The following is a 57,671-nucleotide window of genomic DNA, read 5'->3' as shown; positions in this document are numbered from 1 at the left end:
CTATGCCCGTAAAACAGGGACTTCTGAGCAGGTGGTGGGACGTACGGTTAAAGATAATGGGGTGTTCATCGCTTTTGCTCCACGTCAAAATCCGAAGCTGGCGGTAGCGGTCATCATTCCTGAAGGGGGCTTTGGTGCGACGAGTGCGGGACCGGTTGCGCGTAAAATATTCGATGCGTATGACGAAGTTTACGGGCTAGATGGTACTCCTAAAAAGCCTGTGGCAGCAAAGTGAGGACTTGAATACTTTTGTGGGCTTCTCTTTTTCATGGTAAAATGTCGTTGGACATAAGGGACATACAGGAGGAAGAGAGACTATGGGAGAAAACCAATATAAATACAAACTGCTTGCGCTCGACATGGATGGAACTTTACTGAATGATAATCATGAAATTTCCCTGGAAACGATTAACTGGATTAACAAGGCGATTCAGGAAGGGATTCATGTATGCTTATCCACCGGACGTGCTGCCATGCATGCTCTGCCTTACGGTCAGCAACTCGGCCTGGAGACACCCATGGTAACCGTAAACGGCAGTGAGGTGTGGAAATCACCCCACGAGTTGTGGCGCCGGTATTTACTTGATAAGGAGCTCGTTCGCAAGATGCACCAGATTGCCGTAGAAACAGGCTCTTGGTTCTGGGCTTACTCAACGGAGGAATTATATAATAGGGATCGTTGGCCGGATACATTGGACACACAGGAGTGGCTCAAATTCGGTTATAATACGGAAAATGACGAAATTCGCCACCAAATTTTGCTTAAGCTTCAGGACATGGGTGGACTTGAGATTTCCAATTCTTCGATGACAAATCTGGAAATTAACCCAGCTGGTATATCCAAGGCCAGTGGAATCGCTGAAGTGTGCGACCTGCTTGGCATTACTCTGGAGCAGGTGGTTGCCGTTGGCGACAGTCTGAATGACCTGGCTGTGATTCAAGCGGTTGGACTGGGCGTAGCAATGGGGAATGCTCAGGATACAGTAAAAGAAGCCGCTGATGTGGTCGTGGCTTCGAACAATGACGACGGCATTGTAGAAGTGATCCGCGATTATGTGCTTGTGTAATAAAACGAATGATGCAGCAAGCAGAATAAATGGACGAGAAGGAGGAGGCCCATGGACATTGTAGGCTGGATTGTTGTCATTGTGCTGTTCATTGTGGGCATGGCGGGGGCGGTATATCCCGTATTGCCGGGGGCGCTCGCCATCTATTTTGCGTTTTTTGTGTACGGCTGGTTTTTCTCGTTTGCTTCATATAATAAATTGTTCTGGATCATTCAGACGCTAATCGTCGTTGCCCTTTTTATCGCGGATTACGCTGTGAATGCCTGGGGAGTCAAACGATTTGGTGGCTCGCGCCTGTCAGCGATACTGAGTACTATCGGGATTATTATTGGCCCCTTTGTTATTCCGGCATTTGGCCTGATTTTGGGACCATTTATTGGCGCTGTGCTAGGTGAGCTGATAAGCAAAGCCCCGCTGGACCGAGCTATTAAAGTGGGCTTTGGCTCTGTGTTAGGCCTTTTTACCAGCACCGTGATGAAAGTGATTTTGCAGCTTGCCATGATTATTGTATTCTTAATTTGGGTGTTATAACCCGAGATTCGTTATCATTTATTATGATTTGCAGAGACAGAATCGACATGCGGCTCCGCACCGGTGATGGCTCAGGCCATGACAGTTTGTGCGGGGCTTTTGCATGCGTGTGAACAGCAAGAAAGAAGGGAACGCATTTTGTCCAATAAAGAAACATTCCTTAAAGGTACGCTTATTTTAGCCGCTGCCGCCTTGGTGGCCAGAGTGCTTGGTCTGGTACAGCGTGTTCCACTGGAGCATCTGCTCGGTTCCGTCGGGAACGCCTCGTTTACCATTGCGAACAACGCTTACTTGATGCTGCTCACGGTGGCTACGGCCGGCATTCCAAGCACGTTGAGCAAAATGGTTTCAGAACGTTATGCACTGGATCGGCCTTCGGAAGCGCGACGTGTGTATCGTGCAGCTTTAATATTCGCGGCTGCGGCAGGCATTATCATTACAGCGCTGCTGTATTTTGGAGCGCCTTATTTTGCCGAGCATGTAGCAGGGGTTCCGCAATCCGCTTTGGCCATTCAGGCTTTGGCACCAGCATTACTGCTGTTCCCTGCCATTGCTATGATGCGTGGATACTTCCAAGGGCGCGGTAATATGACCGCAGGCGGTATTTCACAAATCGTGGAGCAGGTTGCACGGGTAGCGACCGCTATTATACTCGCTTTTATTATTTTGAAGCTGGGTTATGGAGATCGCGAGGTTGCAGCTGGGGCCTCCTTTGGGGGTGTCATGGGAAGTCTTGGCGCTCTGGCGGTCATGTTGTACTACACGGTAAAATTGCGTCGTCAGGATCGACAGGATCGTCAAGATCAATTCCAAGAGGAAAGCTCCGCGCTACCGATGATGCGCATTTACAAAGATATTTTTAAGCTTTCCATTCCGATTGTATTGTCGTCTCTGACCGTTCCGGCGGTCAACTTTATTGATACCTCGATTGTGGTGAGACTGCTGTCTGGTCAAGTGGGGTTGGATCAGGCGACTACTCAGTTGGGTTATCTAGGCTCTCGGGCACAGAGTGTGGCGGGGATTCCGCCGATTTTGGCCATTGCGCTCAGCCAATCGCTCATTCCGATCATTTCAGCGGCATTTGCTCGTAAGGATGAGCAGCATTTACAAAATCAGATGACGCTGGCTTTGCGTATCTCTATTTTGACTGGAATGCCGATTGTGCTGGCTTTATGTGTGACCGCCTATTCTATTAATGGTTTACTGTTCAGCTCGCTTGGAGGCAGTGGTATCATCGCTGTTCTGACACTCGGAACGATATTCCAGATTACGATGATGACTTCTAATTCGATATTGATCGGTATGGGCAAGCCGCGTATTTCAATGGTTAATGTCATGGTCGGGATCGTCGTCAAGTTTGCAGCGAGCTGGCTGCTGGCTGGTTGGCTTGGGATTTACGGGATCATTGCCGCAACCGGATTATGTTTCCTCGTGATCACGTTGCTGAATTTGCGTGTGCTTAAAGGGATCGTCTCCTTTTCCATCATGGGCCGTCGCTGGGCAGGTTTCTTAACCGCAGTCGTCGTCTCAGGAGCTATCGGGTACGGTGTAAATGAAGCCTGTATTCTGCTGGTGCATCTGATGCCTTCGCGTGTAGCCTTCTTCATCGCATGCTGCATTGCCGGAGCGACTGTACTGGTATGCTACTTGGTGTTGCTGGTTGTATTGCGCGTATTGCGCAGGGACGAGCTGGGCAACTACCCACGTATGTTGCAAAAGGTACTACGTCCGTTAATGCGCCTACAGCGTGAGTCCACAGGACAGCGAGGCTAAAAGAGCTCTCCAGTCTTTCAGTGGAAAGGTTGCAAGCTGTTATGGGCAACGTGGGCCATTGCTGTTTTTTGTATGCCATGGCGATGCTCGTGGCGCATGGCAAATAACAGCGGTCGCCTTGGTTCGCTTAGATGCCCAAGTGTGGAGCCGTCCTGAAACCAGTCATACCGGGGGATTGGATCATAAGCTGTATCGGACCAGACGGCGTTCAGCTCCGGGCTGTACAGACGTTGTCCTGGCGGTAGCCATTCATGTGCTAAAAGCGTTGCACTTTCATCTGGAGAGTGCAACGCTTTTTGTTCATTCGGGGTGAATAGTCCAGGCCAATAGTCGCTGCGTGAACCCGTATGCGGCACACTGTTAGCGAATGCTGATGCCTGGTCCAGCACCTGCTGATGGCCGAAGAGCATAGCATAGAGACTTTTGCCAAAGCCGATCCGCTCGTCCAAATGGCCGAAACGCTCCATCACTAGTCCAGCAAGCCCACCGTTTAGCCCAAGTGGAAATATAACCTGATTAAGCTGGAGCCAGTCATGCAAATAAAAGCCCGGCTTGTGTGTCACAAATTTTTGAAAATACGGATCTTTTACCACACGTCCTTCAATATAGTTTTGTTCATTAATGATGAGCGCCACAGTCAACAGAGAGCTATCACGCCATGCCCAGAAACGTTCCCAAAAGGGCTTCATGAATGGCGAAACGTGAAAATAAGGCAACAAATGAAAGCAACTCCGACCTAAATGACGGCTGTGCATGTAAAGTTGCAACTGCGGATAAGCGTCTTGAAAAATAAGGGCGTTACAGCGCTCCAGTAGCCGATACAGCCATTCCTTTTCCTGCTCGCCGAATAGGTTGTCAATCAGTCCCCCTTTCAGATCGGTCATATGATAGCCGCCATTACGAGAAACCAGGTGAGCCAGTAATGCCCAGTGTAACTCCGGGTAGCCACGATAGCATTCAAGGTAAGCAGCAGTGCGGGTAACGTTGCTGCGATTCTCCTGTGCTGTATCGTTCTTGATCCGCTCCAGCAGCTCACAGTCTGTTTCGCATAAGGGCATATTCAGAGAAGAGGGACGCGTAGCGGGTCCGTTCACCAACATTAACGCTTCAGCTTCATTCATAGCGGCCTGTGCCGTATGATAATCCCACGCTAGTTCACGCAAGGGGTAGCGTAATTTGCGGGATTCGGTCCAGGCTGCCCGTTTGCCTTCCCAAGCTTCCTCAGCAACACGGGGAACGGAACCCAGTAACTTTAGCCCTCCCTGAAGCTGTCGAGATGCCGTATGGAGCCATTCGGTAAGAGACATGACTAAATAACCTCCTTTCCAACTGCAAGCATCCCCGTATCCTGCCAAGTAAGTTGGGTATGCTGTTAGGATGTCGTCGTTTATGTGGTGGATTCTTAAGTATATATTTAGTATGCCTCAATGAGAGGGCTTCCAATCGGCATGTGAGCAGAATGGGGGAGTGTGCAAAAGCTTCACTTGGCGTTACAATAGAAAGTGCAATCTTTTCAGTATAAAAAGAATTTAAGGAGGAATCATCCATGCAAAAAATCGTCTCTCATGAAGACTTTAATAAGGCAATATCCACTCCGGGCGTAACGGTGGCTGTATTTAAGGCGGACTGGTGTGGGGATTGTCATTTCATTGATCCGTTCATGCCTGATGTGGAACAACAATATGCAGATAAGCTTACATTAATTGAGATTGATGTAGAACAGGCCGAAAGCGTCAGTCAAGAGCAGAATGTATTGGGGATTCCTAGCTTTATCGCTTACAGTGAAGGGCGAGAACTGGTACGTCTGGTGAACAGACTGCGCAAATCCCGCGAGGAGATTGAGCAATTTTTGGATCGGGCTGTTGAAGTCCATACGAGCTTGGCAAAATAATGAATGCTGTACATGCATACATGAAGGTTCCAAATTGAATTTTAAACATCAAGACATTCAGAAAGCCGCTTCCTTTCAAGGGGGCGGCTTTCTCACGAACACGTTCACATTTTGTCAACAAAGCTCGTATGTCAAGGAACGATATATCAGTTATAATTACTATAAGTGATCATTTCACAACATATAAAGTGAATAAATATTATATTTGGAAGGATACGGGTGAATTTGAATAACAAAATTAGAATATTAAAATGGCTGGCACTCGTAACATGTATTGTCATGTTTTTGGCTACCTTCGGTGGAGGTGTTGTGACGCGGACGGATTCGGGTCTGGGCTGTGGCCGGGAATTCCCGCTATGCAATGGTAAGCTGGTTCCGGCACATACGATCGCATCCCTTATTGAGTTCTCTCACCGCTCCGTCAGTGCCATGGCCGGGATTCTTTCTATCGCCTCATTTGTTGGCTTTTTGCTGTTTATGAAGCATCGAAAGGATTTACAGCTATTCTCGCTGCTCACGCTCTTGTTTGTGATCATACAAGGTGCAATGGGGGCGTTGGCTGTCATATTCTCCCAATCAGCTGCGGTCATGGGACTGCATTTTGGCTTTGCGCTTATCGCTTTTGCCAGTGCGACTATGATGACGCTGGGGGCCTGGCAGGAGCATGCGGACTCACGCCACACTCCGCGTCTGATTCCTGGGCCTGTCAGTCGGGGCTTTCGTAATTTTATATGGCTATCGACGATCTATACCTATATTGCTGTCTATTCAGGGGCGTTGCTTAGTCACTCGGTCATCCAGAAGGTTGTAAATATTGGAGGCTTCATATCTCCACTGTTGCTTCATCAGATTTCAGCCGGTCTGCTGTTCGTCATTATCTTGGCTGTGGGTCACTACGCATACCGTTATCACCCGAATCACCGGGACATCCGTATATTGGGTGTTGTATCGGTCTTGTTAATCCTGCTTCAAGTGGTGATTGGAATTATCTTGCTGTACGTCAACAGACCTGAAATCTACATGTTTATCGTGCTGGGGCATATGCTGGTGATTGCATCGTTGTTCTCCATCTTGGCTTATCTGAGCTATCGTGTATGGCAATTGTCACCGGATCGCAAGCTTGTTCCGACCCAAGCACAACGTACCTAAGCATTTCATAGATCATAGTGAAGCGGATTTTTTGCCCAAGTGGCGTTTAAACACGTATAATAGCATATAAGAAACAAACCAGGCCCACGAGTTTCTCGAGGGCTTGATTTGCTTAGGAGGAATCGTCCAGTTGATCTACCAGAATTTGCGCCAATTTATTGAAGCACTGCGTAAAGAAAATCATCTTAAAATTATAGAGGCACCTGTCGATCCTTACTTGGAGCTGGCTGAGATTCATCGAAGAGTCATTGAGGAAGAAGGGCCGGCACTGCTGTTCACGAATGTAAAAGGAACTCCGTTTCCTGTAGCCAGTAATCTGTTTGGCACGAATCGCCGTGTGGACATGGCTTTTGGCCCGCGCCCAGAGCAACTGATGGATGCGATTGTAGGAGCAACCAAAACATTGTTTCCACCTACACCCAAAGCATTGTGGAATGAACGTGGCCTGATTAAGGACATGCTAAAAGTAGGCCTAAAAACAGTATCTCATAGCGAGGCTCCTGTATTGGGAGTTCGCCGTACAGAGGCTCCGCTGGCACCACTGCCTAAAGTGACCAGTTGGCATGAGGATGGAGGACCGTTTATTACCCTTCCACTCGTGTATACCGAGAAGCCAGGTCAGCCCAAGGATCATAATCTGGGGATGTACCGCATTCAGATTTATGATGATCAGACGACGGGCATTCACTGGCAAATTCATAAAGGCGGCGGTTTCCATTATCATGAAGCGGAGCTGCGTAATGAGCCGTTGCCTACGACGATTATCATCGGTGGCCCGCCTGCTCTGATTGCGTCTGCCATTGCTCCAGCACCGGAAAACTTGCCTGAGCTGTTGCTGGCTTCGCTTATTATGGGAGGCAAGCTGCCCATGACAGAGGACCCGCTTGGGGGTCATCGGATTCCAGCAGAAGCAGAATTTGCAATCAGCGGTTATGTGCCACCTCATGAACGCCGTCCGGAAGGCCCGTTTGGCGATCATTTTGGATATTATTCATTACAGCATGATTTCCCTGTATTTCATGTCAAACATATGCATCACCGCAAGGATGCCATTTATCCGGCAACCATTGTAGGTAAGCCTCGGCAAGAAGACTACTACCTCGGTGAGTTTTTGCAACGTCTGCTGTCGCCTGCCTATCCGCTTGTGATGCCTTCCGTCAAGTCCCTGTGGGCGTATGCGGAAACGGGCGTACATGCGCTGGCAGCGGCAGTCGTACGTGAAAGCTACTCCCGTGAAGCGCTTGTATCCGGTTTTACCATTTTGGGTCAAGGTCAATTGTCATTGACCAAGTTCCTGATGCTGACAGATCGAGTCATTGATTTATCTGACTTTAACCTGCTGTTAGAAACCATTCTGGAGCGATTTAATCCAGCAAGGGATTTATTTATTTTCAATCACACGTCACACGATACACTCGATTACACAGGCCGCAAGCTGAATCATGGCAGTAAGGCGATCCTGATGGGAATAGGTGAGCCTGTACGTGAATTGCCTCGTGCTTATGAGGGAGGCGATCTGCCGGGAATTCGTGAAATTGAGCCCTATTGCGGAGGGTGCCTCGTTGTGTCCGGCTCTTCCTTTGAGCAGGAGCCTGAACTCGCTGCGCGTGTATTGGAGCGATTAGCTGCGGGTGAGCAAGAGTGGCCGCTCGTTTTCATTGTGGACGATGCCAAGGAAGTCGTTCGCTCTCAAGCCTCGTTCCTGTGGACGGTATTCACTCGCTTTAACCCGGCTACGGATATGTACGCGGACAGCGAAGTGCGTTTGCATCATCTGAACTATAAGCTGCCGATTGTAGTGGATGCGCGTATGAAGCCGGGGTATCCGGATGAGGTGTTACCGCGTGAGGATATTGTTAAGCTTGTAGATCAACGATGGACAAGTTATTTCGCTTGACGCCCTAATTAAACCTACAGCCGGATTTTATATTTATAAGGAGGCGTAAGCATGATACGCAAGCTACTGGGTGAGCCGCCGCGTGTGAACAAGGGCATCCTGCTAGATGCCATGAATAGCATGTCAGATATGTTGAACCTGCTGGAACGGCAAATTCAGGCTGGTGGAGATCCGACCCACGATTTTCGGAAGGCGGATATTTTGACACGCGGTCTAATGTCATCTCTGGATGAACTGGAGCAGAGCCATCATGCTGCCGCCTTTTTCCGTATGAAAGTGAAAGCCGGATATGCTGAAGATATGAGTGAGGATGAAAAATCCGACTATGCATTGTATGTTTTCTTTTATAAAGATGGGTTTGTGAGGGTATTTTCCATTTTGGATAAGCTGGGCAACTGGCTGAATGATCTGTATGATTTAAAAACAGGGCAGTATAAGGCGCATTATTCGTATTTTACCGTGTTGCGGCAACTCAAGTATCTCAAAATGCATCCTGTATTGACCGATAATTTAAATGATATCAAGGATACATACAACGATGCCATCAATCGGCTGCGTAAGCGGCGGAATACGGAGATACACTATATGAATACGGAAATGCAGGATGATCTCTGGCAACGACACCGAGCTTTGTATGGAAAAATCCAATTGGAGGACCTCGATCACCATTTGGAAGATTTGCAGCAGGGCTTGGAAATGGTGTGTCGGTCGTTGTCAATCGCCTTTACTTATACTGCGAAACAATGGGAGAACCGGGCAGTACGCCCAAAAATATGATAGAAAATATCCTTTGACAAAGCAATGTAAACTATCTATACTGAAACCTAGTTTCAGAAAAATGCTTGAATTATGTTTTTTTATATAAACTTAACGGACAGCTAAAGCTGGAGTTTAACATATTTTTCTTATCCAGAGAGGTGGAGGGACTGGCCCGATGAAGCCCGGCAACCCGTTCTTTCCCGGTGTAATACACTGGGAGGGAACATGATGGTGCTAATTCCTACAAAACCGCTAGAGTTATAGCGATTTTGGCAGATGAGAAAAGGATCGCAAGGTGGGGCCCTTTTCATTCTGTGAAAGGGGCTCTTTTTTGTATAAATAAATAGCGATTTTATACAATCCTGAGAGATGACAACTGGTAAAAAGGGTAAGGAAGAAGTGAAGGGGGTCGCAGCACGTTGATAGAGCTTAAGCAGTTAACCAAGCATTATGGCAAAGGCAACCGACGCGTTAATGCGCTGTCTGGGTTGAATCTTTCTATACAGCGTGGAGAAATATTCGGAGTGATTGGTCACTCCGGGGCAGGGAAAAGTACATTGATCCGCTGTATTAATTTATTGGAACGCCCTACTTCAGGTGAAGTATGGGTAGACGGGGTAAACCTCACTACTGTGAGTCAATCCCAGTTACAAATGCAGCGCCGAAAAATCGGAATGATTTTTCAGCATTTTAATTTGTTGTCTTCGGCGACGGTATATGACAATATTGCATTTCCGTTGCGGCTGGTAAACACGCCCAAGCAGAAGTTGGACAAGAAGGTTCGTGAACTGCTGGAACTGGTGGGTCTCGAAGAACACAGTGGAAAATATCCGTCACAGCTCTCAGGTGGACAGAAGCAACGGGTAGGAATTGCACGGGCGCTGGCTAGTGATCCTCATGTATTGCTGTGTGACGAAGCGACTTCGGCGCTTGATCCGCAGACGACGGGGTCTATCCTGAAATTGCTGCTGGATATTAATCAGCGTTTTAATTTAACCATCGTGTTGATTACACATGAAATGCATGTCATTCAAAGCATTTGTGATAAAGTTGGCGTCATTCATCAGGGCGACATCGTGGAGCAAGGTCCGGTGGCGGAAGTATTTTTGAAGCCGCAGCACCAGGTAACCAAGGACTTTATCCAGCGGGAGTCAGAACATCCCGAGGAGTTGCAAGCAGCGATTGCGGCAGCAGGTGAGGGCGAGTCGGCGCAGGTGGTACGTATCTCCTTCTTGGGCAGCAAAACATATGATGCGATTCTGTCGCGTACGGCTCGAAGCACTGGGGTTGATTTTGCGATCTTGCAGGGAACCATATCTACGATTAAAAATGTACCCTATGGTCAGCTAATCGTTCGTTTTGAAGGGAATCATGAGGATATAGAGCATACGCTGCGCGAAGTGTCTGGGCAAGGACTTGATGTGGAGGTGATCGGACAATGAGCGAACTTGATTTTTCACAAGTGAGTTGGGAAGAGCTAGGGAATTCTACGCTGGAAACCCTTCAGATGCTCGGTGCATCCGCATTGTTCACCCTCATTATTGGTTTGCCGCTCGGCATATTATTGTTTCTGGCGAGCCGCTCCTCGTTGACTCTGATGAAGGTGATATACATTGTATTATCATTCATCGTTAACATTTTACGTTCCGTGCCATTTATCATTTTGATTGTTGCACTTATTCCTTTTACACGATCGCTGGTAGGTACCTCGACCGGGGTGTTGGGAACCATCCCACCATTGGTTATCGGGGCTGCCCCATTCTTCGCACGTCTTGTCGAAACGTCTCTGCGTGAAGTGGACAAGGGTGTCATTGAAGCCGCACAAGCAATGGGGGCCTCGACAGGACAAATTATCCGGCGTGTGCTGTTACGTGAGGCACTTCCGGGACTGCTAGCCGCATTAACCATTACCGTCGTTACACTCGTATCCTACACGGCAATGTCCGGGATGATCGGGGGCGGTGGACTGGGTACACTGGCTATCAACTACGGCTATTATCGTTATGAAACGGCTGTAATGATCGTTGCGGTCGTGCTGATGGTCGTATTGGTTCAATTGCTGCAAATGGCGGGAGACCGTCTCGTGCGGCATTATACTCGAAAATAGGGAAAACATATAGATATCCTTATTGATCAGGACGTCTGCTCCTGAATATTACAAATTATTGGAGGGGTAATAACATGAAGAAATGGGTATTGGCTGTATTAAGCTTGACATTAATTGCGGTGCTGGCTGCTTGCGGCACAAAGAGCACAACATCGGATACAAACAATGCGGCCGAAAATACAGGCGGATCACCACGTGAAGTGGAGCTGAAAGTTGGAGCTTCTCCTGTGCCGCATGCGGAAATTTTGGAAGCAATCAAACCTCAGTTGGAAAAAGAAGGGGTTCGTCTCCAAGTCGTTCAGTTTAACGACTATGTACAGCCGAACGTTCAATTGTTTGACAAGCAGTTGGATGCTAACTTCTATCAACATGTACCTTACTTGGATGTGATGAACAAAGAGCGCAAAATGAATTTGGTTTCTGTGGGCGCGGTTCACCTGGAGCCTTTCGGCATCTACTCCCAAAAATATAAAAAGCTTGATGAACTCCCAGATGGCGCAACGGTAGCCATTCCGAACGATGCAACAAACGGAGGCCGTGCATTGTTGTTGTTGGAAAAACAAGGTCTGATCAAGCTGAAAGACGCAAGCAACATTGAAGCTACGGTAAAAGATATTACTGAAAACAAGAAAAACCTGAAATTCAAGGAGCTGGAAGCGGCTATGCTGCCACGTCAGTTGCCTGAAGTGGACATTGCGTTGATCAACACGAACTACGCTCTGGAAGCTAAGCTGAACCCGACGAAGGATGCACTGGCACTGGAAGATAAAGATTCTCCATATGCTAACGTTCTGGTAGCTCGTCCTGATAATAAAGATTCTGAAGCGATTCAGAAGCTGCTTAAAGCTTTGCAATCCCCAGAAACTAAAAAATTCATTGAAGATAAATACCAAGGCGCAATTATCCCGGCATTTTAAGTAGGGAACGAGAACACATTGCACGCAAACCCCAGATTCTCTTGAACAAGAGGACTGGGGTTTCTTTTGGATAGAGTTGTAGGGGAAGCTTAAATATTTTATACTTGGGGGTGACCGTTCTCTGTGAACAGGAGGAAAATTGTTGAGAGATAAAGTCGCATTCATAACGGGTAGTGCCAAAGGTTTAGGTAAAACGACCGCTCTGCGTCTGGCGAATGAAGGCTGTAATATTGCGCTGAATTATGTGCATAGCCAAGCAGAAGCCGAAGCGCTTAAGCGGGTGATTGAGTCTAAGGGAGTACGCTGCCTGTCTTTACAAGGGGATATCACTGTTCAGAAAGATATCACGAGGCTGATTGGTGAAGTCCAGGATCGGCTAGGCGGAGTCGATATTATGGTGAACAATGCTGGACCGTTCATCCGGGAACGCCGCCTGTTTGCGGATTACAGTGTAGCTGAGATTCATACCATGATACAAGGGAATCTGGTCGGTACCATGTTGCTGGACCATTTGGTATTGCCTCACATGCGTAGCCAGCAATGGGGACGTATTATTCATTTTGGCTTTGGTCATGCTGGAGAAGCGAGGGCTTGGCCGCATCGCGCCGTCTACGCAGCCGCCAAGGTGGGGCTGGTGTCTTTTACGAAGTCACTGGCTGTGGAGGAGGCTCCTTATGGCATCACGGTCAATATGATCTGTCCAGGGGATATTCGAGGAGCAAATAAGGAAATGTCAATCGCCGATGTCATCGGCATGCAGGATAAAGAGACACCGCGTGGGCGTCCGGGGAGCGGAGAGGACATTGCGCGAGTGATCGCCTATTTGTGTGAGGAGCATTCGGATTTTATAACAGGCAATATTATGGATGTATCGGGAGGATTGGACCCCATTCGGCCAACCATATAAGCTTGAGTGATCCCTCAGACGCTGTAACACAAAAAAGAGTCTTGAGCTTCGTTACCGAAGTCAAGACTCTCATGATCTTATGCATCAAGCATTAGAATACTTGTACCACTTCTTGGACGCCGTCGACTTCTTCGAGAAGAGCGCGTTCAATCCCTGCTTTCAGCGTGATTGTGGAACTTGGGCAACTGCCGCAAGCGCCTACCAGCTTCAGCTTAACGATGCCGTCTTCTACGTCAACCAGCTCAACGTCGCCGCCATCGCGTTGCAGGAACGGACGGAGCTTATCCAGTACATCTGCTACTTCATCATACATTTGAACGCTTTGTGTTTCGCTCATTAGAATTCAACTCCTTTCCTATACCTTTATTATTATATTACAAAGCGGGCCAAATTAAAATGCCCGTCATCCAAAGCAGGTGAAAAAATGTTAAGACCTATTATTGAGTTTTGCACCAGTAATATGCATTGGGGCACTGATGAAATCATGTCCAAGCTGGAACAGAATCCAGATTATGATGTGATTGAATACGGCTGCCTAAGCAATTGCGGTCAGTGTAACGCGGAACCCTATGCGATGGTCAATGGTGAGATTGTATCCGCAGATTCAGCAGAGCTTCTGTACGAAGTGATTATGAACAAAATTAAGGAAGCTGAAGCATGGGATAACCTAGACTTGGATTGAAATATAATGCTCTGTTAGCCCATACACGCAATATACAAAGAAGACCTGCTTTGGGAGCGGGTCTTCTTTGTTTGTTTAGCATGATCAGCCAAAATGGCGTTTGGACTTCCAGAGCACACCGCTTTTAAGCAGGCGTGGTACACGGCCGCGCAATGAAGTGCTGCCCATAAAGCCATAGCCGAACCCGGCCTTCTTGCCAAGTGCGCCTAATGTACCGCGCAGCTTTAAAGGATGCGGGTGAGGCGTTTGACCTTTCCATAGATCACGTACAATATGTGCGATTTGTTCCCCTTGCACCTCTGCTGCCTGAGCGCTTGGAGAGTAGGGAAGGCTCGCACAGTCTCCGACCACATATACCTCTGGATGATCTGGTATTTGGTAGTAATCGTTGAGCACGATACGACCCTGAGGGTCTTTAGGGACAGCTAAATCCTGCACGATTTTTACTGGCTGAATCCCGGCCGTCCATACCACTGCATCCGTTACAATTTGCTCGTCACGGTTATAAATAGCCCCCGGCTCAATACGAGAAACCGCAACATGGTTCAGGGCATTAACCTGATGCTCCTTGAACCAAGCATGTACATAGGCAGACAAACGTTGCGGGAATGCTGACAGCACCCGCTCGCCCCGATCCATAATGGTAATATTCAAATCCGTGCGGCTTTCACGTAACTCCGCTGCAATCTCAACACCGCTAAGACCGCCGCCTACAATATGGACATGTCCATATGGCTTGATTTCGTTCAAGCGCAGATAGGTTTGGCGGGTATGGTTAAACGACTGGATCGTACAGCTGTGTTCTTCAGCCCCCGGTGTATTGTGAAAGCGGTCGGTACAACCCAACGCAATGACAAGCTGATCATAGGGCAAGGGTTCACCGTCTTGAAAATGGACCATTTTATTCTCCAGATCCATCGAGGTGACCTCTCCGTATTTGCGAATAAGACGTTGCTCATCTGGAAAATGCACCCGCAAATCAAAATCAGAAACCGTACCTGCTGCGAGGGCATAGTACTCTGTTTTCAAGCCCTGAAAGGGCATTCGATCCACTAAAATAACTTGAACATCGTCGGGAATGTGTTTATCCAGCAATTCTTTGGCAATGGTAAGGCCGCCATAGCCGCCCCCCAGAATAACGAAATTTTTCATCAAAATCCGCCTTCCTTTCGCTACCGTGTCCCCGGCAAATGGTCTGGTGTCTCGTCGATCTAACACAAGTTTTTGTTGTTATAAAACCCGAGAATCGGGCCTGCCTGTGGCAGACAGACCAGCGTATTCCGGGGCAGCATGATGCTGCATGATGTGAGTAATGGGGATGATATGCTCGCGGGAAATCTGAATCCGATATTACATTTATTCGAAAACTTCGATTTCGTTATAGAAGGTGTCTCGTTCTACAGGTATGCGTCCTGCACCTTTGACCAGCCAGATCAGCTCTTTACGGGTCAATCCGGCAGGGGTCAACGCACCTGCGGCATGGCTGATCTGCTCGCGCACAATCGTGCCATGGACGTCTGATGCGCCAAAGGTGAGAGCGACCTGCGTCAATTGCGGGCCAATATTAATGAAGTAAGCTTTGACATGGTCGATATTGTCCAGCATCAGGCGGCTGATCGCAATGGTTTTGAGATCTTCGTAAGCGGAGTTACGACGCATAATGTTGGCGTTTTTGCTTTTCGGCTGCATGGACAGTGGAATAAATACCATAAATCCGTTCGTTTCGTCCTGCAATTCGCGAATTTGCAGCATATGTTCAATACGATCCTGATACGATTCGACCGAACCGTACAGCATAGTCGTATGAGTTTTCATGCCGAGATTGTGGGCCGTGCGATGTACTTCGAGATAGCGGTCCACGTTGGCTTTGGTAACACGCATCTTCTTGCGATATTCGTCGGACAAGATTTCTGCGCCACCACCAGTCAGGGATTGAAGTCCAGCCTTTTGCAGCTCCTCAAGCACTTCTTTAATACTCAAGCCGCTTATGCGTGTGAAAAAGTCAATTTCCGCTGCTGTGTAGGCTTTCAGTGTAACGTGGGGATATTTTTCATTCAGCGCCTTCAATGAGTCTACATAGTATTGGAAAGGCACATGATTATTATGACCACCGACGATATGAAATTCTCTTACCCCCGGATGGATGTGTTGCTCTACATAATCAATCATTTCCTGCCCGGACAACGTATAAGAGCCGTCCTCCCCCTGATCCTTGCGGAAATTGCAGAACGCGCAGCGCGCTTCGCATACATTGGTGAAGTACAGGCTCATGTTTTCGATAAAATAAACCTTTTTTCCGTTCTTGCGTAAATTAGCTTCGTTAGCCAACTGACCCAGTGTGAGGATATCGTCAGTTTCATACAAATATATACCATCTTCGAGGTTCAAACGAATCCCGTTCTGTACCTTTTCTACAATTTCCGCCATTCTGCGGTCTGTAAAAGGTGTAACTAATGTGGACATGCCTATTCCTCCTTCAAGTTGCTCTGTGCGAGGCTGTCCGCCAAATCAGCGGCACAAGCGCTTGATGCGCACAGGATGTCCCGTTCCGTCGGTAAAATCCGGCAGCGCGGATATACGATATGTGAAAAATGTTACAATGCCAGGCTACAATGATGAATATCTCAAAATATCGCCTTTGAAATGACAAATTTCCGACAGTTTCTTTTACACACTCTTCACCTATTATAAACCTCACACCACCGGTGTTCAATACAAACGAATAGAAAAACAGGTCTTGAAGCCTGTAAGGGAAGGACATTCCATGACTTGAGCACCTGCAAATAGTGGAGTATACTGAAGGAGAACATGAAGTAAAAGAGGAGGATGGAGCTATGATTAACATCACCGATTCCGCTGCTGAGCGTTTGAAGGATATGCTGGAGCAGCAGGAAACGCCGAATATGTTTTTACGTCTGGGTGTTACGCCAGGTGGATGTACCGGATTTTCGTATGCCATGGGCTTTGACGACAACGAGACGGATCAGGATATATATATGAACGTACAGGATATGAAGATTGTAGTGGAAAAGGAAAGCATCCGCTACCTGGACGGTCTGGAAATCGACTTTGAAGAGTCCGGTATGTCAGGCGGCTTCACGATTCATAACCCGAATGCCGTAGCTACATGCGGCTGCGGTTCAAGCTTCCGTACAGCTACAGATGCCGGGAAACCGAACGAAGAGCCTTGTTAAGGTAGTTTAAAAGGGTACAATGAAATGAATTGTCTGCAAACCTGCATGATGGGGTGTTAACAATTCGAAAATGTAAATCAAGACCTCCAGAACGGTATAGTCACGTACTATATTCGTCCTGGAGGTCTTTTTTAATATGTAGAGATTACTTACTTAGGATCATTATCACTACGTGTGGATTGGACAAATTTACTCAGGGCATTAAAAAAGGCAAATGCAACTGTAAAAAGCAAAAGAGCTACGGGTTTAATTTCAATCTTAGAAAAAACACTATATAAAACTAAAAATGCAAAAAAGAGTACTGAGCTATTTACGTTTTGTTTTGTATAAATAGATTTTATAAAATTCATTGTATCACTCTCCAATTTGATTATAAGAATTCAAAACATATAGTATAAGTACCTCATTAACAAAATAGAAGTTAACTTGGTATATATACCATATTGCGAATGTATTTAATGAACGACTTCTTATACATAAATTACAGTATTGCATACAAACATTCAGGACTTATCAAATAAAAAATTCACATTATTTTAATTAGAGTTTTACTTCACTAGAATTTCAGTATAGGAACTTACAATTTAAATTCTGAGGGAGTGAAAGAATATATGAGCAATCCAGTTAGTTTAAAAATGGCTACCATGACATATGGACTTGATGATGATCCTCATATGTATGAATTATTTGAGGGAGTTCTGTATGATCGTAGTTATTTCTTTTATCTTGAACATGGGATACTGTGTCTGCGACATGTAAGAAAGGTAGAACAACCGGACCATCCACATCTTTATGTGGATGGGGAAAGTGGGGGCCTCCAACTAGCGAAGAATGTACAGCGTGGGATTATGGAAGTCGTTACAGAACTGATCGAGCGTTTGCGTAGTAAGGATGGATTGACGTTTTTACTGGACGAACTGCTATGGCTACATGGTCGAAGTCATATTGAACTTAACCTCGTAAAAAATAAAGGATGATATATTTCTGTTGAGAAACTAGCTGATTTGTAACCTTCCTCCACGGAGTTGGCACTTAAGACTAAGAACACGAGAGAAAAGAGGCTAGGGATGTATGAAGGAGTGGGTTGAAAAGGCACGGCAGGGGGATGAAGAAGCGTTCGGGCAGCTAATGCTGCATTTTCGCGGGATGGCCTATGCGGTGTCCTATGACATGCTGAAGGATGTTCATCTCGCGGAAGATGCCGTGCAGGATGCGCTCATAGAAGCTTATCAGAATCTGGAGAAGCTGCAGAACGCGTCCGCTTTTCCAGGCTGGTTCAAGACCATTGTCGTAAGACAGTGCCAGCGAATGCTGCGGCGCAAGCATCATTCGATGCTTCCTCTGGATGAGGCTATGCAGATATCGGGAGGAGTACCGGGTGTAGCAGAAATTGCGGAGCGTAGGGAGGAGAGCCAAGTTCTGCAACAATCGGTGAAGGCACTGTCTGCCAAGCTGCGCGTGCCTCTGCGGCTGTTTTATTTTTACGGCTATTCTCTTCAGGAAATTTCCGATTATCTGGGCACTCCGGTCCCGACGCTTAAGAAGCGGTTGCACGATGCTCGCCGAAAGCTGAAAGGTACACTCCCGGTAGCTGATCTCGTTTCTGTGTTCAATCATTTGTATGAGGGAGGGCAAAACATGCTACATATTGTTAACGGTGATGTTGTAGGCGAGATGTTGAAGCAGGGTGTTGTACAGGGTGATGTGCTTGTATGGAGAGAGGTATATCCGGCAGGACCGATATTTTTAAATCCAGCGGGGGCGGAAGAACGGGCATTGCGGGCCAGGGTCCTAGAAGAATCGATGGGTATTCCGACCAGCGAATATATTACGGGTTGTGAGGAACAGGAGCAGAAACTTCGTGAGTTTATTAAGTATGATGAAGTCGTATTGTGGTTTGAGCATGACCTGTTTGATCAGAGCATGCTCGCCTATCTGCTCCACTGGTTCAAAAGACAGAAACTGGGCCGCACGAAGCTGAGCCTGCTCTGCATTGGGGAGTTTCCGGGAATCGAACGCTTTCATGGCTTGGGACAGCTCACTCCGGCACAGCTTCAGACATTATCCGGTACCTGGCGGACTATTGGGCGGCAAGAAATGGAACTCGGAAGCGAGCTTTGGCAGGCGTATGCTTCTCCTGATCCTGTACAAATGGCTAATCTGCTGGAAAACAAGAAGACAGAATTGGCAGCATCCGGCCTGACTTTTGCCTATGAAGCTTTCACAGCGCATCTCAAGCGGCTGCCCTCGGAGCAGAATGGTCTTGGCATTGTGGAACAGACCACGCTTCAGGCCGTTCATAATGAAGTGAATACGGCATTGGAATTGTTTCGTCAGGTAACTGACGTTCTGCATGTGCTTGGCATGGGTGATCTCGAATACTGGAAATTTATTCGTGCTTTGGCGCAAGGCGAACATCCTTTGCTGATCATTGACGGGATTGAGGCGGGCTTGGATTTCAGACAAATTCCGGATTTTCTGAACCGAAAGGTAATTCTGACAGAGTTGGGTAAAGAGGTACTGAATGGATCAGAGGACCGCATTGCAGTTCAAGGGATCGATGAGTGGTTTGGGGGGCTGCATCTCCATGGACATGAGGTTTCTTGGCGCTGGGATGATATAGCTGGAGGTTTGATCCGACATTGAAGGATAGCTATCATCAGTATATTCTCCTAATGTTAGGAACCGACATGGGCAGATGCGCATATACTTTCTAAAAACTAACATTAGGAGGAATAAACTTGTATCAAGTACCTTCTTACTGGGGAAATTCATACTATATGCGGGCCGATTTTGTACCGATCTGGAACACAGGATTTCCGAAAGCAGTACAAATGATAAAGGAAGCGGTACAAGGGGAGCGTAACGATGAGTTGTTCTACGATGAATTGATCAATTTGGCACCCTCACAAGAGCAGGTGGCTATTATTGAAGGCATTCGTAATGATGAGCGCGGTCACAATAAAATGTTCAGAGAGATGTATCGGGCTTTGACAGGACAGGAAATTGCAGGCATCAGTAGTGAGCAATATGAGAGGGTGCAATCTTATACAGAAGGTCTACAGCGCGCCTTGATGGGAGAGTTGGGTGCGGTGGAACGATATCGCAACATCTGGTTTGGTTTGCCTGCTGGTATCTATAAGGACACGGTGTATGGTATCATTTTGGATGAGCTTAAGCACGCTGCCAAATACAATTATCTGATTACGTTGAATCTCAGGTAACTATTGACCGAAAGTCAATACTACTCCACATCAATTGGATGCTGGATTTTATCCTTATATTCATCCACATAGAGTTGGCCGTTGCTGCCTTTAACGGCATAGAATACGTCCTCTAACTTTTTGTCGCGGGCCTTCAGTTGAGACAGCAGCCATGATTCGGGAATATGATTGGAGTTTAAATTGCCATGCAAAAGCTGTCCGTCGATTACAAGCTCAATTGGGAACTGTGTGGCATTACCTGCATTCAACTGCAGGTCTTTTAATGTCACGGCTTGCAGTTCCTTTTTCTTTTGAACAGATAGTTTTCCGTTAATCTCAAGGAGGGCGTACTGCACTTCTTCTATATTAAAAATTTCTTTCTGGCGAAGTTGTTGGTTTAAAGAATCCAATGTCATATTATTTTTTTTTAGGTTATCTTCGAGAATGAACCCTCCTTCTATGAGAACGGTGGGTGCTCCCTCTGTCCACATCTTAAAGTTTCTGAATTTCAAAAAAAACTTGGATAAAACATAAGAAGTAATTGTAAAAACAGACAGGGCTATTAATAGGTGGACAACTTCTATTTTTTGGTTAAATGCAAAATTAGCAGCCATAGCTCCTAATATAACTGCCGTTACGAATTCGTGAAAGTTCATATTGGAAAGGGTTTGCTTCCCCAATATTCTCCCAATTAGCATGAGGATAACGAATGCAGAAGAACTTCTGATCAAAATAACGAGATGATCCATGCAAAACCCTCCTAGTTTGAAAATTGCAGGTATTCAGCATATAGGTTACCCGCTGGGATGGGATAATATACCAGTGTAATTAATGCATTATATGTGATGTATAAGCTTATAGGTTAGAAATTTAGCTATTTGGTCGAATGATTTGATTTCTCTGCATATGAATAGACCTCCTTATGTTCATAATCCAATGCTTCTACTGCTTCATATCCGTAAACAGCTCCTGCGCAGTACGCACAAATAACTGTACAGCCAGAGAAGCATTGTGCAGGGATGGTACAGCGATACCGATTTGACGTGTGATCAGAGGTGAAGTCTCCTTGACGGTCAGATCATGGGGGAACGTGGACAAGGCGAGTGAAGAAACAATGCCCATACCCAGTCCTTGTCGAACCATGCTGACCAAGGTGCTGACATTGTGAGTAATGAATTGTGCCTGCAACTGACTTTGTTCGCGTTCAAAACCTTCCATAATGGCGACCTCATGTCCACCTTTACAAAAGATCATATCCTGCTCATTCAAGTCACGGATGGCAATTTTATTGTGCGATTGTAGAGGGTGACCGTCTGGCAGGAGAATAACCATGTCATCCTGACATAATGGGATGATATCTACCTGAGGGTCTGGTAACAGGATGATACCGACTTCGATTTCTCTGGTATGCACCCACTCCTTGACTTCATTCGTGGAGCCTTCATGTAGATCGAAAACAAGGTTCGGATAATGCTGACGAATATGATGAATAATCGGGGGCAGAAAATAGGCTGAGGCAGAAGGAAAGGCACCGATCGTGATCGTGCCCACGTCTAGACCTTTTTCAGCAGCCACCTGCTGCTGTACCTTTTCCATGCTTTGCAGCATCATACGGAATTGCAGCAGTACCTTGTGCCCGATATTTGTCAGCAGCACTCCTTTTTTTCGGTCGCGCAGCAATAGCTGGACACCCAGCTCGTTTTCGATGCTGGCGATGGCATGGCTGACCGCGGGCTGCGTCATATGCAGCTCATGGGCAGTTTGGGTGAAGTTTAGCGTTTCAGCTACACGAACGAAGATCATAATCTGAGTAATGGTCATAAGTGAAAAGTTATCTCCCTTATTGAAAACATTCATTTTATTTATTAGTGACCACAGTATACGCTAGTAAAGCAAAACTTTGCAAACGGCTATTCAGATTTTAGTCGGTAGCAATGAGCGATGAAAAATCTAAGGGAGAGAAGACATCTATGAAAAAATTAACACCTAAAGCTACGCTGTGGCTTGTCTTGATATTAGTGATGGTATGGGGGATCAACTGGCCGTTGACCAAGCTGGCTTTGCCAGATACGCCGCCGATATTTTTTTCAGGAATCCGTACCCTGCTGGGTGGTGTGATTCTGCTATTGTTCGCTATGCGTCACCGGGAAACCTTGCGTTTTAGACAGAATGCGTGGACTTATCTTGTGCTGTCCATATTTAATATTGCAGGCTATTATGGCTTGCAGACGGTAGGGCTGCGTTATTTGCCTGCTGGGTTATTTTCCACTTTAGTATTCCTTCAGCCAATCCTGTTGGGATTATTCTCTTGGATGTGGTTGGGGGAGCGCATGTTTCCCCTGAAGGTGATTGGACTGGTACTAGGTTTTGGCGGGGTGATCGTGATTAGCTCTGGTGGGATGGCAGGGCATTTGTCGGTACTGGGCATTGTGTTGGGGCTAGCTTCAGGATTGTGCTGGGCGCTCGGAACAATTTATATGAAGAAAAAAAGCCAGCAACTGGACTCCATTTGGGCGGTGACGGTGCAGCTCGTATTGGGAGGGATTATACTCAATGGGATTGGATTTACGACCGAGAAATGGAGCGATATTCACTGGACAACCTCCTTTATCGCAATTCTGTTGTTTATTTCGATATTCGTGATTGCGATGGGCTGGATGATTTATTTTAAACTGATCGACAATGGAGATGCAGGAACCGTCGGCTCATATACGTTTATGATTCCGGTGTTGTCCACAGTCTTTAGTATGGTAATGCTCAAGGAATCGCTTACTTTGACGTTTGTTATGGGGCTGGTGCTGATTGCAGGCAGTGTGTATCTGGTAAATACAGCATCTCCTGGAAAACGAAAAAACCGAAACTCCAGGGCTGATGAAACGAATTCCTGTACAAATGCATAGAAATAAGGAATTAGGAAAAATATACTAGATTATCAGAGGAGGGAATAGTAAAATATGACTATATAAGTAGAGAGGAAGTTTGGTATGGGAGAATTAAGCAGTCATGCTCAGTCTGTGGAGCCGCAAGCACATTCTGTTCGTAAGCTCGCAGTTGTAGCAACAGTCATTTCAGGAGTAGCTGTACTAGGATGTATAGCCTTGGCGGTGTGGAATTATAATCTGAATACGAAGGTCAATACTTTAACTAGTGCGAACGCTTCACTAAATAAAACAACACAAGCGTTAACGAAGCAACACAACGATACAGAGGCGCTACTGGGACGAGTTAGATTAACAGCTAACCTGTCAGCCATAACGCATATGTTAGAGCAGACATCTGTCGTTACCGATGATTTTGTATTGGAAAAAGTGACTTTTGATGTAACAGAGGATGGCACGTTGAAGGGTGTGCTACTGAATGTGAACAATCAACCTAATCTTGGTTTTGGCGGTGCTTATCAAGGTTATGGTAAATATAATATGTCCTCAGCTGTATTGACGAAGAAGGCGGAGGAAGTCATAAACATAGCTATGAAAGAGTACGGTACATCTGACAAGCTTCCGGTATGGGATAAGAATACGAGGGTGGAAATGACGGTTCAAAATTATCCGCTTGGGAAGCGGGAAGGCGGCACTTTTAAACTCACCGGTCAGCAGTAGGAGGAACCTAATGTATTGATTTTTATGATTTTTTTTACGCAAGGTTTTGTAGAGGGTCTGAGAGAAGGGTATAATGAGCATTATTAGGTCAGGGAGGTAACAGCATTGAGCGTCATTATTTCACAGCAGATCTCGGCAACGGGCGTGAAGGAATATACGAAGGTGATGAAAACATTTGATTCTCCGTTTACACCTTTAGTTGGACAGAAGATCAGGGACACGGCATTTGGCGATATGCAATATTACGATGTCGAGGACGTATTTATTGATCTAGCGGAGAATGAATATTGGGTTATTCTACCTGCCGTTTTGCTGCACTCTGATGATATTGAGGATATACGAGACGCTGTGCGTGAGTATCGTTCACATGGTTGGGAATGTACGAAACCTCTGTAAATGCATACCACTTAGGCATCTATACGGAAACGTCTTTCTTTTGCGAGATAGGCGTTTTTTTGTGTATTTGTGTAGGGGATATTCCTAATGATTGGCATGAAAAGAAAGAATTTATGCTGAAAATGCGCAAATTTTATCATTTTTTATCATAAAACGACAAGTTGGGAAATGAAAACGGCCTTAATGTGTTATACTTAGTATATCAAAGGACAAGAGTCTAAAACGACCGGTAAGGCCCTTTCTTTGAAGAGCCTCTGAAAGGTTCAACGTTTATCCAAAATAAATGGTCAAAAGGAAAAGGGGAAATGCTAACGTGAGAGTGAATTTGAAATTTACCAACAAAGGGCAAGTTGCAGTTGAGAAGTTCAACAATGAGGAGCTTATCGAAATCTTTACCCGCTACATTAAAACGTTAAGCAAGAAGTATGATATCTCGGTTACCGTACCGGAGGATCTGAATGAGCAGATCTTGGAAGAGGGTACCGTGAAGGTCGTGTTGGATAAGATTAATTGTGACATGGACGCTTTTTTCAAGGAGCTGAGCCGGGATATCAAGGTGCCGCTGGTCAAAAGATTGGGTACCAAACTGGATAACGTATTTAAGACCGAGGTTGTGGAGCAGGAACAGAACTAAGAATAAGGATCAAGCGAGTCCGAATGTGGATTCGCCATATGAAATGATAAAACCTCCCGAATGGGGCGCATGGCTAGGCCATGTGCTCGTTCGGGAGGTTTTATATGTTTAAGCTACTCTATTCAGCAGGAAAACATGCAAGGCATGTCTGTCCCTTTTAACGTATTGTTGTGGATGTAGGGCGCAGTTGGGCTAAATCAAACGAAGGTACCAGCCCTTCCTGCGCGGCACGACCGAGCAAAGCTTCGATGGCGGCATATCCGCTGTCGCCCAGATTGGCGGTAAAATCGTTAACGTATAGGTCGATATGCGATTGGGCGACATCAGGTGAAAGCTCCTGCGCATGAGACAATACATATCCACGCGAAGCTTCGGGATGCTGCCAAGCGTATTCGACAGAGGCGCGTATCCAGTTTGTGATCGCATCCAGATCCAGCGTACGGCGGGCAATAATAGCTCCGAGCGGGATCGGCAGCCCTGTATCTTCTTCCCACCAGTTCCCCAGATCGACTTGCTTACTAAGCCCGTAGGACGGATACGTGAACCGTGCTTCATGAATAACTAGTCCGGCATCTATCTTTCCGTCACGGACAGCAGGCATAATTTGGTCGAACGGCATCACGACGATCTCGCCGACACCCCCAGGCACATGCTTGGCCGCCCACAGGCGGAACAGCAGATAGGCAGTGGAACGTTCACTCGGAACGGCTACACGCTTGCCGGACAGGGCTTCCGGGCCTTTGACGGTGGAACCTTCCTTGGTCAGCACGAGTGGCCCACAACCCCGGCCCAGTGCGCCCCCACAAGGCAGCAGGGCATATTCATCCAGTACCCAAGGGAGTGCAGCATACGAAATTTTCATGATATCCAGTCCGTCTGGTGTGATCGCCAGATTGTTGGTGATGTCGATATCGGCGAATGTAATGTCCAGCGCGGGTGCGCCCGGAATCAAACCATGCGCCAGGGCATGGAAGACAAAAGTGTCGTTGGGACAAGGTGAAAAAGCAATTTGCATCTATATAACCTCCGTTAATGTAGAAAATGCGGCTTCCAACGCTTGCAAAGCCTCTTTGATTCGCCAGGCTGCACGGTCACGTGGACCGACAGCATTGGAAATCGTGCGGATTTCCATCGTCGGCAGTTCTAGCCTATTTGCCGCCACGGCCACGCCGTAGCCTTCCATCGCTTCGGCAGCAGCTCCAGGAACGCGTTTGGCCAGCCGTTCCGCTGTTGCCGCCGTACCGGTGGCCGTAGAGACGGTCAGGATCGGCCCCGCGACAGCCGTCTGTCCGGCGGCACGCAACGCCTGAACCAATCGCTGCGCGATGGCAACGTTCACGGCAATTCGGCTTGAGCCGAAACCTAGCTCGTCCACGCTGCTGAAGCCCTCTGCCGTCTCGGCCCCCAGGTCGGCGGCAATGATCGCGTCAGCAACAACGACGCTCCCCAATGCAGCGACCTCTGCGAAGCCGCCACCAATTCCGGCGCTGATGACCAGACGGTAGTCACCAGCCGCCGCCAGTGCTAGCGCGGTTGAAGCCGCCGCGGACGGTGCGCCCACGCCAGCTAGCTCGACCACAAAACGGGTGTCGCCTTTCAGGCCCCGCAGTACAGCTTCCCGTTCGCCTTCAACCGCGGTCATAACCAGGATGCGCTCATCTGATGTTGTATGCTCCATCGGTTGATTCCCCTTTAAATTTAGGTAATATGCTCCCTTATCATACTGCTTTTCGAAACGATGTTCAAAAAAGGTCGACAAAAAAAGCGCTCTGAGGCGCTTTTTGAAAAAACTGCAAGATTCAGCAGATATGAAAATCGGTAGTTGTAAACATAAAGCAATTCTAATCTGGAAGAACAGCGCAGGCATAGCATATAATAATTATATCGGCTGATCCTTTGTGATTAGCTGAAACATGGTAATATTGCGGTCATAATGGCTTGGGGTTCCATCTTGATTGCGCACCCGAATCATCTCGCTACTGAATAACTCGATATATCCACAGCCAATCTCACAGTATACACCTGTAGGGTCCTCTTGCCAGACCGTAACGAGGTGTTGAGACAGCGCTGCGGTGAAAAATTCGATGTTTTTTTGCAGTACGCGTGGCGTTTTCTTGGGTTCCATAACGTAAATCCTCCCTATATCATGCCATTTGAAAATCAGCAATTGAATGTGGCTTCTAAGTGGTTACTACACATCATAACGAACATAAACAACTGAAAAAGAAACGGTTCTTCAATCTACTCTATGAAACAGACGTAAACACTGTACCGCTTAATGCTATTTTTGTAAAGCATCCGAATGACCTTTTCAAATATCCAGTTTGTGTTTACACACATTTTACATTGCGTTTACACTACTGTGATGCTAGTGCGTTTCATCTAATAGTACAATAAAGGGTAACTATACTGCATGAATTGATGGAGGCCATATGTTGATAGAGAGTCAGAATAAGGATAAAGCCGGGTCAGAACGTTACTTTAACCGAGATTTAAGCTGGATTGAATTTAATCGCCGTGTGCTTCAGGAAGCTCAGGATGCAGATACACCGTTGCTGGAGAGAGCCAAATTTTTGGCGATTGTATCTAGCAATTTGGATGAGTTTATGGCTGTTCGTGTTGCAGAGACGCGCGAGAAAATCAAGGCGGGTTTTATGCAAAAGGATTTTACGGGATATACCCCCTCCGGTTTGTACAAACGCCTGATCAAGCGTACTGTCTCGATGGTATCGGAACAATACCGGACCTATCGTGATATTTCCCGCCTCTTGACGAAAAAAGGTCTTTTACTGCTCGAATATGAAGACTTAAATACGACACAGCGCAAGTCGCTGGATGCATATTTTCATGAAATTATATTTCCGGTGCTCACGCCGATGGCGGTCGATCAGAGCCGTCCTTTTCCACTCGTTCACAATAAATACGTATATTTAGCGGTCGTTTTGAGACGTCCGGGGGATACGGAGGAGGATAAACCGCTTTTTGCCATTGTGCAGGTGCCTTCGAATATTCCACGTGTGGTTACAGTGCCGTTACGTTCCAATAGCAAGAAGAAATCATTTATTTTAATTGAGGAACTGATCAAGCATCATATCCAAACGCTGTTCACTGGGTATATCCCAGAGGCCGTTCATGCTTTTCGTGTGACACGTAACTCCGATTTATCCATTAATGAAGAAGAAATCGAAGATTTGCTCGAAGAGATTGAAAAAGAGCTGCGTCGAAGACGACGGGGCGCGCCAGTAAGATTGGAAGTAGAAAAAGGGATTCATCCCTATGCCCTGATGGAGCTTCAACGCGAATTCAAGCTGTTCGACCATGTTTTTGAGGTGGACGGGCCGTTGGATCTGACATTTTTATCGTCTTTTGCCGATCATTTGGAAGGGTATTCGCATTTGAAATTCCCGGCAATCAAACCACTGTATCCGGAAGAACTGCCCCCGCAGGAGGATATTTTCAACGTACTTCGCAAACGGGACGTGCTCGTGTATCATCCGTATGAATCATTCGATGCGGTAACTGATTTTATCATTGAGGCATCAGAGGACCCGGATGTGATGGCAATCAAAATGACCCTGTACCGTGTCAACGGGGAATCGAAGCTGATTCCGGCATTGGCACGTGCGGCCGAATCGGGCAAGCAGGTAACAGTGGTGGTGGAGCTGAAAGCCCGTTTTGACGAGGAACGTAATATTGCCTGGGCGCGTACGCTTGAAAAAGCAGGCTGTCACGTAGTGTATGGGTTGGTTGGCTTGAAGACGCACGCCAAAATCATTCTTGTCATACGCCATGAGCGCAACGCACTCAAACGATATGTGCATGTAGGTACAGGCAATTATAATGAAAGCACGGCGCGTGTGTATACGGATATCGGATTGTTTACGTCGGATCCAGTACTTGGTGAGGATGCCTCCGAACTGTTTAATGAAATCACGGGATTCTCTGCGCTCAAGACTTTGCAAGCTTTTACGGTGGCTCCAACGGGAATGAAGAACAAGCTGTTTGAACTCATCCGTAGGGAAGCAGAGCAAGCATTGGCAGGTAAGCCCGCCCGGATTATTGCCAAGATCAACTCCTTATCCAATCAGGAGATGATCGATGAACTATATGCGGCTTCCCAAGCAGGTGTGAAGATTGATCTTATCATCAGAGGGGTCTGCTGTTTGCGTCCCGGTGTGGAAGGATTCAGCGAGAATATACGTGTCATCAGTATTGTAGACCGCTTTCTGGAGCATTCCAGATTGTTTTATTTTGAAAATGGAGGGAAATCCGAGTTATTTCTGTCCAGTGCGGATTGGATGACGCGCAATTTGACCCGCCGAATTGAACTGATGTGCCCGATTTATGATGACGGGATCAAAGAAATGCTGGCAGATATTCTGCATTTATCGTTAAGGGATAATGTGAAGGCGCGCCAGCTTTTGCCTAATGGCAGCTATCAATTTGTGTCCAGAAACGACAAAGAGGCTCCCATCAGGAGCCAATCTGAAGCGATGAAGGTTAGAAATTGGAAGAAGGTAGAATGGACCACGACAATGTGAGGTTCCACGCCTTTTGGAAATCTTTCGCAACGGATTCTAGTTCTCGTTGTTCTAATATGGGTTCACTCTTGCTTTCCAAACGAAGATGCATTGCGTCATCCCCTGTAGTAGGATTGATGCTGGTAATCATTCCGGACTCACTCCGATCCATGCCAATCGCGAGCTGGAGCAGCGAGCCGAGCCGATGTACACGTTCCTCGTCGGAAGGCTCCAAAATATCCGCATGTGTGCGTAGCAAACGGGGGGTCCGGTTCTTGGGATGGTAATCCGCGATCAACGCGGCTAGTACCGTTTCCCTATGGGATAGACCGCCAATGCCTGCATGTAAGATCCAGAACACGGAATTCTGGCGAAAATGATAGTAATTCAAGGCAGCTCCCGTTTTGTAAAGAGTTGCTGCGGTCAGTAACAAACGTTTGTCCATAGCAGCTGAGGTTCCGCTAGCTAATGTGTCATAGAGCCGGACGGCGTACTCGTTAACCCGCTTGACATGCGCTTCGCTAACCGGGACAGCAAACGAAAGGATATTGCGAATGGATGTGATAAGCGGATTAGCTACCACGGGCTGTTCAGCGTTGACCAGCTCATGAAATAGGCCGTCTCGCAGACCCGCTCCACTGACCAGATACGCGGAGCCTTGAGCAGCTTCAAATATCGTTTTCAATATAATAAGACCCGGTACAATGATGTCGGCTCTGTCCTTGGACAGGCCGGCTGTTTTTTTGCGTTTTTCATAGGGAAGATGGGGCAGACTGCCATAGAAGTAATCGACATCTTCTATCGTCATTTCGTAATGGTGCGTCACAGGAAGTGAGTAATCCTGCCGCTTCTGATTGATTTTAGCCAAAGTACGCAGGGTCCCACCTAGCCCGATGAATGGCAGATCCGGATTGGAGAAGATCCAATCATGATTTTGCAGTGAAGAACGGACAAAGCTCTCCATTTCCTCAATCTGCTGAGGAGACCATTCGCCATTCTTGACCTCACGTCCAAAGCGCCAGTTCATATTGACGGCGCCAAAGGGAAATGACACCGTATGCAGTCGCTTTCGATCGCGGAACAGCGTAATTTCGGTACTGCCACCCCCGATGTCAATGATGATTCCATCACTCACATTCATAGTGTTCACTACACCCAGAAAACCGGCATAGCCTTCTTGCTCTCCGCTCAGTATTTCCAGTGTTAAATTTGTCTCCTCCGCAATCCATTGGACGATTTCGTCCGAATTCGTGGCATTGCGGATGGCTGCTGTTGCTGCTGCACGCATACGGACAACCCCGTGCATATGGCATACCGCCATAAATTGGCGCAACAATGGAGCGATGCTTCGAATCGCCTCCCGTTCCATACGGCCGTTGGCCCCAACCTTTTCGCTCAGTCGGGCAGCTTCTTTGCATTCCTGCACAATGCGATAGGCTCCTGTCTCTGTCATTTCATAGATCACCAGACGTATGGAGTTTGAGCCAATGTCCATGATGCCAATTTTGCTATTCATGAGTTGACCTCCTTGTTGAAAAACGATTTGGCGGTAAATTCCGCTGTTCCGTGCAAATGGTAGTAGATTATTGTCATTGTACCAGTGATATTCGGTGCATGCTACCGTTCGCCATGATCTTGTCGAAATAGACACATGCCGCGGACAATCATCCAAGAATAGAACATTCCTGTTGAGTATGTATAAGTATACCTGACGGCGAAAGGAGAGGGTTAGATGAGACAACTTGCAAGCAAATGGCTAAAGACGAAGGCGCTGCTCCACCATCCACATACCGCCGTTTATATACCGGAAACCTGTCTATATAGTGAAGATCAATTGCGCATGATGCTGCGGCGGCATGCTTTTGTGTTTATAAAACCTGTAAAAGGAGGCGGAGGAATCGGAGTCATGCGTGTGGCAAAGGAGCGTAGGGGATACACCTGCACGCGTATGGAGCACACGCACCGGTTCAGTCATTTTAGAGCACTTGTAATCGGAATCCATAAGCTCCGAATCCAACGCCCATATCTCATTCAACAAGGGATCCAACTGGCAAGTATTCAAGGTAGACCTGTCGACTATCGAGTCAAAGTTGTGAAGGAAGGGCAGAGATGGGATTTTCGTGCGGTAGTTGCACGTCATGCTCGTCCCGGACTGGTCATTACGAATCTGTGCAGAGGGGGAACTTTGCTGAAGGGAACAGATGCGCTTCGAATGATATATCCCCGGCGGCTTGCTACGCGAAAGCGGCGAGAGATCATTGAACTTACACAGCGCTGTATTCCTGTGCTGGAAAAAAGGTTTCCTGGGATTGGACAACTAGGATTTGATTACGGGCTTGATCAGAATGGAAGGGTATGGATTTTAGAGGTTAATACAAGACCTCAATAAATTTCTGTTTTCTTCAATAAAATCCCAATTTAATCTATTAACAAGACGCTAAATATAATATATTTGTATAAATAATAAAAATATTTTTTTTGTGTTCAAGCTTCAAAATTCTGTGTATAAATATTGTCCACATTATCCCCTGTCACATATAAGGGTTAACGACACTTACCAACAATTTATACACAGGATTTCCACAATTGGCTGTGGATAACAGAACGCTTGTTCCGTTTTTGGTATTTTGATAGAATAGATTTTGAAATAAAAGGAAAGGTTGTGTCGAGGATGGCTATGCTGACGGATGAGATGCTTTTGGATTCCTATCAGATGGCAATCGAGCTTAAACTTGAATGTGACTTCATTGCACTGTTGCTGGCTGAAATTCACAAAAGAAATCTAGAGATGAATACAGCCGTAGTCCTTCATTAGACCGGACAAGCTCTCGTACTGCGACTGTAAAGTCATTCAGGGTTCGAATGGCTTTACAGACAATCACTGCAACGAATAGGCACACCGTAAAAAAGGGTATTTCACTCCAAACATTCAAATTTGGAGTAAAATACCCTTTTTTGTCATAGTCTAAACTAGACTACAATTTCATGTTACTGCTGTGACCAGGAGACAACTTGGCATCTGGATCTACATAGACCTTGGCGTTGTTGACTGCCGTAGGGGCTTCACCAAAGCCGACCGCAATCAGCTTGAGCTTGCCTGGATAGGTTGTAATATCTCCTGCGGCGAAAATGCCGGGAATATTGGTTTCCTGGCGAGAATCGACCACGATGGAATTACTTTCGATTTCAATTCCCCATTCAGCAATCGGGCCAAGTGTGGATACAAATCCAAAGTTAACGATCACATCGTCCACTTCGATTTCCTGTGTTTCTTTGGTTTTTACATGAGCAAGAGTGACTTTCGTAATCGTGTCTTCTCCATGCAATTCTGTAATTTCCGTTGGTGTAATAACATTTACTTTGGATGCCAGGAGGTTTTCGACACTGTGTTCATGCGCACGGAATTTGTCGCGGCGGTGAATCAATGTAACCTGTTCTGCAATTGGTTCCAGCATGAGTGCCCAGTCTACGGCAGAGTCACCGCCACCACTGATTAGCACTTTTCGGCCTGCAAATTTGCTCAGGTCGCTAACAAAGTAATGCAGGTTCGTTTTTTCAAAATGTTCGGCACCTGGAAGCTCCAGTCTGCGCGGCTCGAAAGCACCAACACCAGCGGTAATAATAACCGCCTTACCATGATACTCGCCACCTTTGTCTGTTTTTACAATGAAGTGGCGTTCTTCTTTTTTCTCTAACGATACGACTTTCTCTTCTAGCTGCACTTCTGGATTAAAGTGGTTCATTTGTTGAACCAAATTGTTGACCAGTTCCTGTGCAGTTACTTTAGGAAAGCCAGCAACGTCATAAATATATTTTTCAGGATAAAGGGCTGCAAGCTGGCCGCCCAGTTGGGGCATACTTTCAATTAAGGTGACGGATGCCTGACGCATTCCTCCGTAAAAAGCGGCGAAAATACCGGCTGGACCGCCTCCAATAATGATCAGATCGCGGATCTCCGCGCCTGTGGATTGAGTTGTCACTCTAAAAACACCTCCGAAAGGGATAGTATGGAATTTGTAATTATTGAATCAGCCGCATAGAGGTTCAGATAGCCGCCGAACGCATGATTCACTGTTTATCATTATAAACTGCCAGGTTCCGCTTGCAAAGTTAAAGCTATTAATATTTGATGAAGACTTTTTTGTGAGTGTAAATTAACCGTTTTGAGAGAACAGCTTCGAATAATTATGTATATCGGAAGGGGTAAAAGCATGAGCAGTATTCCCAAAATTGTCATTGTGGGCGCCGGATATGGCGGTATATTGACGGCTCAGCAATTGCAAAAGGAGCTCAAGCACAATGAGGCGGATGTCACGCTGATCAACCGTCATGATTACCACTATATTACGACACATCTTCATATGCCTGCGGCAGGTACGGATACGATTGAGCATTCAAGGATTCCGATTGCGCAGCTAATCGATGAGTTCAAGGTGGATTTAGTCAAAGGAACGGTTAAGGAAATCATACCAAAGGAGAAAAAAATCGTGCTGGAGGACGGCTCGCTGTCCTATGATTATTTGGTCATTGGACTAGGCGGGGAGCCAGAAACATTTGGCATTCCGGGGATGGATAAGTTTGCGCTGACGATTCGCAGTATTAACTCCGTTCGCCTGATTCGGGAGCATATTGAATACCAGCTGGCCCTGTATAAAAATGATGGTAAACCAGGTCGCCTCAATTTCGTCGTAGGGGGCGCCGGTTTTAGCGGCATTGAGTTTGTGGCGGAGTTGGCGGATCGTTTGCCACAGCTGGCTAGAGCTTATGACATCGACTTTAACCGGATTCAAATCATTAACGTCGAGGCAGCTCCTACGGCACTGCCGGGGTTTGATCCTGAACTGGTGGAGTATGCGATGGATGTCCTTAAGCGTAAAGGGGTCACCTTCCGCATTGGAATTCCGATTAAGGAATGCTTGCAGGATGGTGTAATCGTTGGTGAGGGTGAGAAAATCGAAGCCTGCACGGTGGTCTGGACGGGAGGGATTCGTGGAAACGGATTAATTGAGAAAGCTGGATTCGAAGTGATGCGTGGAAGGGTGAAAATCGACGATTTTCTGCGTGCACCGGGCCACGATGATATTTTTATTATCGGGGACAGCTCCTTGATGTTTAATCCCGAAGGACGCCCTTATCCACCGACTGCCCAAATTGCGATGCAGCAAGGGGTCCTTTGTGCCAAGAATCTGGCCGCTACTCTTCGCAAAAAGGAGCTGCACAAGTTCGTATTTTCCAATAAAGGGACGGTTGCTTCTCTTGGAAAAGGCGAAGCCGTCGCCGTGGTGGGCAAGCGCAAAATAAAAGGTTGGGTGGCCGCACAATTGAAAAAAATTGTCGATCTCCGCTATCTGTTCATCATAGGCGGAATTCCACTGGTACTGAAAAAAGGACGGTTTTTCTAAGGCCAGAAGGTTTCCATGACTCCTTGAAAGGAGCTTGGAGGCCTTTTTTATTTCAATGAACAAAAAAAGATATTGACTCATAACTATTTGACGTCGTATAGTATGATTACTAATTACAGAGGGGGAGCTTCACATTGAATTCTGATTTTAAAATCAATGCCGATCCCAAGAGAATACATTTATTGACTGAAAAGTTTCCAAATGTGGACTCCCAATCGTTGAATACGTGGGTACTTTTCGTGCAGGCAGCACATGAAGTGTACAATGGAGTGTCTTCCAGACTCTCGGAATATGGGCTATCTGTAGGCAACCTGAAAATTTTAATGCCATTGTTTTTACATGAACGTGCATTGACTCCATCAGAGCTGGCTGAATATTCAGGGGTTACTCGTTCAACAGTAACCAGCGTAATTGATAAGCTGGAACGGGACGGCATCATCCGAAGAAGTACGCTGACGGATCGACGTATGACCGCGATCTCCTTGACTGATGAAGGAAAACAGTTAATGACGGAAAAAATTCCGATGTTCATCCAGCTTTTTTCGGATTTAATGAATGAATTTACTAAGGAAGATCATATTCTATTTGCTACGTTATTAAATAAGTTTTCTTCAGGACTTGAACGGATAAAACGGGAATAATCAAATTTCCCGGCTTAAATAGTTAGACGTCGTACTATCAGATTCCTTATTTGTTTTTGACTATTATTTTTTAACTATCATTGGCTAAATCATCATGAAGGAGAGTTTATTGCAATGAATAAAAAGATCATTGTGTACGTGCTACTTGTTGTTGCATTAGGTACCGGAGGTACGCTGATGGCAATGAGCGGCAAGGATGCTGTGAGTATGGCAGCCCAACAAAAAAACACACTGCTTACGGCAGATACCGTAAATGTTGCTTTTCAGGGCGTAGGGGGAAGAGTAAACACGATTGAGGTGAAGGAAGAACAACAGGTGAAAAAAGGGGATGTGCTCATGACCCTCGATCCTGTAGACCTTGATTTGCAAATTGAGAAATTAAAAACGGATATCGCACAGGCTGATGTGAAAATAAAACAGGCTAAAGACGGGCTGCAAAATCAGTCGGAGAAAATTTCAACTTCAGAAAAACAGGGACAATTGGACATTCAAGCCGCGCAAGCAGGAGAGTCCTTATTAAATCAAGGAACACGTGCGGAGGATATTCTAAGACAAAAGCTGGCTATTGAAGCAGCACAGCAATCGTTGGACGCAGCTCTGACAGGAGTAGAGACAGCCAAAAGGAATGCGGAAATCGCGCAAAAAACAGTATCATCCAGACAACAGGCTCTGGACTTGGCTAATGTGAATTACAACCGTATCAAAGCGTTATATGATGCTGGAGCTGGAACCAAAGCAGAACTGGATAACGCCAAAAACCAACTGGATAATGCCCAAATCGCGTTAGATACAGCTACAGATCAGGTTGAAGTTGCCAAAAACCAGATTATAGCGGCTAGCAAACAATCGGACATTGCTAAAAATGGGATCGCTCAGCAGCAAACCGCTTTGGATAAAATGGAGGCTGGCGCAACGGCTGAGGAACGCCAGCAGGCTCGTATCAAAACAGAAAAAGCCAAGGAAGCCTTGACTCAAACCTCGCAAACACGAAAAGATGTTAAGAATAGCGAATACAATGTGGATCTTCTGGCTCAACAAAAGCAGGCATTAAGTGTTCAACTCAAAACTTTGGAATTGCAGCGCGGACGTATGGTGCTGAAGGCATCCGCAGATGGTAAGGTGTCGCGTATTGTACCTAAAATGGGAGAGATCGTTTCTACGGGGGCAACGGGCGTCGTTATTGAAACCAATCAGCTATACTACGATATTTATGTGGGCGAGGATTCCATGTCACAGTTTAAAGCTGGGGGAAATGTGAATACGCACGTCGTAGCTTTAGATAAAGATGTCCAAGGCAAGGTGAGGTACATTACTTCTGCCCCTCAGTATACCAACATGAGAATGAGTCGGGACAAAGGTCTGTCGGATATAAGCTCCTTCCAAGTGCGGGTGGATGTCCAGCGAACATCTGAATTATTACCTGGAATGACGGTAGAGGTTGTGACGAAATGAAGGCGTTTATAGAAGAATGGAAGCTGATGATCAGTGGTAAGATGGTTTTTATCATGCTGCTCGTTCCTATCGTAGTAGCTGTAGCCTTTGGATTTGTTTTTAAAAATAATCAGCTTAACGATGCCTCTGTAGCTGTAGTCGATTTAGATCATAGCAGTTATAGCCGACAGCTTATTAATAAATTGGATGCATCGCAGTATATTGATGTACGCCATGTGCAAGAGAATGAAGCCGATCCGAATTTACTTTTATATAATGAAAAGTTTTTTGCGGTGATTTATCTTCCAGCTGGGTTGGAGGAAAATAGGATTAAAGGAGTTCAGAGCAACATCGGTTTTTATGTAGATAATACGGTAGGTCAGGCTACTGGAAATCTACGCTCGGCAGTCACAGAGATCATGGCGACGGAAAATGCGATGCTGGCTGGTGGTGGATTAAAGGGGATGGGAATGAGTGACAGCCAGGTTACAGGGCTTACTTCCAATATGCTGCTTCAGCAGCGCCTGTTATATAATCCTACCAATGCTACTTTGATGACCTCAGTTATGGGGTTCATTAATACGGTCATGATTTCACTGATGGGTGCTACTGTACTGACAATTGTCCCGCGATTGCGGGAGCAAGGAAGATTAAAAGAGGAGCTTCAGTTTTCGTATGGTTTGATTCTTAGGGTGTTGCCGTATGCGTTAGTAGGATGTGTGTCCTTTTACCTGTCCATTGGTTTACTTAAGCAAATTGGCGGACTACGCTTTGAAGCGAATGTATGGCAGCTCAGTATTCCATTTCTCCTGTACACGATTACGTTGAGTTTGTTTGCGATGGCTTTAGGGTGGAATGCGGCGAATCCGGGAAAAGCTTCCCCACGCCTCATGCTAATTATACTGCCTTCGTTTTTACTGAGCGGCGCTCAATTGCCAGTAGCTATGCTGCCTACATCGCTGCAATATATTAGTAATATTCTTCCATTGACCTGGCATTTCAAGTTTTTGAGAGGGATGGGCTTCAAAGGTGGGAGCTTAAAATATTTTATTCCCGAGTTGGGAGGCTTTTTGGTCTTACTAAGTGGTTTGCTGCTTATTATCTTTATCCTGATCGCTTTGGAGAAAAGAAAGCTGGCGAAAAGTGAGGATATATCCGTAGGGGTCGAGCCTGTGCTGCAATAAAAAAAGGATTCCGTCGTCCCGAAAGTGGGAGTTCGCGGAATCCTTAATTGTATGCTGCGATATGGTACTGACGGTTGTGCTTTACAGCTTTAACATGTCTTCAAATGTCTCTTCATTCAACACGCTGCCGACATAGAAGGAGCCGAATTCACCGTAACGGGCACTGACTTCATCAAAACGCATTTCGTAGATTAGCTTCTTGAACTGAAGTGCGTCATCGGAGAACAGTGTTACGCCCCATTCCCAATCGTCAAAGCCGACGGAACCGGAAATGATTTGTTTTACTTTGCCAGCATAGCTGCGTCCAATTAAACCGTGGCTGCGCATCAAGGTGCGACGCTCGTCCATTGAAAGCATGTACCAGTTATCGTTCAGATCACGTTTTTTGTTCATTGGATAGAAGCAAATATAACGAGCCTTGTTTAATACAGGCTTCAAGCGTGCGACAATTTGTGGATTTTGCATAGGATCTTCATCTTTGCTCAAATAATTGCTCAGTTCCACCACACTCACATAAGAGTAGGTTTTAGTTGTATATTTGGCGAAGGTTGTTTTGTTAAAATCATTTTCCAGTTTATTGAGGTCTTCCAGCGTTTCGCGCAGGTGCATCATGACAAAATCAGCCTTTTGTCCGACTACAGTATAGACAGCTGAGCTGCCCAGACCCGCTTCCTCGGTAACGTTCCATTCCTTCATAAACTCTTGAAGCTCGTCCAGTGCTCCGGCGCGCTCTTCATCGTCTGCGGTCTTCCATGCTGTCCAGTTGATGGACCGAAAATCGTGAAGCGCATACCAGCCTTCCAGTGTGGAGGCTACTTCGTTAGGTGTTGCTGGGGTTTGTTGAGGTTGATGTTGACTCACGATCTACACTCCTTTACGATCTGTAAATGGTAATCGGCTTAGCCGAAATATGTGTACTTCCTAATATCATTCCTGTATCCAATACGTGATACTTAACCATTATATTGTAGCTCAAAGTAAAGCTTTTCACCAATGAAAGAAGTGTGAAGAATTTTATTTTTACCATGATGCAGGTCACAAAGTCATAAAATAGTTAGTATTCTCGAAAAAAGTAGAACTCAGACGAATACGGCTGCCAAAAAGGAGAACAATTGCCCTTATTTTGTTGGTCCCACCAGAAGGCAAGTATGATAGAATAGAAAAACATCTTGGAGACCGTTATGTCAGGAAAGGAAGAATGTTGGAATGCGGATGAAAAACCTGCTGCACTATACTGAGAACCACCGCTACTGCGTTTATCGGGAATTTGGCTTGAGCGCACTGGATGAATTGATGCTGGGAAGCGTCTATCAGCCGATGGTAGGCGCATTTGCGGTCAGTCTGTATCGACTGTTGTTCCAGCATGTGCCAGTCGGACAAATCGGTTATTCGCCGTTGGAACAGCAGCGTCGCCTTTTTCTGACACTGGGACTGGAACCGAGTGAGAAGGGACGCAAGTATTTGATTGAACAGACCTCCAAACTGGAGGCCGTCGGTCTGTTACAGACGTCCAGGCTGTATGCACCCGAAACGGACGACTATATGTATGAATATGAGATGCAGCCGCCGCTCGCACCTGCTGAATTTTTCAGAACACAGCATCTCACCCTTTTGTTGAGAGACAAAATCGGTAAGTTTGCAGTGCTTTCTCTGAGAGAATCATTGTGGAGCAGAGAATCTAGCGAATGGTCGCAATCTTCCTATAATAAAGAGAATATTTCGATTCCATTTTATGAGTTATTTGAACTGAATACCCATGTTATAGATTATGAATTGGAGCAGGCGTTGTCCGAGGTGTCTACTAGCCGTCAGACTGGACCACTTGCGTCAGAATCGGAGGAAGCATTGAATTATGCAGATATTATTCTCCGTTTTCCGCGTGAATCTGCCAATCGTAAGCACGTGGAGCGTCTTCGGTTTGAGCACGAGCAGTTAGGCATGGTCAATTACGTTGTTCGCAAATTTGATCTTTCTGTACAGGATATTAGCCGCTTGCTGGATGAGGATGGTATTTTCACCGAAGCAGGCGACTTGTTGCTCGACGAGCTTCAGCTTCGGGCTAGCCAGCACTCCAGACAGGATCGCAAGCGTCAGGAGGAGCAGCAGGTTCAAGCCGCCAAGGTAGTTGCTTTGCGCCAAAGGGAAGCTTCCACATCTGAAGAGCCGCCTGCAGAGCAAGCTGTGGAAATGGAATTTTATGTGGAGGTTCCCCCACAATTCACAGCCAAGTGTGACATTCACCAATATAATATGATGTTGCGCAACGAGCCTTATCGCCGTTTGCTGCAAACCTTTTTCCCCGGCACGGTTCCCGGTAACCTGCTGGATATATTCGAGAAAATTGATATCAGCTATAAGCTGCCAGGCGAAGTCATCAACGTGCTGATCCATTATTTGATGTCACTGCTCGTATCCGGGAGCGATCAGCGGATTAACCGCAACTTTGTCGAGGCCGTTGCTTCCAATATGCTGCTTAAGCAGGTAAACACTTACGAGAAAGCCGTTCAATATATAAGGGATCAAGCTAAGGTAAAAGGAAAACAGTCCTCTGCTTCTCCTTCCGGCGGTCGATCCCGCGCGTATGCCAAAAATAACGGGCCAGCCAAGCCATCCATTCCAATCGTTCAAGATCAACCTTCCGAGGAGTCTGTATCTGAGGAAGAATTGGATGAACTGCTGCGTCTGGCCGAACGAATGCAATCCGGTAAACAGAAAAAGGTGTAGGTAGATTTTAAGGTATCCATAACTCTGCACTTTTTAAGAAAGGAGGAGCGTTCTTGGAATCACTGGGCGATTTGCTGCAGCAGATGCAGAACCCTTCGTTTCGCCAGCGCACTCGCAATGTAGCCGATCAGGTTCTAAATGATCCGCTCGTGCAGGAGTTTTGTGCTGCGCATCCTGATGTGGACGAAACACAATTGCGACTCAACATGAGCATGCTCTTTCAGTATGCCCGAGATCGTCGAAATTGCGACAATTGTCCGGGACTGGAACGGTGTCCTAACGATTTTCAGGGCCACTTTTGCAAGCTGGGCGTGGAATATCCGAATGGAACTGCTGAAATTGTAGACATTCGGACCCCATGTGCGAAGCAGATTGCTTCCCAACATGAGCAACGGGTGCGTGAGCGAATTAAAAGCTTCTATGTGGATGAACGCGCACTTCTGGAGGGATATAACGCCCTTGAAATTGCGCGTAAAGATTCACAACGCATGCCTGCCGTCACACAGCTATTCCGTTACATTGAAGAAACGAAAAGTCAGGGTCTATCCAAAAAAGGACTGTATCTGGAAGGTACGTTTGGTACGGGTAAAACTTTTTTGATGGGCTATTTATTGCACGAGTTGGCCCTGTCGGGTCTGAACGGTGTGATCGTGTATATGCCTGATTTTGTGGAGGACTTAAAGTCCATGATCCAGGATGGGCAGAAGCTGAAGGAAACGACCGAAATGCTCAAAAATTGTGATCTGCTTGTATTTGACGATATTGGTGCCGAAAACTTAAGCCCGTGGGTACGGGACCACGTGATGGGCTCTATTTTGAATTACCGAATGAACCGCAAACCTACTTTTTATACTTCCAATTATTCTTTGCAGGGACTGGAGAAGCATCTCAGCTTTACGAGCAAGGATGGAGAGGAAATGTATAAAGGACAACGCTTGATGGACCGGATTCGTCCTTTTGTAGATGTCATTACCGTAAAGGGAAAAAATCAGCGGGGGTAAGCGTTTATCCGTCTGCTATTTCGATATCTTACAATTAAAAGACTATTGTGATATAATTAAAAGGTGTCGAAACAGACATTACAGGTTATAATAATCTTGACTTTTCTATAAAGGAGGAACATACAATGGCAATTGTTAACGTGTCCGATCAATCCTTCAACGCAGAAGTCGAAGGCACAGGAACCGTTTTGGTTGATTTTTGGGCGCCATGGTGCGGTCCTTGCAAAATGATCGCTCCTATTCTGGAGGATCTGTCCACAGAAGTTGGCGACAGCGTCAAAATCGCGAAGGTGAACGTGGATGAAAATCCAGAGTCTGCTTCCCGTTTCGGCGTGATGAGTATTCCGACCCTGATCGTTTTCAAAGACGGACAGCCTGTTGATAAAGTGGTAGGTCTGAACTCCAAAGAAGCGCTGAAAAGCATGCTTACTAAACACCAATAATCATTGCATGTGACCCATGCTCCCGCGGGGGCTTGGTGGAGCGGCCATGAAAGGTCAATGCCTCCGGTTGTAAATACCGGGGGCGTTTTTGTGTATTATTCCTATATATTATAAGTAGTTAGTTGAGTAGTCATTAAGAATGGAAGGAGGAACCGGGCAAATGAAACCTTATGCGGAGGACTTGCAGAATCAGGAGAAGGCGCTGGAGAACATACGGCACAAATTAGCGTTACTGCCGGATGCATCAGGCTGTTACCTGATGAAGAATAGCGAAGGCACCATTATTTATGTCGGCAAGGCCAAAGTGTTGAAAAACCGGGTCCGTTCCTATTTTACAGGTAGCCATAACGGCAAGACGCAGCGACTGGTTTCCGATATTCGTGATTTTGAATATATCGTTACAGGCAGTAATATGGAGGCACTCATTTTGGAGTGCAACCTCATTAAAAAGTACCAGCCACGCTATAACGTGCTATTGAAGGATGATAAAACCTTTCCGTATTTGAAAATTACGAACGAGGCACACCCCAAGCTGGAGGTGACCCGTCGCGTTCTGAAAGATAAAGCAAAATATTTTGGACCGTACCCCAATTCCTACGCGGCACATCAGACGAAGAAGTTGCTGGACCGTATGTATCCGTTACGCAAGTGTGGTGTGATGCCCAAGGAAGTGTGTCTGTATTATCACATGCATCAATGTTTGGGGCCTTGTGTGAAAGAGGTCGAGAAGGAAACGTATGACCAGATTGGTCAGGAAATTGGTTCCTTTTTGAGCGGGGGACATGAGGAAATTAAAAAGGATCTTCAGCGTAAAATGCAGGAGGCCGCAGAGGAATTGTACTTTGAGCGGGCCAAGGAGTTGCGAGATCAGATTATCAGCATCGGCGCGATGATGGAAAAGCAGAAAATCACCACATCGGATGCGAAAGATCGAGATGTATTCGGTTTTTCAGTAGATAAGGGCTGGATGTGTGTACAGATCCTATATGTCCGCAAAGGTAAAATGATCGAGCGCCATATGTCGACTTTTCCTTTCTACGGTGAGGCTTACAGTGATTTTATGTCCTATGTGGCGCAATATTATAGTGACAACCCAGCAGTGCCGCAGGAAATATTGTTGCCGGATTCTCCTAAGCTGATGCAGGCGGAACAGGTCAATGTCGATCAACCGGTTGCGGCAGAAACTGCACTCTACAGTGCACCTACAGCCGATGTTACCGGACAGACAGATGAGAAAGCGATACAAACGGAGACAGAGCGTTCTGCTGACTCACTACTGGTGGCTGAAGAACAGGCAACTTATGCAGCGGCAACGAATCAAGATCAAGCTGGTGACCAAGATGCCGAGATAAAGGAAACAGAAACTCAACTATCCGGTGGACTGGAGGACCCAAGTACGGCGGCTCTCGCTCTGGCTGAATGGTTGGATGTAAAGGTACTTGTACCGCAGCGTGGACTGAAAAAGCAAATGACAGGCATGGCGACGGAAAATGCACGTGTAGCTTTGGATGAGAAGTTTAAGCTGATCGAGCGGGATGAGGAACGAACATCCAAAGCTGCAAGCAATCTCGGACGTGCCATTGGGCTGGATAGCTTGCACCGGGTGGAGGCGTTTGATAACTCCAACATCCAGGGTTCCGATCCAGTCTCAGCCATGATCGTGTTTATTGATGGCAAACCTGCCAAGAAGGAGTATCGAAAATATAAAATCCGTTCTGTGCAGGGACCCGATGATTATGAAACAATGCGTGAGGTTATCCGGCGTCGATATGAACGTGTGCTTAAGGAAAATTTGGAACGTCCCGACTTGATCGTTGTCGATGGTGGACGTGGACAAATTAAGGCGGCGACCGATGTATTGCAAAATGAGCTGGGTTTGTTCATTCCTGTATGTGGTTTGGTGAAGGATGCCAAACATAGAACATCCCAACTATTGGTGGGAGAATCCTCTGAGGCCGTGACACTTGCACGTAATAGCGAAGAATTTTACCTGCTGCAACGGATTCAGGACGAGGTTCACCGTTTTGCCATCACGTTCCACCGCGAGCAACGCGGCAAATCTATGGTAACTTCCCGGCTGGACTCTATTCCAGGCATTGGCGAGAAACGGCGTAAGTTACTGCTTAAGCATTTTGGATCGCTCAAAAAAATAAGAGAGGCCAGTGTCGAAGACTTCCGGCCTCTCTCTATTGGGGATAAGCTTGCGCGTCAGATTATAGCTGCCCTTCGGGAGGAGGAGTCGTAGAATGCGACTCCTCTTTTTGTATAGGTTCAAACATCATTCGATTTGGTTTTTTAGGACTAAACCAATAAATGATGTAACCCACGATGGCTGGAAGTAAGATCCAGAATAGACCAGCGCTCACATTCACAGTGTCTCCCAGACTTATCACACTAAGTCCCATTAGAATGCTGTCAAAAATAACGTGGCTGAACATAGCGGCAATAAAGCCGTAACGCAGGAACACAAAACTGAACAGCAAACCAAGAAAAGTCAGCTCAATAGGTCTGGAAATCACTGGATAGATCGGATAAAGTGTATGTCCCAGTGCCCAAATCAGCGTGGTGATCAGACAAGCAACAAAAGTATTTTTCACTATTTTTTTGACCATCGGAATACCAAACAGACGGTAGACAGTCTCTTCTCCAATACCTGCCATCCAGGCCATAATTGGCAGCAGCCATGGATAAGCCATATTGTAAGGGGATTGCGTGGCATCTGTTGTGGAGAATGTATTAAATGTGCGCTCCAGTATAAAGAATAAAATGGATTGTACCCCGAGTAAAATAAAGGCCCACAAGTAGCCGACATACATACTGCGAAGCACATACAGCCCGTAGCCCGGCTCTTTCGCACGTGGCCATGCATTCAGTCCAACCTGACGCATAAGTCCGTCACCGCCGACCAAGGAGAAGTAGAGCGCTACAGCCATGACGAAGGTAACACCAATCTGGAAAACCATAAGAAATATAAGCATGCCCTTACCGCCTGCTTCTGCTTGCAATAAAGGCAGCATGTTCATGGTCCCAGCTATACTAGCAATAAAGTATATAACGGATAGAACAATGCCGCGTACAAATGAAGTATGTCGTCGGGTGAGTGATGCATACACAATGGCAAGTACACCCAGCGCAAAGCTAAACAGGGCATAACCCGCATAGGTCATCCAATTCGCCCAAAATGTTTGCTTTTCGATATAATCGGTATAGGACGACGGGGCCGAAAAGCTTTGAGTGAAGGAGCGAACATCACCGTTTTCAAAAGTAAAAGCCAGTGTAAGTACCGAGGCGCCGATTTTTTTATCGTCTATGGTATACTTTAATCCGCCTTCTTGTTCAGTGGTCGCGAGCTTTAAATCCGCCGGCTTAAAGCCAAAGCGCTTCACCCATACAGCGGCCGCCTGCTCCTTGGCTTCAAGCGTCATGCCGTCCTCAGCCACACGTACAAGCCTGTTACGTGCTTGTTCATCCGTAGAAATATCAGCCTGCGTGTAATTGGTGCTGGAGGTGATCCGTTTAAAACTAACGACCTTCCCAGTGGATAAATCTACGTGAATTTGCAGCTTGCTCTTCGCTGAGGATTCAGGCAGATCGACCCGAAAGGTTTCGTAAGGGTAATTTTTCTTCCATGTACGGTCGTACTGTTGAAGCAGTTTTTCTCTAGATAAATAACCGTACAAATCTGTTTCGGCCTGATAGGTCACCAGAGGCTTCTCTGGCTGTGATTCAGTATATCCCAGCTCGGAGCGGGCGAAGTCCAATGCGTGTATAACCGCTTCTTGTTTGCTGATGACCTTTGCATTCATTACTGATTCTGGACTTGGATTGCTAAGCGAGGGAATAAGCAATTGAAAGATAAAAAAGCAAATCAGGCCAATCCCGCCCAGCAAGCCTAATTTTTTGAAGTTGGCCGTGAGCACGACCGGTTTCCCGATAGGATTCATGAGTTTCCTCCTTAATCTGTAAATAAGAACATCCATTAAAGATATCATACTGCACAGGTTCCCGCCAACAGACCAGCGATATTCATGAAAATAGAGTGAAAGCACTTTAAAGTTCCAATAAAATAAGATAAGCTGCGATTAAACGATGCCCATTCGCAAAATAAAGCCAATTTCACGTTTTTTCGACGAAATCGGTTTTGTGATCTGGATATAGAAGGATTATAATCTTGAGGCAATGCCTATAAAATACATAGGTAATGATATACAGTTGAGCCGAATTTCTATGGGAAAACGGGGGAACCATGTTACTGGGGTGAATTTTACAGCCGATCACTGGTGGATCGGAAGTGTAAATAGGGCATACTGTGCTGCCCGAATCCGTCAGCTAACCTCGTAGGCTATGAGCAGGAACCAAGTCAGGCACTCGGTTTTCCGGTGTCTTTTTTTGTGCGTATAAAAGTGTTTGGATTGGTTAGATAGACCGCTGCGGGTGCAGATTATTCTTCCGATTGCTGTTATCCCCGGATTTTTTGATTGTATACCCCCTTTAATGGTTAAAATCCGGAGATAAAGGCAAACGCTTCGCTTCTTCAGAACAATTCTGCCCCCTTCGCTACTGCCCGCCAATAGCACAGGGGGCCGAGTAGTGCTTGACATGCATTCTTCCTGTATTCAGGGAATGCTAATTATAGTTAACTAAGGTTTGGAAAAATCAAAAAATTCAGGGGCAACGACGATCGGAAGATCAAATGGAACGCGTAGCGAGCTTACACCGTATTAAATCACTGTTTTTATAGTTTTAAGGATTAGGAGAGAAGTGATGAATAGATGAATCCCAATGCAAGCTGGCTCCGGCTTTCTCCACCGCAGATATTCGTTGCGGGCTTTGCCATTATCATTCTAATAGGTAGTTTATTGTTAATGCTGCCGATCTCCAATACAACAGGAAAGCCACTTGCGTTTATAGACGCTTTGTTTACTGCCGCTTCCGCGACCTGTGTTACAGGGCTTGTCGTAAAGGATACGGGGACCTTTTTTACAACCTTTGGTCAAGTTGTTATCGTGGCGCTCATTCAGATCGGCGGCCTAGGCTTTATGACCATGGCTACCTTGATTGCACTGGTGTTCAAGCGTCGGATTTCCCTGCGGGAGCGTCTCATTTTGCAGGAAGCGATGAATCAGACTTCTGTAGAGGGAATTGTCGGGTTAATCCGTAAGGTATTACTGTACTCACTGGTTATTGAAGGCGTATGCGCTACGATATTCTCGGTTCGCTGGTCCTTTGATATGCCCGTAGGCAGGGCGATTTATTTTGGAATCTGGCATGCCATCTCCATGTTTAACAATGCTGGTTTTGATTTATTCGGTGAATTTCGCAGCTTGACAGGTTATGTATATGATCCGATTGTTAATTTTACAGCCATGTTTTTGATTATTTCAGGCGGCATTGGTTTTGTAGTGATGTCAGACCTGGCAGAATATCGCAAGCGCAAGAGACTGTCCTTGCATACCAAGGTGGTACTCAGCATGACGGGCGCTATGATTGTAGTCGGCACGCTCGTGATTTTTGTATTTGAGTTTACGAATCCGAAGACTCTCGGCTCGCTTGATTGGGGTGGTAAGCTATTGGGATCTTTATTCCAGTCCGTTACTCCCCGTACCGCAGGTGCCAATACCTTGGACATTGCAGGCTTGCGGCAGGCTACGCAGTTTTTTATCATCATACTCATGTTTATCGGGGCTTCTCCTGGCTCTACTGGAGGCGGGATTAAGACCACAACATTCGCCCTGCTCATTGGAGCGGTGATTTCGATGCTGCGGGGGCGGGAAGATATTGTACTGTTCAAGTACCGACTTGCGCAGGGACGAATTTACAAGGCTTTGACCATTACACTGCTGGGGTTGCTGTTCGTGATCGGGGTGACGATGATTTTGTCGGCAACCGAAGATCATCATTTTCTGATGATCTTGTTCGAGACGGTATCTGCGTTTGGTACGGTGGGGCTGTCGATGGGGCTTACACCTGATTTGACAGTCATAGGCAAGCTGGTGATTACCCTGACGATGTTTGCAGGTAGACTGGGGCCACTCACGCTAGCTTATGCACTGGGGCCGAAAAAGGGTAAAGAATTATATCGTCATCCGGAAGGTAAAATGATTATAGGATAAGGGAGTTTTCGAGTAGATATGAAGACGCAGCAGTTTGTAGTTATTGGCTTGGGGCGGTTTGGCTCAAGCCTGGCTTTGCAATTGGTGGATATGGGGTGCGAGGTGCTAGGCATTGACCGGAATGAGGATGTTGTGGACAGTATGAGTGAGATGTTGACACATACTGTCGTGGCGGACGCTACCGATGAAGACTCGTTGCGATCACTGGGCATCCGTAATTTCGATTGTGGCATTGTTGCTATTGGTGATGACATTCAGGTAAGCATCCTCACCGCCATTTTGCTGAAGGAGCTGGGTGTGAAAAAAGTCGTAGCCAAAGCCATATCTGTGCTGCACGGGCGTGCGTTAGAAAAGCTCGGTGTGGACCGGATTATTTATCCAGAACGGGATATGGGTATCCGGGTGGCTCACCAGCTAGTCACGCCTAATTTGCTCGATTATTTGGAGTTGTCTAAGGAATATAGTATTGTGGAACTCAATGTACCTGCATGTCTGAATGGCAAAACGCTAGCAGAGCTAAATGCCCGTACCCGCTTTGGTTGTAGCGTCGTGGCGCTTCATACGGCGAATGGTATCCTGATCGCACCGACGGCTATGGATCGATTAAAAGCCGACGATATTATGGTCATCATCGGCTCGAATGATAATATCGGCCGCTTTGAGGATGAGGTTGTTAATGTTAATGAAGAGGGCTAAACCCTTTACACCATACGGTAGCCTGCAAACGACGCACGTGTCTCGCTAATCCAGCGTCGTGCTGTCGGACCGAGATCGGTCGTCTCCGAGTAAATGAGGGAGGTCGTTCGGCGTGTCTCCTTCAAATCGGGCAAGTACAGTGCAGTGAGTCCATTATCCCGTAATAGTTCGCTGCGCAAATAGGATTTGGGTAGCAAGGCAGAAGCCTTACAGGTTGGAAGCAGGCGTACAATTGCCTCGAAGGAGTCGATTTCCATGCGGATATCCGGCATGATGCCGCTGCGCTGGAACAAGTCATCCGTCAGACTGCGATACCAGGTTCCTTTGGAGAAAATAATCATCGGCAGTCCTTGCAGATCTTTCATCGAGGCCGTTCCTGTCTTGACGGTTAATTCATGTCCAATGGGAACAACGAGCTCCAAATGATCATCAAATAGCGGAATGCAACGCAGTCCGACTTCATGAATGGCAGATCCGACAATACCGGCGTCTGCTTTTTTGTCACGTACAAAGGCGACGATTTCATGGGTTTTACCGGTGAGCAGCTTCAGCTCGGTTTGAGGATGCTTGCTCATAAAAGCTTCGACAAGGGTAGGCAGCGTTGTCTGGAGTGTCGTGAGACTTGCGCCGAGTGTAAGCATACTCTGGGCTTCATTTTTGTGCTGGGAGAGCTTTTGTAAGAAGCGAAGCTGTCGTTGCCGTTGCTCTAGTGCGAATGTATAAACAAATCGGCCGGTGGACGTAATTTCGAGCCGTTTGCCCCGACGATCAAAGAGATTTACACCCAGCTCTTCCTCTAGCTTGGCAATTTTGCGGGACAGGGCGGGTTGGGACAGATTCAGCAGTTTGGAGGCTTTATTCAGGCTGGACTGCTCGACAATGACGGCAAAAGCGTTCAAATCCTCAAACAAATTATCCACTTCCTCTCTATATGCAAAAAAGACATAATAATTAATACGTATATTGCAATTCCATTATAAGCCGAAAAGGAGTAACATGAAAGCGACACAAGATGTTCACACTTTTGTTTTTCCTAATAAGGGACACCTTGTTGGACATTTCCTGTCGGGAACTGTCATTTTATATGTTATATTACTATTGAAAACGCTATTATTGGGAGAAGGGAGCATGACCTAGATGAGAGGATTTTATTCCAGAAAGCTGCATTCGCTTCTTGGCGTCATTCCGTTGGCTCTATTTTTTGTTGAGCATTTGGTGACGAACTTCACAGCGGTGGAGGGCGGCAAGGAAGGATTTAATCGCAGCGTGGCCTTCCTGAATGGTTTGCCGCTGGTTATTGTGCTAGAAACTTTATTCATCTACTTGCCATTACTGTTCCACGGAATTTATGGCTTGTATATCGCTTATCAGGCTGACCCGAATGTAAAAAGGTTCGGCTATTCACGTAACTGGCGCTTTCTGTTCCAGCGTATTTCCGGCGTCATTACGTTTGTATTTATTATCTGGCACGTATACGACACACGCTTTCAGGTCGCTCTGGGTAATGTAACCCATGAGGAGCTAGGCGGCGTCATGCATGGCATCGTGACAAACCCGGTTTATTTTATTTTGTATTTAATCAGTGTCGTTTCGGCATCCTTTCACTTTGCTAACGGACTGTGGGCATTTATGGTCAGTTGGGGGATTACTGTGGGACCACGTGCGCAAAAAGTATCTTCTTATATCTGTATGACCCTATTCGTGGTGGTGTCTATCGGCTTCATCGCTTCCCTGCTTGCATTCCGCAGCGCGGAATTTCAGGAAACAGCAACTGCCTTGGTGCAATGCAGTACTTTTAAACAACTACTGTAAATGAGTCATATCCATTATACATTGTGTTGAAATTCTATTTTCAAACGTAAAAGGGGATTTGGTTAAAAATCCTGAAAAAAAGGAGTGAGCAGAAATGGCAGCATCCAACATTATTGTCGTGGGCGGCGGTCTGGCAGGTCTAATGGCTACGATCAAGGCGGCAGAGGCGGGAGTTCACGTTCATTTATTTTCTTTGGTTCCGGTCAAAAGGTCCCACTCCGTTTGTGCTCAAGGTGGCATCAATGGTGCGGTAAATACCAAGGGTGAGGGAGACTCCCCCTGGATTCACTTTGATGATTCGGTCTATGGCGGGGATTTTCTGGCCAACCAGCCTCCGGTAAAAGCGATGTGCGAAGCGGCTCCGGGGATCATTCATCTCATGGACCGCATGGGCGTCATGTTTAACCGGACACCGGAAGGACTGCTGGACTTCCGCCGCTTCGGCGGTACCCAGCATCATCGGACCGCCTTTGCTGGTGCGACGACAGGACAGCAGCTTCTGTACGCTCTCGATGAGCAGGTACGGCGCTGGGAATCTGCGGGTTTGGTGACCAAGTATGAAAACTGGGAGTTTTTACAGGCTGTACTGGATGATGAAGGCATCTGTCGAGGGATTTGCGGGCAGGATTTGCGTACGATGGAAGTGAAGACTTTTGCGGCGGATGCAGTTATTTTGGCATCTGGTGGGCCCGGGATTATTTTCGGTAAAACCACGAATTCCGTCATTAATACGGGCACAGCTGCCGGTGCGGTGTATCAGCAAGGCGTACGCTATGCGAACGGTGAGTTTATCCAGATTCATCCGACGGCTATACCAGGTGATGACAAGCTGCGTCTCATGTCCGAGTCGGCACGGGGAGAGGGCGGTCGTATTTGGACGTATAAGGACGGTAAGCCATGGTATTTTCTCGAAGAAAAGTATCCAGCTTACGGAAATCTGGTCCCTCGCGATATTGCGACACGTGAAATATTCAGTGTATGCGTTGATGATGGACTGGGTATTAATGGCGAGAACATGGTCTACCTCGATCTGTCCCACAAGGACCCGAAAGAGCTGGATGTAAAACTGGGCGGCATTATTGAAATTTATGAGAAATTCGTCGGTGATGATCCGCGCAAAATTCCGATGAAAATATTCCCGGCTGTTCATTATTCAATGGGCGGCATGTGGGTCGATTACAATCAGATGACCAATATACCAGGCCTGTTCGCGGCTGGTGAGTGTGAATTCCAATACCACGGAGCGAACCGTTTGGGTGCGAACTCGTTGCTCTCAGCCATTTACGGCGGGATGGTGGCTGGACCTAAGGCTGTGGAATATATCAAAGGCTTGAAAAAATCTGCACAGGATACAGCGTCCTCCGTATTTGATGCCGCAGTCAATCAGCAGACGGAGAAGTATGAGCGTATTTTGCATATGGACGGAAAAGAAAATGCCTATGTTCTTCATAAAGAGCTGGGCGAGTGGATGACGAACAACATGACTGTGGTTCGTTATAATGACAAGCTGGAAGCTACGATCCACAAGATCAAGGAGCTGAAGGAGCGTTATTCTAACATTAACATCAATGACGCTTCGCGCTGGAACAATGCGGGTGCGGCGTTTACACGGCAACTGTGGAATATGATGGAGCTGGCTGAAGCGATGACCAAAGGTGCGCTGCTGCGCAACGAAAGCCGTGGGGCCCATTACAAACCAGACTTTCCAGATCGCAACGATGAGGATTTCCTGAAAACGACGATTGCGGACTGGACACCGGAAGGACCACAAATCTCGTATGAAGCGGTGGATGTTTCGCTGATCAAGCCACGCATTCGGGATTATTCCAAGAACAAATAACGGAAGGGAGTGTATTAGATGTCGGAGCAAGCAGTGAAGTCGAATAAAACAGTGAAGTTCGTTGTGACCCGTCAAGCTGATCCTAAAGCCAGTCCCTATACGGAAGAATTCGAATTGGCTTATCGTCCGGGGATGAATGTGATTAGCGCGCTGATGGAAATTCAGCGTAATCCGGTGGACAGCCACGGTAAAGAGACGGCTCCGGTGTGCTGGGAGTCGAATTGCCTGGAGGAAGTATGCGGAGCATGCTCCATGGTGATTAACGGCAAGCCGCGTCAGGCTTGTGCGGCGCTTGTCGATAAGCTGGAGCAGCCGATTACGATTGCACCGATGAGCACGTTCCCGGTAGTTCGGGATTTGGTCATTGACCGCAGCCGGATGTTTAATGCGCTCAAGAAGGTCAAAGCGTGGATTCCGATTGACGGTACTTACGATCTGGGACCTGGTCCTAGGATGGCAGAGAAGAAGCGTCAGTGGGCGTATGAGCTGTCCAAGTGCATGACCTGTGGTGTCTGTCTGGAAGCTTGCCCGAACGTCAACGAGAAGACGACGTTCATCGGACCTGCGGCGATATCTCAGGTTCGCCTGTTTAACAGCCATCCGACAGGGGAAATGAATCAGGAAGAGCGGCTAGAGGCGTTGATGACAGACGACGGGCTGGAAGGGTGCGGGAACTCGCAAAACTGCGTACGCTCTTGTCCGAAAGGTATTCCGTTGACCACTTCTATTGCCGAAATGAACAAGGAAACGACCAAGCATATGTTCAAGCGCTGGCTGACTGTATAGCACTAGACAGCGAATAGGTTATGCCCAAACAGGCTTTTTCTCAAACTGGAGAAAGCCTGTTTTTTGCGCTCAGGAATGATGGAGGGTAACATGGAGGAAGGAGCGCGGGATAGCAGTTATGGTATAATTATGGTATTGTGTATCGTTTTTGGAGAAAAGGAGGCTGGACAGGTGACTGTGCAACCGATAACGAATCGACCTGTCACTAGGTCGGATGTATTGAAGGGATTAGAGGATCTGGGGGTTCGGAGCGGCATGACATTGCTTGCTCACTCGTCGATGCGCAGCTTTGGACGCTTTGTTCCAGGCGGGGCCTCGGTCATTCTTGCCGCACTAACCGAAGCAGTTGGCCCGGAAGGGACGCTGGTGATGCCGACACAGTCACATGACTTGACTGATCCCTCGACTTGGATGAACCCGCCTCTGGATGAGTCATGGTGGGAACTGGTACGCGAGGAAATGCCCGCTTATGATCCGGCCTGGACGCTGACCGGAGGGATGGGCGTCATTGTAGAAACGTTCCGTGGCCTGCCGGGAACCAAGCGCAGCGGGCATCCGCATGTTTCTCTGGCGGCACGTGGACCCACAGCTTCGGAATTACTGGCAGCTCATGAGCTCGACTTTGGACTGGGTGAGCATTCGCCCTTGGCGAAGCTGTACGAGGCAGATGCTTATGTAGTGCTGTTGGGCTGCGGACATGACAGCAACACGTCCCTGCATTTGGCGGAATATCGAACAGCCTACAATGGACGTGAAGTGATCACCCATCAAGCTCCTATGATGGTGGATGGAGCAAAAGCGTGGGTATCTTTTCAGGATTTTAATATTACTTCAGATGACTTTGAGAAGCTGGGACTTGATTTTGAACGGGACTGTCCCTCAGCTTTTACGCGGGTGAACATTGGGGAGGCTTCATGTTTTTTCGCGAGGCAACGTGATTTGGTAGACTATGCGGAGCAGTGGTTGTCCACCCATCGCTAAAGCTTTTGGACGGTAAGAATTCGAATAAGTGAGATCAAGGAATAGATCGCAAGGGGGAACGCATATGGAGAAGACGCCGCACACCCGCCGCGAGAGTCAGGATGGCCCGCATCAGGGGGCCGCTATCCCTCCCGGTTCTTCGCGGCGTTCCGTTTCAAATGAACCAGCCAATCCTTCGCGCCGCCATTTTTTGAAAAAAGCGGCTTTAGCCACAGCCGGAACCGCGCTTCTGGCTGGAGGATATGCTTCCTTATGGGAGCCTAATCATTTGGAAATTACACGCTTCAACTTGTCTATCCCTCGTCTTCCGTCTGCTTTTGACGGAATCAGGGTCGTACATTTTAGTGATGTGCACTTGGGTTTTCACATGGATGAGCAGGATTTACGCGAGCTTGCGGACCGGATAGCAGGTCTGAAGCCAGATTTGCTCTGTTTTACAGGCGATATTGTGGATGACTATGCAGTATCCATGAAGGCTGCTGTTCCAGTTATGGCTTCTATGCACGCCACACTTGGCAAATTTGCTATTCTGGGCAATCATGATTATAGAGGCTTACCCGCCGGAGTACAGGAATTGTATCCGAAAACCGGGTTTACGTTGCTGAGAAACGAGCATGCGATTGTAGAGCGCGCGGGGCAGCGTGTAGCCATGGTCGGTTTAGAGGATAACATTATGGGCAAGCCCAATCCGCAGCGTGCCATCCACGGACTACCTGATGAGATGTGCAAGCTCCTGCTGATGCATGAGCCGGACTATGCAGATGTGGCGGCGCAAATGTCCTTTGATCTTCAATTGTCGGGGCATACGCATGGAGGACAGGTACGCTTGCCGGTCATTGGAGCGCCAATGCCGCCTCCGGGTGGACGCAAGTACATCCAGGGATTATTTCATGTGGGAACGGAGAGAATGCCGCTATATGTTAGCCGAGGCATTGGCATGACACATTTGCCGATTCGCGTGCTGTGCAGGCCGGAGCTTAGTGTCATTACGCTAAAATCTGGCCAATAGGCCATGATTTTTTTTCATCTTCATCATATAGTTTGGAACTACATAAAGATCGCTTGAATGTAGTGTAGAGATGTAGTCGTTTCGGACAAAGGAGTGAGGTTCAGATGGATCGTATTGCTGTCATTTCAGATATTCATGGCAATTGGCCTGCCTGTGAGGCGGTGCTGGAGGATATTGCTTCCCGAGGCATTAGCCGTGTGTTTTGTTTGGGGGATCTGATCGGCAAAGGGCCTAGCCCGAGCGAGGTTCTGGATGCTGTCCGTCAACGTTGTGAAGTGGTCGTGCGGGGGAATTGGGATGAGCTGGTCAGTATTACGGATGATCTCAATTTTAGCTGGCAAGCCGAGCGCTTGGGGGCAGAACGAGTGCAGTATTTGGCACAGTTACCGTTTCATTATGATTTCAGAATGAGCGGACGCCGTATCCGTCTGGTGCATGCCTCGCCGCAAAGTGTGTATCACCGTGTGCAGCCATGGGATGAGCCGGAAAAACGGCTTGCCATGTTCGATCCGTTAGCAGAAGAAAATGGAAAAGTTGCTTTTGCTCCGGATGTTGTGGGATATGGTGATGTGCACAATGCTTTTATCCAGCATTTTCAGGGGAAAACACTTTTTAACGTCGGCAGTGTCGGGAATCCGTTGGATGTTACGCAGGCTTCCTACTGCATTTTAGAGGGGGAGATGGGAGAGGAGCAGCCTACGTCCTTCTCCATTCATTTTGTACGTGTACCTTATGATATAGAACTGGCGGTAAAACAAGCGGAGGAAGCTGATGTGCCTTCTTTGCCGTATTATATTCGAGAGCTGCGTACAGGAATTTACCGCGGGATTCAGGACCTGGATTAAGTATGGAAACATTCATTTCTAAAAGCCAATCCATCCGCAGGAGGGAACATTGTGCTGACCAGAGAAATGCTTCGTCTTGGGCTACCAGAGCTTTACACCCGTCGAGTCCGATTGCGCCAGCTAAGAACGGAGGATTATCCCACGCTGGAACGGATCCTATCCGATCCATTGGTGATCCAATATGTGAATAGAATTCGCAAGCCAGTCTATGCACGAATGCGGCGTCTGGTTGCGCAAATTAAAATTTCTTCCGATTCACTAGATTCCCTGCATTTTGCGGTGGAATGGCATCCGAGAAATACAGAAGAAAGCAATCTACTTAGTGAATCCAATGAGCTTACCTCTTCACCGTTGCTCGGTATCGTCTCTTTTCAGCAATGGAATGAAAGAACGGGGGAGGCGCAATTGGGCTATATTCTGGATCGTCCTTTTTGGGGACAGGGGCTGGCTACAGAAGTGGTGGGAGAAATGCTGGATTTTGGTTTCGGATCTTTGAAGCTCCAGCGGATCGAAAGTCGTTGCCAAGCGGATAATCAGGCTTCCATGCGCGTGCTTATTAAAAATAAGATGCGCCTGCTGCGCACCATTGGTGCTTATGATCCCTCAGGAGAGGTGCCAAGTGTATTGGTATTTTCGATGACCCAAGGGGATTATGCATAGAAATGGAAGTGGAATATTTTGTTACAAAGATGAAATATAACTGCAAAACAACTCTAACACAGGACGGGTACAATACAGACATGACCCCCTTTTGAATAATATATGTTGCTGGGCCCGACGATTCGGGTCCTCTTTTTTTGTTATCCTATAGTAGGGCCTTCTCTATTTCTGCGGAAGCGAGTAGCCTTCTTGCCTTGGCTGTGCTCAGTTATATTTCAATTTGTTACAAAAATGAAATATAACTGCAAAGTTACTTTAACATAGAGTGGGTACAACATAAACATGACCCCCTTTGAATCATATATATATATTGCTGGGACCCGGAGCTTCGGGTCCCCTTTTTTTTATGATTTTTAGGAACGGGTCAGGCTGGTTATCAGCTCTGGAAGCCATTCATTTAGGGAGAGAAATGAGTACCCCTCTGACTGGGCTTTGGACGTATCCATGTACCACGATTGTGTAATACCAAATGGAGACATGTGCTCGTCTGCTGTTTTTTCTTTCATCACAGCTTGTTTTCCAGTTACCTGCTCAATGATCGAAATGATCTCCCCAATCCTCACTGTACCGTCGGAGCAAGCATTTACAGGCCCTGTTAAAGGAGTGTGACCAAGCCAAAACAGAAAATCTGCGGCTTCATCGGAACGAATAAATGAGATTTGTGCTGCGGCATTAGGTACTCCGATTTCTGTTCCTTCACGAACATGCTCGATATGAAAATGAAGTCTTTTCGTATAATCGTCTGTCCCCAATACAATCGGAAAACGAACAGCAACTACAGGAAACGTAGCTTGCTGCATAAAAACTGCTTCTGCCTGCCGTTTAGCCTCCTGATATGTAAAATCGTCCTTCCCGCCCTTGCGAACCGGGTAAGCCT

At 46.8% G+C, this 57,671-nt stretch carries 57 protein-coding genes and 2 riboswitches (2 of these 59 only partly in view); of the genes, 41 read left to right on the top strand and 16 right to left on the bottom strand.

Going from position 1 to position 57,671, the window contains the following annotated elements:
- The 4 genes from MKY16_RS20005 to MKY16_RS19990 form a co-directional block, all read left to right on the top strand.
- Window positions 1-235, top strand: partial view of a peptidoglycan D,D-transpeptidase FtsI family protein gene (locus MKY16_RS20005; RefSeq protein WP_340956775.1) — the final stretch only. The gene continues 1,844 nt to the left of window position 1, outside the view; the window shows 235 of its 2,079 coding nt (coding positions 1,845-2,079); its start codon lies beyond the left edge, outside the window; it ends in the stop codon at window positions 233-235.
- An 82-nt stretch (window positions 236-317) separates the two neighbouring features.
- The gene (locus tag MKY16_RS20000) at window positions 318-1,067 is read left to right on the top strand and encodes a Cof-type HAD-IIB family hydrolase (protein ID WP_061829851.1); all 750 of its coding nucleotides are present in this window, start codon (window positions 318-320) and stop codon (window positions 1,065-1,067) included.
- 51 nt (window positions 1,068-1,118) lie between these two features.
- The gene (locus MKY16_RS19995) at window positions 1,119-1,598 is read left to right on the top strand and encodes a DUF456 domain-containing protein (protein WP_318627993.1); all 480 of its coding nucleotides are present in this window, start codon (window positions 1,119-1,121) and stop codon (window positions 1,596-1,598) included.
- A 138-nt stretch (window positions 1,599-1,736) separates the two neighbouring features.
- The gene (locus MKY16_RS19990; RefSeq protein ID WP_340956770.1) at window positions 1,737-3,371 is read left to right on the top strand and encodes a putative polysaccharide biosynthesis protein; all 1,635 of its coding nucleotides are present in this window, start codon (window positions 1,737-1,739) and stop codon (window positions 3,369-3,371) included.
- A gap of 17 nt (window positions 3,372-3,388) precedes the next feature.
- Here the strand turns inward: MKY16_RS19990 and MKY16_RS19985 are convergent, their stop codons facing one another.
- The gene (locus MKY16_RS19985) at window positions 3,389-4,678 is read right to left on the bottom strand and encodes a DUF2515 family protein (RefSeq protein ID WP_340956769.1); all 1,290 of its coding nucleotides are present in this window, start codon (window positions 4,676-4,678) and stop codon (window positions 3,389-3,391) included.
- A 239-nt stretch (window positions 4,679-4,917) separates the two neighbouring features.
- On the opposite strand from MKY16_RS19985, the gene MKY16_RS19980 reads away from it, so the two are divergent.
- The 8 genes from MKY16_RS19980 (at window position 4,918) to MKY16_RS19945 (ending at window position 12,998) form a co-directional block, all read left to right on the top strand.
- Entirely contained in the window at window positions 4,918-5,262 is a 345-nt protein-coding gene (locus MKY16_RS19980; protein ID WP_029518216.1) for a thioredoxin family protein, read from the top strand.
- Between the two features lie 219 nt (window positions 5,263-5,481).
- Window positions 5,482-6,411 carry a COX15/CtaA family protein gene (locus MKY16_RS19975; RefSeq protein ID WP_029518217.1) on the top strand — a complete coding sequence of 310 codons (930 nt, stop codon included), beginning with the start codon at window positions 5,482-5,484 and terminating at the stop codon, window positions 6,409-6,411.
- Window positions 6,412-6,541: 130 nt separating this feature from the next.
- Window positions 6,542-8,308, top strand: coding sequence for a UbiD family decarboxylase (locus MKY16_RS19970; protein WP_208332629.1), 1,767 nt, complete (start codon window positions 6,542-6,544; stop codon window positions 8,306-8,308).
- Window positions 8,309-8,359: 51 nt separating this feature from the next.
- Complete coding sequence (locus MKY16_RS19965) at window positions 8,360-9,085, top strand: Cthe_2314 family HEPN domain-containing protein (RefSeq protein ID WP_069012609.1); 726 nt, start codon at window positions 8,360-8,362, stop codon at window positions 9,083-9,085.
- 125 nt (window positions 9,086-9,210) lie between these two features.
- Window positions 9,211-9,350: riboswitch (SAM riboswitch) on the top strand.
- 136 nt (window positions 9,351-9,486) lie between these two features.
- Window positions 9,487-10,509, top strand: coding sequence for a methionine ABC transporter ATP-binding protein (locus MKY16_RS19960; protein WP_340956763.1), 1,023 nt, complete (start codon window positions 9,487-9,489; stop codon window positions 10,507-10,509).
- The gene (locus tag MKY16_RS19955) at window positions 10,506-11,174 is read left to right on the top strand and encodes a methionine ABC transporter permease (protein ID WP_025723588.1); all 669 of its coding nucleotides are present in this window, start codon (window positions 10,506-10,508) and stop codon (window positions 11,172-11,174) included. Before MKY16_RS19960 ends, MKY16_RS19955 begins: the two co-directional genes overlap by 4 nt.
- A 74-nt stretch (window positions 11,175-11,248) precedes the next feature.
- Window positions 11,249-12,091: a MetQ/NlpA family ABC transporter substrate-binding protein gene (locus MKY16_RS19950; RefSeq protein WP_039272704.1), complete on the top strand. Its 843-nt coding sequence runs from the start codon at window positions 11,249-11,251 to the stop codon at window positions 12,089-12,091.
- A 142-nt stretch (window positions 12,092-12,233) separates the two neighbouring features.
- Window positions 12,234-12,998 (top strand): SDR family oxidoreductase, encoded by a 765-nt coding sequence (locus MKY16_RS19945; protein ID WP_029518222.1) that lies wholly within the window; start codon window positions 12,234-12,236, stop codon window positions 12,996-12,998.
- Window positions 12,999-13,089: 91 nt separating this feature from the next.
- Here MKY16_RS19945 and MKY16_RS19940 read toward each other — a convergent pair whose 3' ends face one another.
- Complete coding sequence (locus MKY16_RS19940) at window positions 13,090-13,335, bottom strand: NifU family protein (RefSeq protein ID WP_013311836.1); 246 nt, start codon at window positions 13,333-13,335, stop codon at window positions 13,090-13,092.
- Between the two features lie 87 nt (window positions 13,336-13,422).
- On the opposite strand from MKY16_RS19940, the gene MKY16_RS19935 reads away from it, so the two are divergent.
- Window positions 13,423-13,680 carry a YuzB family protein gene (locus MKY16_RS19935; RefSeq protein WP_023990179.1) on the top strand — a complete coding sequence of 86 codons (258 nt, stop codon included), beginning with the start codon at window positions 13,423-13,425 and terminating at the stop codon, window positions 13,678-13,680.
- Window positions 13,681-13,764: 84 nt separating this feature from the next.
- Here the strand turns inward: MKY16_RS19935 and MKY16_RS19930 are convergent, their stop codons facing one another.
- Window positions 13,765-14,832: an NAD(P)/FAD-dependent oxidoreductase gene (locus tag MKY16_RS19930; protein WP_029518224.1), complete on the bottom strand. Its 1,068-nt coding sequence runs from the start codon at window positions 14,830-14,832 to the stop codon at window positions 13,765-13,767.
- Window positions 14,833-15,036: 204 nt separating this feature from the next.
- A complete protein-coding gene (gene mqnE, locus MKY16_RS19925) occupies window positions 15,037-16,143 on the bottom strand; it encodes an aminofutalosine synthase MqnE (protein WP_029518225.1) in 1,107 nt (368 codons plus the stop codon).
- A 371-nt stretch (window positions 16,144-16,514) separates the two neighbouring features.
- Between mqnE and MKY16_RS19920 the strand changes: the two genes are divergently transcribed.
- Window positions 16,515-16,874 (top strand): HesB/IscA family protein, encoded by a 360-nt coding sequence (locus MKY16_RS19920; RefSeq protein ID WP_013311832.1) that lies wholly within the window; start codon window positions 16,515-16,517, stop codon window positions 16,872-16,874.
- A 149-nt stretch (window positions 16,875-17,023) separates the two neighbouring features.
- Here MKY16_RS19920 and MKY16_RS19915 read toward each other — a convergent pair whose 3' ends face one another.
- Window positions 17,024-17,224: a hypothetical protein gene (locus MKY16_RS19915; RefSeq protein ID WP_029518226.1), complete on the bottom strand. Its 201-nt coding sequence runs from the start codon at window positions 17,222-17,224 to the stop codon at window positions 17,024-17,026.
- 261 nt (window positions 17,225-17,485) lie between these two features.
- On the opposite strand from MKY16_RS19915, the gene MKY16_RS19910 reads away from it, so the two are divergent.
- The 3 genes from MKY16_RS19910 to MKY16_RS19900 all read left to right on the top strand — a co-directional run bounded on the left by MKY16_RS19910 (window position 17,486) and on the right by MKY16_RS19900 (window position 20,098).
- A complete protein-coding gene (locus MKY16_RS19910; protein ID WP_165148504.1) occupies window positions 17,486-17,851 on the top strand; it encodes a hypothetical protein in 366 nt (121 codons plus the stop codon).
- Between the two features lie 94 nt (window positions 17,852-17,945).
- Window positions 17,946-19,520 (top strand): sigma-70 family RNA polymerase sigma factor, encoded by a 1,575-nt coding sequence (locus MKY16_RS19905; RefSeq protein WP_340956762.1) that lies wholly within the window; start codon window positions 17,946-17,948, stop codon window positions 19,518-19,520.
- A 134-nt stretch (window positions 19,521-19,654) separates the two neighbouring features.
- Window positions 19,655-20,098, top strand: a complete 444-nt coding sequence (locus MKY16_RS19900; RefSeq protein ID WP_445744873.1) for a ferritin-like domain-containing protein — start codon at window positions 19,655-19,657, stop codon at window positions 20,096-20,098.
- A 20-nt stretch (window positions 20,099-20,118) separates the two neighbouring features.
- Here the strand turns inward: MKY16_RS19900 and MKY16_RS19895 are convergent, their stop codons facing one another.
- The gene (locus MKY16_RS19895; protein WP_340956760.1) at window positions 20,119-20,826 is read right to left on the bottom strand and encodes a DUF421 domain-containing protein; all 708 of its coding nucleotides are present in this window, start codon (window positions 20,824-20,826) and stop codon (window positions 20,119-20,121) included.
- A gap of 193 nt (window positions 20,827-21,019) precedes the next feature.
- A complete protein-coding gene (locus MKY16_RS19890) occupies window positions 21,020-21,898 on the bottom strand; it encodes a LysR family transcriptional regulator (RefSeq protein ID WP_029518230.1) in 879 nt (292 codons plus the stop codon).
- Window positions 21,899-22,047: 149 nt separating this feature from the next.
- Here MKY16_RS19890 and MKY16_RS19885 point away from each other — a divergent pair, with 149 nt between their 5' ends.
- The 4 genes from MKY16_RS19885 to MKY16_RS19870 all read left to right on the top strand — a co-directional run bounded on the left by MKY16_RS19885 (window position 22,048) and on the right by MKY16_RS19870 (window position 24,706).
- A complete protein-coding gene (locus tag MKY16_RS19885) occupies window positions 22,048-22,977 on the top strand; it encodes a DMT family transporter (protein WP_340956758.1) in 930 nt (309 codons plus the stop codon).
- An 84-nt stretch (window positions 22,978-23,061) separates the two neighbouring features.
- Window positions 23,062-23,676: a hypothetical protein gene (locus tag MKY16_RS19880; RefSeq protein WP_039272697.1), complete on the top strand. Its 615-nt coding sequence runs from the start codon at window positions 23,062-23,064 to the stop codon at window positions 23,674-23,676.
- Between the two features lie 105 nt (window positions 23,677-23,781).
- Window positions 23,782-24,072, top strand: coding sequence for a hypothetical protein (locus MKY16_RS19875; protein ID WP_029518233.1), 291 nt, complete (start codon window positions 23,782-23,784; stop codon window positions 24,070-24,072).
- Window positions 24,073-24,385: 313 nt separating this feature from the next.
- Window positions 24,386-24,706 (top strand): hypothetical protein, encoded by a 321-nt coding sequence (locus MKY16_RS19870; protein WP_023990165.1) that lies wholly within the window; start codon window positions 24,386-24,388, stop codon window positions 24,704-24,706.
- 157 nt (window positions 24,707-24,863) lie between these two features.
- Here the strand turns inward: MKY16_RS19870 and MKY16_RS19865 are convergent, their stop codons facing one another.
- The 3 genes from MKY16_RS19865 to MKY16_RS19855 all read right to left on the bottom strand — a co-directional run bounded on the left by MKY16_RS19865 (window position 24,864) and on the right by MKY16_RS19855 (window position 26,831).
- The gene (locus MKY16_RS19865) at window positions 24,864-25,721 is read right to left on the bottom strand and encodes a 1,4-dihydroxy-6-naphthoate synthase (protein ID WP_340956754.1); all 858 of its coding nucleotides are present in this window, start codon (window positions 25,719-25,721) and stop codon (window positions 24,864-24,866) included.
- A complete protein-coding gene (locus MKY16_RS19860; protein ID WP_340956752.1) occupies window positions 25,722-26,384 on the bottom strand; it encodes a futalosine hydrolase in 663 nt (220 codons plus the stop codon). It lies immediately after the preceding gene.
- A 201-nt stretch (window positions 26,385-26,585) separates the two neighbouring features.
- Window positions 26,586-26,831, bottom strand: a complete 246-nt coding sequence (locus MKY16_RS19855; protein ID WP_029518236.1) for a hypothetical protein — start codon at window positions 26,829-26,831, stop codon at window positions 26,586-26,588.
- Window positions 26,832-27,138: 307 nt separating this feature from the next.
- Here MKY16_RS19855 and ppk1 point away from each other — a divergent pair, with 307 nt between their 5' ends.
- Window positions 27,139-29,247, top strand: coding sequence for a polyphosphate kinase 1 (gene ppk1, locus MKY16_RS19850; protein WP_029518237.1), 2,109 nt, complete (start codon window positions 27,139-27,141; stop codon window positions 29,245-29,247).
- Here the strand turns inward: ppk1 and MKY16_RS19845 are convergent.
- Window positions 29,207-30,742, bottom strand: a complete 1,536-nt coding sequence (locus MKY16_RS19845; RefSeq protein ID WP_029518238.1) for a Ppx/GppA phosphatase family protein — start codon at window positions 30,740-30,742, stop codon at window positions 29,207-29,209. The two genes, ppk1 and MKY16_RS19845, sit on opposite strands and share 41 nt — an antisense overlap.
- A 216-nt stretch (window positions 30,743-30,958) precedes the next feature.
- On the opposite strand from MKY16_RS19845, the gene MKY16_RS19840 reads away from it, so the two are divergent.
- Window positions 30,959-31,615, top strand: coding sequence for a YheC/YheD family protein (locus MKY16_RS19840; protein WP_165148519.1), 657 nt, complete (start codon window positions 30,959-30,961; stop codon window positions 31,613-31,615).
- A 282-nt stretch (window positions 31,616-31,897) separates the two neighbouring features.
- On the top strand, window positions 31,898-32,041 hold the full coding sequence (locus tag MKY16_RS19835) for a sporulation histidine kinase inhibitor Sda (protein ID WP_007431918.1): 144 nt from the start codon (window positions 31,898-31,900) through the stop codon (window positions 32,039-32,041).
- Between the two features lie 160 nt (window positions 32,042-32,201).
- Here the strand turns inward: MKY16_RS19835 and MKY16_RS19830 are convergent, their stop codons facing one another.
- The gene (locus MKY16_RS19830) at window positions 32,202-33,206 is read right to left on the bottom strand and encodes an NAD(P)/FAD-dependent oxidoreductase (protein ID WP_340933088.1); all 1,005 of its coding nucleotides are present in this window, start codon (window positions 33,204-33,206) and stop codon (window positions 32,202-32,204) included.
- Between the two features lie 231 nt (window positions 33,207-33,437).
- On the opposite strand from MKY16_RS19830, the gene MKY16_RS19825 reads away from it, so the two are divergent.
- The 4 genes from MKY16_RS19825 (at window position 33,438) to MKY16_RS19810 (ending at window position 37,884) form a co-directional block, all read left to right on the top strand.
- Window positions 33,438-34,628, top strand: coding sequence for an NAD(P)/FAD-dependent oxidoreductase (locus MKY16_RS19825; RefSeq protein ID WP_025724040.1), 1,191 nt, complete (start codon window positions 33,438-33,440; stop codon window positions 34,626-34,628).
- Between the two features lie 134 nt (window positions 34,629-34,762).
- The gene (locus tag MKY16_RS19820; protein WP_318628002.1) at window positions 34,763-35,269 is read left to right on the top strand and encodes a MarR family winged helix-turn-helix transcriptional regulator; all 507 of its coding nucleotides are present in this window, start codon (window positions 34,763-34,765) and stop codon (window positions 35,267-35,269) included.
- Between the two features lie 114 nt (window positions 35,270-35,383).
- Entirely contained in the window at window positions 35,384-36,721 is a 1,338-nt protein-coding gene (locus MKY16_RS19815) for an HlyD family secretion protein (protein ID WP_340956750.1), read from the top strand.
- Entirely contained in the window at window positions 36,718-37,884 is a 1,167-nt protein-coding gene (locus MKY16_RS19810) for an ABC transporter permease (RefSeq protein WP_340956747.1), read from the top strand. Before MKY16_RS19815 ends, MKY16_RS19810 begins: the two co-directional genes overlap by 4 nt.
- Before the next feature lie 81 nt (window positions 37,885-37,965).
- On the opposite strand, the gene hemQ is transcribed toward MKY16_RS19810, so the two are convergent.
- Window positions 37,966-38,745, bottom strand: a complete 780-nt coding sequence (gene hemQ, locus MKY16_RS19805; RefSeq protein ID WP_307353281.1) for a hydrogen peroxide-dependent heme synthase — start codon at window positions 38,743-38,745, stop codon at window positions 37,966-37,968.
- Between the two features lie 345 nt (window positions 38,746-39,090).
- On the opposite strand from hemQ, the gene MKY16_RS19800 reads away from it, so the two are divergent.
- From MKY16_RS19800 to uvrC, 4 genes are all read left to right on the top strand, one after another.
- Window positions 39,091-40,608 (top strand): DnaD domain protein, encoded by a 1,518-nt coding sequence (locus tag MKY16_RS19800; protein ID WP_069012623.1) that lies wholly within the window; start codon window positions 39,091-39,093, stop codon window positions 40,606-40,608.
- A gap of 53 nt (window positions 40,609-40,661) precedes the next feature.
- A complete protein-coding gene (dnaI, locus tag MKY16_RS19795) occupies window positions 40,662-41,609 on the top strand; it encodes a primosomal protein DnaI (RefSeq protein ID WP_029518246.1) in 948 nt (315 codons plus the stop codon).
- Window positions 41,610-41,734: 125 nt separating this feature from the next.
- On the top strand, window positions 41,735-42,052 hold the full coding sequence (gene trxA, locus MKY16_RS19790; protein ID WP_010347861.1) for a thioredoxin: 318 nt from the start codon (window positions 41,735-41,737) through the stop codon (window positions 42,050-42,052).
- Between the two features lie 160 nt (window positions 42,053-42,212).
- The gene (uvrC, locus tag MKY16_RS19785) at window positions 42,213-44,297 is read left to right on the top strand and encodes an excinuclease ABC subunit UvrC (RefSeq protein WP_340956744.1); all 2,085 of its coding nucleotides are present in this window, start codon (window positions 42,213-42,215) and stop codon (window positions 44,295-44,297) included.
- Here uvrC and MKY16_RS19780 read toward each other — a convergent pair.
- Window positions 44,266-45,996 carry a CPBP family intramembrane glutamic endopeptidase gene (locus tag MKY16_RS19780; RefSeq protein WP_340956742.1) on the bottom strand — a complete coding sequence of 577 codons (1,731 nt, stop codon included), beginning with the start codon at window positions 45,994-45,996 and terminating at the stop codon, window positions 44,266-44,268. The two genes, uvrC and MKY16_RS19780, sit on opposite strands and share 32 nt — an antisense overlap.
- Window positions 45,997-46,257: 261 nt before the next feature.
- Window positions 46,258-46,411, top strand: a riboswitch (cyclic di-AMP (ydaO/yuaA leader).
- A gap of 413 nt (window positions 46,412-46,824) precedes the next feature.
- Here MKY16_RS19780 and MKY16_RS19775 point away from each other — a divergent pair.
- Both MKY16_RS19775 and MKY16_RS19770 read left to right on the top strand, forming a co-directional pair.
- Window positions 46,825-48,165: a TrkH family potassium uptake protein gene (locus MKY16_RS19775; RefSeq protein WP_029518249.1), complete on the top strand. Its 1,341-nt coding sequence runs from the start codon at window positions 46,825-46,827 to the stop codon at window positions 48,163-48,165.
- Between the two features lie 18 nt (window positions 48,166-48,183).
- Window positions 48,184-48,861, top strand: a complete 678-nt coding sequence (locus MKY16_RS19770) for a potassium channel family protein (RefSeq protein WP_023990146.1) — start codon at window positions 48,184-48,186, stop codon at window positions 48,859-48,861.
- Window positions 48,862-48,866: 5 nt separating this feature from the next.
- Here MKY16_RS19770 and MKY16_RS19765 read toward each other — a convergent pair whose 3' ends face one another.
- The gene (locus tag MKY16_RS19765) at window positions 48,867-49,772 is read right to left on the bottom strand and encodes a LysR family transcriptional regulator (protein ID WP_029518250.1); all 906 of its coding nucleotides are present in this window, start codon (window positions 49,770-49,772) and stop codon (window positions 48,867-48,869) included.
- A 226-nt stretch (window positions 49,773-49,998) separates the two neighbouring features.
- Here MKY16_RS19765 and MKY16_RS19760 point away from each other — a divergent pair, with 226 nt between their 5' ends.
- The 7 genes from MKY16_RS19760 to MKY16_RS19730 all read left to right on the top strand — a co-directional run bounded on the left by MKY16_RS19760 (window position 49,999) and on the right by MKY16_RS19730 (window position 56,794).
- Complete coding sequence (locus MKY16_RS19760; protein WP_069012627.1) at window positions 49,999-50,673, top strand: succinate dehydrogenase cytochrome b558 subunit; 675 nt, start codon at window positions 49,999-50,001, stop codon at window positions 50,671-50,673.
- 94 nt (window positions 50,674-50,767) lie between these two features.
- Window positions 50,768-52,513: a succinate dehydrogenase flavoprotein subunit gene (gene sdhA, locus MKY16_RS19755; protein WP_039272682.1), complete on the top strand. Its 1,746-nt coding sequence runs from the start codon at window positions 50,768-50,770 to the stop codon at window positions 52,511-52,513.
- Window positions 52,514-52,531: 18 nt separating this feature from the next.
- Window positions 52,532-53,299: a succinate dehydrogenase iron-sulfur subunit gene (gene sdhB / locus MKY16_RS19750; protein WP_013311795.1), complete on the top strand. Its 768-nt coding sequence runs from the start codon at window positions 52,532-52,534 to the stop codon at window positions 53,297-53,299.
- 171 nt (window positions 53,300-53,470) lie between these two features.
- Complete coding sequence (locus MKY16_RS19745) at window positions 53,471-54,280, top strand: aminoglycoside N(3)-acetyltransferase (RefSeq protein WP_069012665.1); 810 nt, start codon at window positions 53,471-53,473, stop codon at window positions 54,278-54,280.
- A 64-nt stretch (window positions 54,281-54,344) separates the two neighbouring features.
- The gene (locus MKY16_RS19740) at window positions 54,345-55,289 is read left to right on the top strand and encodes a metallophosphoesterase (protein ID WP_069012628.1); all 945 of its coding nucleotides are present in this window, start codon (window positions 54,345-54,347) and stop codon (window positions 55,287-55,289) included.
- 104 nt (window positions 55,290-55,393) lie between these two features.
- Window positions 55,394-56,134, top strand: a complete 741-nt coding sequence (locus MKY16_RS19735) for a metallophosphoesterase family protein (protein ID WP_029518256.1) — start codon at window positions 55,394-55,396, stop codon at window positions 56,132-56,134.
- 51 nt (window positions 56,135-56,185) lie between these two features.
- Window positions 56,186-56,794, top strand: a complete 609-nt coding sequence (locus MKY16_RS19730) for a GNAT family N-acetyltransferase (protein WP_340956737.1) — start codon at window positions 56,186-56,188, stop codon at window positions 56,792-56,794.
- Window positions 56,795-57,147: 353 nt separating this feature from the next.
- On the opposite strand, the gene MKY16_RS19725 is transcribed toward MKY16_RS19730, so the two are convergent.
- Window positions 57,148-57,671: the 3' portion of an NAD(P)H-binding protein gene (locus tag MKY16_RS19725; protein WP_340956735.1), read on the bottom strand. 355 nt of this gene lie beyond the right edge of the window; the window shows 524 of its 879 coding nt (coding positions 356-879); its start codon lies off the right edge, out of view — the gene reads right to left on this strand; its stop codon occupies window positions 57,148-57,150.

The organism is Paenibacillus sp. FSL L8-0641, assembly GCF_038006265.1.
Classification (GTDB): Bacteria; Bacillota; Bacilli; order Paenibacillales; family Paenibacillaceae; genus Paenibacillus; species Paenibacillus polymyxa_D.
The sequence above is the reverse complement of the archived record's forward strand: the minus strand, read 5'-3'. Positions and strand labels throughout refer to the sequence as shown.

What these genes read in the sequence shown, in the direction of transcription:
- MKY16_RS19910 (WP_165148504.1), top strand. Translation starts at nt 17,486, where the DNA reads ATGAGCAATCCAGTTAGTTTAAAAATGGCTACCATGACATATGGACTT.
- MKY16_RS19865 (WP_340956754.1), bottom strand. Translation starts at nt 25,721, where the DNA reads ATGCAAATTGCTTTTTCACCTTGTCCCAACGACACTTTTGTCTTCCAT.
- MKY16_RS19955 (WP_025723588.1), top strand. Translation starts at nt 10,506, where the DNA reads ATGAGCGAACTTGATTTTTCACAAGTGAGTTGGGAAGAGCTAGGGAAT.
- MKY16_RS19825 (WP_025724040.1), top strand. Translation starts at nt 33,438, where the DNA reads ATGAGCAGTATTCCCAAAATTGTCATTGTGGGCGCCGGATATGGCGGT.
- MKY16_RS19855 (WP_029518236.1), bottom strand. Translation starts at nt 26,831, where the DNA reads ATGGAACCCAAGAAAACGCCACGCGTACTGCAAAAAAACATCGAATTT.
- MKY16_RS19900 (WP_445744873.1), top strand. Translation starts at nt 19,655, where the DNA reads ATGCGGGCCGATTTTGTACCGATCTGGAACACAGGATTTCCGAAAGCA.
- MKY16_RS19935 (WP_023990179.1), top strand. Translation starts at nt 13,423, where the DNA reads ATGTTAAGACCTATTATTGAGTTTTGCACCAGTAATATGCATTGGGGC.
- MKY16_RS19800 (WP_069012623.1), top strand. Translation starts at nt 39,091, where the DNA reads ATGCGGATGAAAAACCTGCTGCACTATACTGAGAACCACCGCTACTGC.
- MKY16_RS19840 (WP_165148519.1), top strand. Translation starts at nt 30,959, where the DNA reads ATGAGACAACTTGCAAGCAAATGGCTAAAGACGAAGGCGCTGCTCCAC.
- MKY16_RS19885 (WP_340956758.1), top strand. Translation starts at nt 22,048, where the DNA reads ATGAAAAAATTAACACCTAAAGCTACGCTGTGGCTTGTCTTGATATTA.
- MKY16_RS19895 (WP_340956760.1), bottom strand. Translation starts at nt 20,826, where the DNA reads ATGGATCATCTCGTTATTTTGATCAGAAGTTCTTCTGCATTCGTTATC.
- MKY16_RS19735 (WP_029518256.1), top strand. Translation starts at nt 55,394, where the DNA reads ATGGATCGTATTGCTGTCATTTCAGATATTCATGGCAATTGGCCTGCC.
- MKY16_RS19880 (WP_039272697.1), top strand. Translation starts at nt 23,062, where the DNA reads ATGGGAGAATTAAGCAGTCATGCTCAGTCTGTGGAGCCGCAAGCACAT.
- sdhA (WP_039272682.1), top strand. Translation starts at nt 50,768, where the DNA reads ATGGCAGCATCCAACATTATTGTCGTGGGCGGCGGTCTGGCAGGTCTA.
- MKY16_RS19890 (WP_029518230.1), bottom strand. Translation starts at nt 21,898, where the DNA reads ATGACCATTACTCAGATTATGATCTTCGTTCGTGTAGCTGAAACGCTA.
- MKY16_RS19930 (WP_029518224.1), bottom strand. Translation starts at nt 14,832, where the DNA reads ATGAAAAATTTCGTTATTCTGGGGGGCGGCTATGGCGGCCTTACCATT.
- MKY16_RS19810 (WP_340956747.1), top strand. Translation starts at nt 36,718, where the DNA reads ATGAAGGCGTTTATAGAAGAATGGAAGCTGATGATCAGTGGTAAGATG.
- MKY16_RS19965 (WP_069012609.1), top strand. Translation starts at nt 8,360, where the DNA reads ATGATACGCAAGCTACTGGGTGAGCCGCCGCGTGTGAACAAGGGCATC.
- MKY16_RS19775 (WP_029518249.1), top strand. Translation starts at nt 46,825, where the DNA reads ATGAATCCCAATGCAAGCTGGCTCCGGCTTTCTCCACCGCAGATATTC.
- MKY16_RS19920 (WP_013311832.1), top strand. Translation starts at nt 16,515, where the DNA reads ATGATTAACATCACCGATTCCGCTGCTGAGCGTTTGAAGGATATGCTG.
- MKY16_RS19845 (WP_029518238.1), bottom strand. Translation starts at nt 30,742, where the DNA reads ATGAATAGCAAAATTGGCATCATGGACATTGGCTCAAACTCCATACGT.
- MKY16_RS19915 (WP_029518226.1), bottom strand. Translation starts at nt 17,224, where the DNA reads ATGAATTTTATAAAATCTATTTATACAAAACAAAACGTAAATAGCTCA.
- MKY16_RS19770 (WP_023990146.1), top strand. Translation starts at nt 48,184, where the DNA reads ATGAAGACGCAGCAGTTTGTAGTTATTGGCTTGGGGCGGTTTGGCTCA.
- MKY16_RS19980 (WP_029518216.1), top strand. Translation starts at nt 4,918, where the DNA reads ATGCAAAAAATCGTCTCTCATGAAGACTTTAATAAGGCAATATCCACT.
- MKY16_RS19995 (WP_318627993.1), top strand. Translation starts at nt 1,119, where the DNA reads ATGGACATTGTAGGCTGGATTGTTGTCATTGTGCTGTTCATTGTGGGC.
- MKY16_RS19860 (WP_340956752.1), bottom strand. Translation starts at nt 26,384, where the DNA reads ATGGAGCATACAACATCAGATGAGCGCATCCTGGTTATGACCGCGGTT.
- MKY16_RS19740 (WP_069012628.1), top strand. Translation starts at nt 54,345, where the DNA reads ATGGAGAAGACGCCGCACACCCGCCGCGAGAGTCAGGATGGCCCGCAT.
- MKY16_RS20000 (WP_061829851.1), top strand. Translation starts at nt 318, where the DNA reads ATGGGAGAAAACCAATATAAATACAAACTGCTTGCGCTCGACATGGAT.
- ppk1 (WP_029518237.1), top strand. Translation starts at nt 27,139, where the DNA reads ATGTTGATAGAGAGTCAGAATAAGGATAAAGCCGGGTCAGAACGTTAC.
- trxA (WP_010347861.1), top strand. Translation starts at nt 41,735, where the DNA reads ATGGCAATTGTTAACGTGTCCGATCAATCCTTCAACGCAGAAGTCGAA.
- mqnE (WP_029518225.1), bottom strand. Translation starts at nt 16,143, where the DNA reads ATGTCCACATTAGTTACACCTTTTACAGACCGCAGAATGGCGGAAATT.
- uvrC (WP_340956744.1), top strand. Translation starts at nt 42,213, where the DNA reads ATGAAACCTTATGCGGAGGACTTGCAGAATCAGGAGAAGGCGCTGGAG.
- MKY16_RS19940 (WP_013311836.1), bottom strand. Translation starts at nt 13,335, where the DNA reads ATGAGCGAAACACAAAGCGTTCAAATGTATGATGAAGTAGCAGATGTA.
- MKY16_RS19780 (WP_340956742.1), bottom strand. Translation starts at nt 45,996, where the DNA reads ATGAATCCTATCGGGAAACCGGTCGTGCTCACGGCCAACTTCAAAAAA.
- MKY16_RS19760 (WP_069012627.1), top strand. Translation starts at nt 49,999, where the DNA reads ATGAGAGGATTTTATTCCAGAAAGCTGCATTCGCTTCTTGGCGTCATT.
- MKY16_RS19815 (WP_340956750.1), top strand. Translation starts at nt 35,384, where the DNA reads ATGAATAAAAAGATCATTGTGTACGTGCTACTTGTTGTTGCATTAGGT.
- sdhB (WP_013311795.1), top strand. Translation starts at nt 52,532, where the DNA reads ATGTCGGAGCAAGCAGTGAAGTCGAATAAAACAGTGAAGTTCGTTGTG.
- MKY16_RS19835 (WP_007431918.1), top strand. Translation starts at nt 31,898, where the DNA reads ATGGCTATGCTGACGGATGAGATGCTTTTGGATTCCTATCAGATGGCA.
- MKY16_RS19950 (WP_039272704.1), top strand. Translation starts at nt 11,249, where the DNA reads ATGAAGAAATGGGTATTGGCTGTATTAAGCTTGACATTAATTGCGGTG.
- MKY16_RS19985 (WP_340956769.1), bottom strand. Translation starts at nt 4,678, where the DNA reads ATGTCTCTTACCGAATGGCTCCATACGGCATCTCGACAGCTTCAGGGA.
- MKY16_RS19905 (WP_340956762.1), top strand. Translation starts at nt 17,946, where the DNA reads ATGAAGGAGTGGGTTGAAAAGGCACGGCAGGGGGATGAAGAAGCGTTC.